Consider the following 41626-nt stretch of genomic DNA (forward strand, 5'->3'; position numbering starts at 1 on the left):
AACTTAACCTTATTTTTTGACCTTTCAGTCATAAACTCTTATTAATACTACAGCGTTTTCGGTTTATTTTCTTGTTACTATTTGATATAGATATTCAATTTTCAATGTGCATTACTTGGTGATCTCTCACCAATGGAGCCTAGCGGGATCGAACCGCTGACCTCCTGCGTGCAAAGCAGGCGCTCTCCCAGCTGAGCTAAGGCCCCACAAGACCTCTCAAGACTAAACAAGACCAATGCGCAGTTCCTTATCCTTAGAAAGGAGGTGATCCAGCCGCACCTTCCGATACGGCTACCTTGTTACGACTTCACCCCAATCATCTATCCCACCTTAGGCGGCTGGCTCCTTACGGTTACCTCACCGACTTCGGGTGTTACAAACTCTCGTGGTGTGACGGGCGGTGTGTACAAGGCCCGGGAACGTATTCACCGCGGCGTGCTGATCCGCGATTACTAGCGATTCCGACTTCATGTAGGCGAGTTGCAGCCTACAATCCGAACTGAGACTGGCTTTAAGAGATTAGCTTGCCGTCACCGGCTTGCGACTCGTTGTACCAGCCATTGTAGCACGTGTGTAGCCCAGGTCATAAGGGGCATGATGATTTGACGTCATCCCCACCTTCCTCCGGTTTATTACCGGCAGTCTCGCTAGAGTGCCCAACTGAATGATGGCAACTAACAATAGGGGTTGCGCTCGTTGCGGGACTTAACCCAACATCTCACGACACGAGCTGACGACAACCATGCACCACCTGTCACCTCTGTCCCGAAGGAAAACTCTATCTCTAGAGCGGTCAGAGGGATGTCAAGACCTGGTAAGGTTCTTCGCGTTGCTTCGAATTAAACCACATGCTCCACCGCTTGTGCGGGCCCCCGTCAATTCCTTTGAGTTTCAACCTTGCGGTCGTACTCCCCAGGCGGAGTGCTTAATGCGTTAGCTACGGCACTAAACCCCGGAAAGGGTCTAACACCTAGCACTCATCGTTTACGGCGTGGACTACCAGGGTATCTAATCCTGTTTGCTCCCCACGCTTTCGAGCCTCAGCGTCAGTTACAAGCCAGAGAGCCGCTTTCGCCACCGGTGTTCCTCCATATATCTACGCATTTCACCGCTACACATGGAATTCCACTCTCCCCTCTTGCACTCAAGTTAAACAGTTTCCAAAGCGTACTATGGTTAAGCCACAGCCTTTAACTTCAGACTTATCTAACCGCCTGCGCTCGCTTTACGCCCAATAAATCCGGACAACGCTCGGGACCTACGTATTACCGCGGCTGCTGGCACGTAGTTAGCCGTCCCTTTCTGGTAAGATACCGTCACAGTGTGAACTTTCCACTCTCACACTCGTTCTTCTCTTACAACAGAGCTTTACGATCCGAAAACCTTCTTCACTCACGCGGCGTTGCTCGGTCAGACTTCCGTCCATTGCCGAAGATTCCCTACTGCTGCCTCCCGTAGGAGTCTGGGCCGTGTCTCAGTCCCAGTGTGGCCGATCACCCTCTCAGGTCGGCTATGTATCGTCGCCTTGGTGAGCCGTTACCCCACCAACTAGCTAATACAACGCAGGTCCATCTGGTAGTGATGCAATTGCACCTTTTAAGCAAATGTCATGCAACATCTACTCTTATGCGGTATTAGCTATCGTTTCCAATAGTTATCCCCCGCTACCAGGCAGGTTACCTACGCGTTACTCACCCGTTCGCAACTCATCCGGAGAAGCAAGCTCCTCCTTCAGCGTTCTACTTGCATGTATTAGGCACGCCGCCAGCGTTCGTCCTGAGCCAGGATCAAACTCTCATTAAAAGTTTGAGTTCTCACTCATTTCTGTCACTGACAGATTTATTGTTTTTTCATTGTTCAGTACTACAACCTTGGTTGTAGTGCCCTGCACATTGGTTCGTCTTGTTCAGTTTTCAAAGGTCTTTGTCACTTACTTCTCTCAAGCGACAACTATATTAGTATATCACAGCCACTTTCGCTTGTCAACACTTTTTTGAAACTTTTTTAATCTTTTTTTCATCAAGTGTTCCTACCGCAACATACCATAGTCCGTACGGGATTCGAACCCGTGTTACCGCCGTGAAAAGGCGGTGTCTTAACCCCTTGACCAACGGACCAGAGTTGTTATTTTCAACTCTTACTATTATACCGACTTTTCAAACTTTGTCAACACCTTTTTTAAAATTTTTTTACTTTTTTGCATGAATTCCTAATGAGCACGGATGTCAAACTCTTTAAACACAATACGTAAGTCTCTTAACACTCTTTGACGCCCTCGGAAACGTTCATTTCTTAAGACGCGTTCTAACTCTTCTCGTTTCTCTTTACTTTGTTTGTTTCTATAATCTCTTAGTGTTTCATGAAAGAGATAATAGTCATCTAGCCACAGACCTCCCTCACTTATACGATGACTGATCTCGCCTACTTCTTCATAAGGTTCTTTATTATATCTTCGTTTGTGGCTCTCTTGTTTACGGATATAGTCTAAAATTCGATTTCGAAACCTGGTTTTGAAATATTTCCTTAAACGAGGGATATCTTCTACAAGCCTTTCTTCTCTACTGATCAATTCATGTAAGCAAATCATTCCCTCTTGGTCCCAGTCCGATAACTCCCACAAATGAAGGTAATATTCATTTCTACACTTGTATACAATTCCTTGGACTTCTTCATACATTTTTTTAAGCATAATTTTCCCCTTTCTAGATACAGTCTAACAGATTCAGAAACACTTTTGGCACATTTCCTCCATTCTGCACCCTTTAACTCCTCAACTGCACAAAAAAGAGAGGACAAGCCTCTCTCAGGGTTATAATTCTGCAATTTGGTTTAGGTTTACTTCTGCAACTGTGTCATTACCAAACATAGAGATAATCATTTTTACTTTGTTATTATCAATTTCTGTAATCTTACCAGTGTAGTCTGCAAAAGCACCATCAATAATACGTACAGTTTGACCAACCTCAACATCGAAATCAAATTCTTGAACAGTTTGTCCCATAGATATCAAAATGTCACGAATTTCTTGTTCCAATAATGGAGTTGGTTTTGATCTGTTCCCGTGTGATCCGACGAATCCTGTAACATTTGGTGTATTTCGAACAACAAACCAAGCTTCATCTGTCATGACCATTTCTACAAGAACATAACCTGGAAAGCGATTTTCTTCTACTTCTTTTCTCTTTCCATTTTTTTCAACTTGCACTGTTTGTGTTGGAATTTCAACGCGTAGAATATTATCCAACATATTGTAGGTTTGTGCACGTTGTAATAGATTTTCTTTTACCTTATTTTCATAACCAGAATAAGTTTGTAAGACAAACCATCCTTTATCAAAACTATCCATGATATTTCCTTTCATAAATAGAAGATTTCTAGTGTAATTAACTCCACTAACCTTCTAAAAAATGTTAATAAATCGAATCAAACCTGAAACAATCAACTGGTCAAAAATGTAAATAATTATTACAAAGAAAGCTGTGTATTCCATTATAGAACGAAAATCTCTCCAGCTTTCCTTGCGAGTTGGCCATGTTGTGTCTTTAAGAAGTCTAAAAATATCTCCAATAAAACGCATCGCTCTCTCCTATCTCGTTTCTCTGTGTGTAGTGTACTTGCCACAATGCTTACAAAATTTATTTACTTCTAGTCGTGTAGGCTTGGGGTTTCCACTAATCTTGATTGAATAGTTTCTCGAACCACAAACCGCACAAGCTAGGCTTGCTTTTTTTAGTGCCATAACGCCTCCATCTTATCTATTATAACAAGAAAGCTAGGCTTTGACAAGCATCTTAGCGAAATAGATTAACTACCGAATCCCATATTGTTTGAGCCTTTTCCTTAATCTTCGCATCTGAGATAGCCCGGCTAGCCTCATCTACTAGACTTTGCGCACGTCCTCGAATATCAGACAAATTATCATCTGTCTGGCTATTATCATTGGTTTGTACTTGTCTTTTTGTGTTAGCTGGTGCAATTCCGTTTTTCTTATATGCATTTTCAACTGTAAAGGTACTTCCTGGCGTATAAGGTAAAATGGTATTTGCAATGTTTCTAAAGACATGAGCTGCACCATTTGAAGTAGATCCTGCTAGATAGTGATTTTCATCAGTGGTCGGGAAACCAAGCCAGTGACTAATCACTACATCCGGAGTATAGCCAATTACCCACTGGTCACTTGTGTACTCCGGATTGAAAACTGCTTCAGTTGTACCAGTTTTCCCTGCCATAACATAATCTGCAGGCGATGAACTAATACCGGTTCCATTGGTGAATGTACCCAACATCATACTGGTCATCTTGTCAGCTACAGACTTATCAATCACTCGTTTTTGTGAATTTTTATGGCTAGCAATAACTTGCCCACTAGCATTTTCAATTCTACTAATAAAATGTGCTTCCGGCATTAAACCTTCATTTGCAAAGGCAGCATATGCTTGAGCCATTTGAAGAGGGTTGGTTTCAACACCGCTTCCCAAGGCGACACCAAGAACACGGTCGACCTTTTCCATGTTGAGTCCGAATTTTTCGCCTGCCTCAAAAGCCTTGTCGACGCCCAAATCATTAACAGTGGCAACAGCAGGTAGATTAAGCGATTCTGCCAAGGCTTGATACATGGGAACTTCTCGACTCGTTTTGATTCCTGCATAGTTATCAACCTTATAGCTGTTATACTGCATGGTATGGTTATCCAAGAGCTTATTCAAAGCCCAACCTGCCTCAACTGCTGGCGTATAAACAACTAAAGGCTTAATTGTAGAACCAGGGCTACGTTTCGATTGGGTTGCATAGTTGAAATTCCGGAATCCAGTTTTATCATTGTCAGCAACTTGACCGACAACCCCACGAACTCCCCCTGTTTTCGGTTCAAGAGCTACACTTCCTGATTGAGCAAATGTTCCATCCTCTGCCCTCGGAAATAGCGCTGTATTTTCATAGACAACCTGCATATTTGCTTGGTAGTTTTGGTCCAGCTCTGTATAAATGCGGTAGCCATTATTGACAATTTCTTCCTCTGTTAGATTATACTTGGAAACAGCTTCATTAACAACCGCGTCAAAATAAGAGGGGTAGCGGTAATCTGAAATTTTTCCTTCATACTTATCTTGTAATTGCGAAGTCATATCAACTTCTGCAGCTTCGCTTTCTTGATTTTTATCAATATATCCTGCTGCAAGCATATTTTGCAAGACAGTATCGCGACGATTAGTCGAATCTTGTACAGAATTCAAAGGATTATACAGTTCCGGCCCCTTTAGCATTCCTGCCAGAGTGGCAGCTTGATCCAGACTCACTTCTGATGCAGAAACTCCAAAGTATTTCTTACTCGCATCTTCTACACCCCACACACCATTTCCAAAATAGGCATTGTTAAGGTACATGGTTAGAATTTGATCCTTACTATATTTTTTTGTTAATTCTAAGGCAAGGAAAAATTCCTTCGCTTTTCTCTCAACAGTTTGATCCTGAGACAAATAGGCGTTTTTAGCCAGCTGTTGGGTAATAGTAGAACCACCACCTGAACGTCCAGCAGTGACAATAGCCAAGAAGAAACGACCATAGTTAATCCCGTCATTTTTATAGAAAGAACGGTCTTCTGTCGCAATAACGGCATTCTGCAAATTTTTACTGATATCAGTCAATTCAACATAAGTTCCTTTTTGACCAGACAAGGCACCTGCCTCCTTTTCTTCACGGTCAAAAATGAGTGTTCGAGTTTTCAAGGCATTTTGCAAATCATTGACATTGGTTGACTTGGCTACAGCAAACAAATAGGTTCCAACTAGCAAGCCTGCACTCAAACCTAGTATAAGGACAATCTTTGTTAGATGATAACGACGCCAGAATTTTCGAATTGGACCCACTTGGGCCAATTTTTTTCTATCACTGCGAGAACGACGTAAGCTAGTAGAATCAGAATCTTCTAGTTCACTTGTTTCTTTTTTAAAAAGAGAAAGAAATTTCTCGAATAATTTATCTAATTTCATGCGTTTATTTTATCATCTTCATCATAGGAAGACAAGAATTTAGCTATTTCCTATCCAAATAGGGCTTTTTTTGTTACAATATCTGTATGCAATTCACATTTACATTACCAGACTCTCTACCTCAAATGACAGTAAAGCAATTACTGGAGGAGCAACTCCTCATCCCTAGAAAAATCCGTCATTTTTTAAGAATCAAGAAACACATTTTGATTAATCAGCGAGAAGTTCATTGGAACGAGATGGTAAGTCCTGGAGATGTTTGCCAGTTGACTTTTGACGAGGAAGATTATCCCGAAAAAGAAATCCCTTGGGGCAACCCAGACTTAGTGCAGGAAGTTTATCAAGATCAACACTTGATTATTGTAAACAAACCAGAGGGGATGAAAACGCATGGTAATCAGCCAAACGAAATCGCCCTTCTTAACCATGTCACTGCCTATGTTGGCCAAACCTGCTATGTCGTTCACCGCCTGGATATGGAAACCAGTGGTTTGGTTCTCTTTGCCAAAAATCCTTTTATCCTCCCCATTCTCAATCGCTTACTAGAGAAAAAAGAGATTTCTAGGGAATACTGGGCACTAGTTGATGGACATATCAACAGCAAAGAACTTGTTTTCAAAGACAAAATTGGACGTGATCGCCATGATCGCAGAAAGCGAATAGTTGATACAAAAAATGGACAATATGCTGAAACGCATGTAAGCAGATTAAAGCAATTTCCAAACAAAACTTCCTTGGTTCGTTGCAAGCTAAAGACAGGGCGAACCCATCAGATTCGTGTGCACCTTTCGCATCATAATTTCCCTATTTTAGGCGACCCTCTCTATAATAGTAAATCAAAAACAAGTCGGCTTATGCTCCACGCCTTTCGACTGTCCTTTACCCATCCGCTTACATTAGAGAAATTAAGCTTCACTATCCTCTCAGATACTTTCGAAAAAGAATTAAAAAAGAATGGATGATTGCGTCATCCATTTTTCCATATAAGAAAAGCAAGACCAAGAGGCCTTGCTTTTTATCGACTCATGAATTATTTAGCGATTTTTGCGAAGTATTCAAGAGTACGAACAAGTTGTGCAGTGTATGACATTTCGTTGTCGTACCATGATACAACTTTAACCAATTGTTTACCGTCAACGTCAAGAACTTTAGTTTGAGTTGCGTCAAACAATGAACCGTAAGACATACCTAGGATATCTGAAGATACGATTGGATCTTCAGTGTATCCGTATGATTCGTTTGAAGCTGCTTTCATAGCTGCGTTCACTTCGTCAACAGTAACGTTCTTTTCAAGAACTGCTACCAACTCAGTTACAGAACCTGCTGGAACAGGAACACGTTGAGCAGCTCCGTCCAATTTACCGTTCAATTCTGGGATTACAAGACCGATAGCTTTTGCAGCACCAGTTGAGTTAGGAACGATGTTTACAGCACCAGCGCGAGCACGGCGAAGGTCACCACCACGGTGTGGTCCGTCAAGGATCATTTGGTCACCAGTGTAAGCGTGGATAGTAGTCATCAATCCTTCAACGATACCGAAGTTATCATGAAGAGCTTTAGCCATTGGAGCCAAGCAGTTTGTAGTACATGAAGCACCTGAGATAACTGTTTCAGTACCGTCAAGAACGTCGTGGTTAGTGTTGAATACAACTGTTTTAACGTCGTTTCCACCAGGAGCAGTGATAACAACTTTTTTAGCTCCACCAGCGTGCAAGTGTTTTTCAGCAGCTGCTTTCTTAGCAAAGAAACCAGTAGCTTCAAGAACGATTTCTACACCGTCGTTAGCCCAGTCGATTTGTTCTGGATCACGTTCAGCAGAAACTTTGATGAATTTACCGTTAACTTCAAATCCACCTTCTTTAACTTCAACAGTACCGTCGAAACGACCTTGAGTTGTGTCGTATTTCAACAAGTGTGCAAGCATAACTGGATCTGTAAGGTCGTTGATACGAGTAACTTCAACACCTTCTACGTTTTGGATACGACGGAAAGCAAGACGACCGATACGTCCGAAACCGTTAATACCAACTTTAACTACCATTAGTGATTTCCTCCTTATGAAAATCATGAAATTTTTATTGTGAAAAGAGTAACTTGAATCACTACAAATCACCTTTCAACAAACCTATTATATAACTATTTGAGTTGAATTGCAAGTACGGGCATTGTTTTTCTATGTTAGTTTCTTTTTTGGGGACGATAATCTAATAACTCCCTTGACTATTCATAGCGTAGCGATTCTACAGGATCCATTTTACTAATTTTACGTGCTGGGAAGTAGGCTGAGACATAGCCAAGTAAGAGAGCGAAAGCTAGAGTTCCTAAAACAGATAACAAATTTAATTCAAAAATCTTCGTGATGGATGGGTAAAAGTGACTTACAATCACATTCGCCAAACTTCCCACCCCTTGTGCAACCAAAAATGCCAGCAGCAAGGCAATGCCTACAATCCAAATAGCCTCGTAAATAAAAATCCCTTTGACATCGCGATTTTGATAACCAACTGCCTTCATGACACCTATTTCCTTAGAACGTTGCATGATATTGATGTAAATGATAATACCAATCATGACCGCTGCTACCACAATAGCTTGTGAGGAAAGCACAATCAACAATCCCTGAATGACACGAATAAAAGTAATCACAATATCAAGAACCTTCTGTTGAGAAAGAACAGTATACTTCTTGTTTTTCTGCAATTCTTCTGTTATCGCTTTTGTTTGTGATGGATCTTTGAGTTCCAAGATAAAATAAGATACAGCTTTTGTAAATCCAGCCTCTTTCAAAATCGTTTCCATTTGATGAGACGGCATGAAACTGTTGCTGTCCTCCATGTCATCTTCATCATTGATCACACGTACAATCTTTGTTTGAAATTGAGCGGTCTTGCTAGCTTCAGCATCATTTTCTACAATGCTGGCTGAGACTGATTTGCCAATAATATCACTAGCTGTCAGATTTTTTCCTGTCTGTTCATTCCAATTTTTTAGTAAACTGATTGGAATTGTCAAACCCTGTTCATTTGCATCAGTATAGAGGGAGCCAGCCAATACTTTGTCCGCCTCATTACTACTAACAGAGATACTTGTATCCTCATAGAGACTCACTACTTGAGCATAAGAAGGCATCGTTTGGCTAAGATCCATTTCTTGACCATCTATAGTAATATTTGACATGATCATCCCAAAAGGACTCTCCAAATATTTAATAGCTTCTTTTCCAACTGTATCCGTGATATAGTTCTTATCATCTTGGTTCAAAAAGCCTCGTCCAACATTTTTTGTGTTTAAAGCAATCTGAACTTGAGAAGGGATTTGACCTCCATTCGTATTTTCATCAATCATCGAAATCAATGCATTTCCCAAGCCGAAAGAAATTAAGACTCCTACAAAACCGATTGAGGTTGCTAGCGCAATCAATAGGTTACGCCACTTTCTTTCCAGAAAGTTATTTAAAGAAAGTTTGAATTTATTTTTCAATGATAATCCTTTATTTTTTGACTTCTTCAACGACTTCACCATCCTTCATTTTGATAATCACATCTGCATATTCAGCAACCTCTGGATTATGGGTTACGATCAATACTGTTTTCCCTGTTTGGGCTAATTTTTTAAATACTTCCAATACCATTTCTTGGGATTGAGAGTCCAGCGAACCCGTTGGCTCGTCTGCTACAATCATATCAGGCTGATTTACCAAAGCACGCGCGATTGCTACGCGTTGCTTTTGCCCGCCAGAAAGCTGTTTAACATTTTTAGCCATAAAAGGCTCCATGCCCAAGTTACTTAATTGCTCCTTTGCAATCATTGTCATCTCCCTATCAGATAAATCTTTGACATAGAGAGGTAGCTTGACATTGTCCAAGACAGATTGATGAGGAATGAGATTAAAGTTTTGAAACACAAATCCAATCTTGTTTTTACGAAATTGAGTTAGTTCAATCTCTGATAAGTCACGGAGGGATTCCCCTTTAAATTCTAAAACTCCTTCATATTGTCTATCTAAACCGCTGATGATATTGAGTAGACTGGTTTTGCCACAGCCTGACGGTCCGTAAATCGCTGTAATTTTACCTTTTGCAATCTGCAGGTTTATATTCTTTAAAGCCTGCTCTTGATGTTTACCGTCCAAGGCGTAAAACTTTGAAATATTTTTAATGGATAAAATGGACATTCTTTCCCCCTTATTTAAAACCGTTATCGTCATACATCGTACTGATAGAAAATCCTTCAAGTTGATTGACCCTATAGGCCTACTACTTAAAATTTTCTCTCTATTGCCTCGTTTGCTTCTGGATGTATATCAAGTAATACTCTTCGAAAATCTCTTCAAACCACGTCAACGTCGCCTTGCCGTACTCAAGTACAGCCTGCGGCTAGTTTCCTAGTTTGCTCTTTGATTTTCATTGAGTATAAAATTCATTGTAACAAAAAAGCGGCATTCTCTCAATGACAGAAATGTCACTCCTATAAAGCATTCAACAATACCTTTCTAAGTCTTCGCTCCATTCATTATCTAAACTAACGATTAACTTCTCATTGCCAAACATCCTCGCCATCATTTTTGCTTCTTCATACTTTTGTTTGGCTGTTTCATAATCTGTCTGAATATAATATTTCCATTCTACCATCAAGACAATCGGTTGTTTTTGGAAATCTCGTGTTTTTTCAGAAATCCAATTAAGTTTTTCCACAGCTAACTTAAATAACTCTAAGTCATTCAATAATTCACAACTTCCCAGCCCTGCAAATAACACATCACGAACAAGAAATAAATCGTCCGTACCACTATTTTCTACGTTATTACACACTTTTTGAAACATTAATTGAAGTTTCTGCTGTTCGCTAATAGATAACTGTCCTTTTTTTATATTTTCTAAATAACTACACAAAAAATACAATCTAATTTTTAAAAGGTCTGAAAAGGAAAATTCTCTTTGATTCCATAGTTCCTCAAAAGATTCATCTAAAAGCGCTATTCCATACTGTTCATTATCCGTCGCCCTCACTTCATCTATAGCTTGAAGGCAATCCACTAGCATTTTCTCATCACGTGGCAAATCATCATAAAAATTCTCAAAAATCTCATCAAAATATTCTTCCTTTTGTTCTTGCAACTCCTTGTCTCCGTAGTCAGGGTGATGTAAAAGAAAGTACTTTAATTCTTGGTAGCGTTTAGGCAATTCCTTATAATCTGGCATCAAGACGTAGGACGGAATTTCTAATCGATCTGCAATATATTCTAGGGTTTTTATCGTCGGTCGAAATTCTCCTTTTTCGATCCTCACCAACTGACGCACTGATAGTTCAGACTCATCCCCGCAAAAAACTGGACGACTAAGTCCTCTCTCCTCTCTTAAAAGTCGCACTTTATCCCCTAACTCATTTATCTTGTTCATTTGCCCCTCGCATGATTATTAAAGATTTGATTTTCAAATAAATATATGCGATGATTATACCATTTTTCAAATAGAATTACAAAAAAAGAGACAGGATTTCTCCTGCCTCTAGGCTGATAACAATTATTTACGGCGTCCTGGTCTTTCTTTGTAGCCATAGTAAGAATCTTCGATGATTTCTTGCATATGGTCAACCATTGGAAGACGTGGGTTAGCTGGTGAACATTGGTCTTCGTAAGCAAGGAAGGCCAATTCACGAGAATGTTCTTTCCATTCTTTTTCATCGATTCCTTGTGCCTTGAAGTTCATTTGGATACCTACGCGCTCACCAAGTTCGTAGACAGCTTTTGCGTAAGATTCAACCCCTTCTTCTGGTGTAGAAGCTGGAAGGCCAAGCATGCGTGCGATATCTTGGTATTTTTCATCTGCACGGTAGTAGTTGTACTTAGGCCATGTTGCTGTCTTAGCTGGACGTGTACCGTTGTAGCGAATGACATATGGAAGCAAGATAGCATTCGTACGACCGTGGATTGTGTGGAATTGCGCACCAATCTTATGGGCCATTGAGTGAGAAATACCTAGGAAGGCATTAGCAAAGGCCATACCAGCGATTGTTGAAGCGTTATGCATTTTCTCACGTGAGTGGAAGTCTGCATTCTTAACTGAGCTTTCAAGGTTTTCGAATACAAGTTTGATGGCTTGAAGTGCAAGACCGTCAGTGTAGTCGCTAGCCATTTGTGATACGTAAGCTTCAGTCGCGTGAGTCAATACGTCCATACCAGTATCCGCAGCAACAAATCCAGGAACTGTCAATACCAAAGCAGGGTCTACGATTGCCACAGTTGGTGTCAATGAGTAGTCGGCGATTGGGTATTTACGGTTATTTGCTTTATCAGAGATAACGGCAAATGGTGTTACTTCAGATCCTGTACCAGATGTAGTTGGAATCGCGATGAATTTAGTCTTCTTACCAAGCAATGGGAACTTGAAGGCACGTTTACGGATATCCATGAATTTTTGAACAAGGTCACGGAAGTCCACTTCTGGTTGTTCATAGAAGAGCCACATTACTTTAGCAGCATCCATTGGAGATCCACCACCGAGAGCGACAATTGTATCTGGTTTGAAGGCACGCATAATCTCAGTACCACGATTTACAGTTGTGATATCTGGATCTGGTTCCACATCAGCAAAGATTTGGTAAACAACCTTATTGCGACGAAGATCAAGTTGTTCGATGATACGATCAAGGAAACCAAGCTCTACCATGGCATGGTCAGTAACGATCATGACACGTTCAACGTCACGACATTTTTGAAGGTATTGAATTGAATCACGTTCAAAGTATGTTTTTGAAGGAAGTTTCATCCATTGCATGTTATTTCTCCGTCTTCCGACTTTTTTGATGTTCAAGAGGTTAATGGCACTAACGTTATCCCCAACTGAGTTGCGTCCGTAAGAACCACATCCAAGTGTCAATGATGGCAAGAAGGCATTGTAAACGTCCCCGATACCACCGAAAGTAGAAGGTGAGTTACAGATAACACGAATAGCTTTAACAGCTTTACCAAATTCTTTAGTCAATTCTTCGTCAGCTGTGTGGATAGCTGCTGAGTGTCCAAGACCGTTAAATTCAACCATTTGACGAGCCTTAGTAATACCATCTTCACGGCTTTCAGATTTCAAAACTGCGATAACTGGTGACAATTTTTCACGAGTCAATGGCTCATTTTCACCAACTTCTTTACATTCTGCAGCAAGAATGTTTGTTCCTTCTGGAACTGTAAATCCTGCTTGCTCTGCAATCCAAGTTGCTGGTTTACCAACGATATCAGCGTTCAATTTTGCACCAGCACAGTTTTTGCTGTTTGCTTTCACGCCAAAGCAGAATTCTTCAAGAAGAGCTTTTTCTTTTTTGTTTACAAAGTAAGTGTGGTAAGATTTGAACTCTGCTACAAATTCATCGTAAATTTCTTTATCAATGATAACTGCTTGTTCAGATGCACAGACCATACCGTTATCAAATGATTTAGACATAACGATATCGTGTGCTGCTTGACGGATATTTGCTGATTTTTCAACATAAGCTGGAACGTTTCCAGCACCTACCCCAAGAGCTGGTTTACCACATGAGTATGCGGCTTTAACCATAGCATTACCACCTGTTGCAAGGATTGTCGCAACACCTTCGTGGTTCATAAGGGCACTAGTTGCTTCCATAGATGGTTCAGTGATCCACTGTACGCAGTTTTCAGGCGCTCCTGCTTTAATCGCAGCATCACGAACGATTTGAGCTGCGTGAGCTGATGATTCTTGAGCTGATGGGTGGAAGGCAAAAACGATTGGATTACGCGTCTTCAATGAAATCAATGATTTGAAGATTGCTGTTGATGTTGGGTTTGTTGTAGGAGTGATACCACAAACAACACCGACCGGTTCAGCAATAAGAGTCAAACCTGTTACATCGTCTTCTTCAATAACACCAACTGTTTTAGTGTGGCGCATGTTGTTTACTACATGTTCACAAGCAAACAAGTTCTTAGTTGCTTTATCTTCAAATACACCACGTCCTGTTTCTTCAAAGGCATGTAAAGCCAATTCTCCGTGGGCATCCAAAGCTGCCACTGACGCTTTCGCTACGATGTAGTCAACTTGCTCTTGGTCCAACTTACGCATTTCTTCAAGGGCAACTAGAGCTTTTTGCACCAAGCCATCGACATGCTTTTCAGCAGCGAGTTTCTTTTCCTCTGGTGTCACAGTTTTTTTATCAGCCATATTTTCCTCCATAGCTTTCAAGGATTAAATCCTTTGTTAATTTTTTCACAAGTTTATTATAACGCATTATTTCAACTTTGTAAACAGTTTCATAAACATTTCACAAAGAATTTTTAGCACCTTGTGAAATGTTTGCTAGTTTCTTTTCTTAGCAAGCTTTTTCTTTAAAGTTTGTGAAATTTATTTCAAATATTTTTTTATTTCACAAACTTGCTTGGAAGAGGAGCTTGGAAAGAAAGGGATTTACAGGTAAGCGCTTACTTATTTGGTTTTAACAATACCTCCTTTGATAAGGAGGCTTTATTTTTGTTGAAAAACGCCTTGTTTAAAAGTCCCTTCATACACGACTTCTTGTTCTGTTGTTAGTTTTCCTTTTCCTTCAGCCTGACCATTTACAAAATCACCTTCGTAGGTCCAGCCTTCTTTGGATTGAAAGGTACCTTTTCCGTTGAAGGCTCCATTGTTGAAGCCACCTGTATATTGGTCTCCATTTTGGAAGGTGATGGTACCTTGTCCATTCATTTTACCACGGACAAGACTGCCATCGTAAACAATATTTCCATTATCGAGTTTTAAGACACCTTTTCCGGGAATATTTAGAAAAAAGACGAGTACAGCACAAAAAACAATCGTAACTACTGCCAAAAGCTCTAAACGTGGACGAGTCAGATAGACACGATACTTCTCGTAAAAATTCTTAAGATTTTCCACCTTCACTCTCCTTTTCTAAACGTTCTAGCCAAGCTTGACAGCCCTCTTGAACACGTCGATAGGTTTCTTCAAAATCTCCTGTATACCAAGGATCTGGAACACTTTCAGATGCGAATGAGTAAATCTTATCTTGACAGTCTGCTGGACACATCTGACGTAAGTCAGAAACATTTGAAGCATCCATTCCGATAATATAATCAAAGGATTCAAAATCTTCCTTACTAATCTGAAGCGATGTCTTGCCTTTTTCATAAGGAATCTCATACTCTTGAAAAATCCCTTGAGTTCCCTTATGAATCGGATTGCCATGTTCCCAAGAGGAAGTCGCTCGACTTTGGATTTCATAATTATCTGTCATTGATTTCATCACAAACTCGGCCATAGGGCTACGGCAAATATTTCCCAGACAGACAAAGACTAGTTTTTTCATCCCATTTCCTTTCTTTTACAGAAAAACGGGAGTCAGTAATCCCGTCTTATTTTTCAATTGCACCTTCGAGTGAAGCTGTTTCTTTAAGTGGTAATACGGTCTTGATAGCAGCTAGTTCAAAAGTCAAGTAAACTCCATCTACATCAAGAACAATTGTCCCCTTCTCCGTATCTACTTCATCGACTGTTCCATAAAGGCCCCCGATTGTAATCACTTCATAGCCTTTTTGTAGTTTATTCAAACTTTCCATACGTTTTTGTGCTTGTTTCTTTTGAGAGCGTTGCGTAAAGAACATCAAGCCCAACATAGCCACAAGAATGATTAAAAATGTATATTGTGATTCCATTATATTCTCCTTTGTCTTTTACATAGGACTACTATATCAAATTTCAGCTACTTTTACAAGATTGTACCTTGCTTTTCTAATAAGAAAAACCAGAGCTTGCGCCCTGATTTTTAGAATTATTTCAAGTTTTGAACAACTTTCACAAGATTTTCTACAGTAAAGCCATATTCTGCCAATACTTTTGGTGCTGGTGCAGAGGCTCCGAAGGTATCAATACCAAGAACAGCACCATCTAGTCCAACATATTTGTACCAGTTTTGAGTTGCACCCATTTCAACTGCAACACGACGGCGGACTGCATTTGGAAGAATTTCTTCCTTGTAAGCTGCATCTTGTTTATCAAAGACATCTGTAGATGGCATACTGACTACTCGGACTTTTTCACCTTGACTAGCCAATTCTTTGGCAGCTGAGACAGCAAGATTGACCTCTGAACCTGTCGCAATCAAGATGGTATCAAAGTCTGCTGCATTTTCATAGACAACATAGGCACCTTTTGCAACCTTGTCGAAGTCTGTTCCCTCTTCAACAGTCAAGTTTTGACGTGTCAAGACAAGGGCAGTTGGTGTTTTCTCACTTGTCACTGCAAGGTACCAAGCTGCTTGCGTTTCACGCGCATCTGCTGGACGGAAAACGTTTAGATTTGGCATGGCACGAAGACCTGCCAAATGTTCCACCGGTTCATGCGTTGGACCGTCTTCTCCAACTGCGATTGAATCGTGGGTAAAGACATAAGTCACAGGAAGACCTTGCAAGGCTGACAAGCGGACAGCTGCCTTCACATAGTCAGAGAAGACGAAGAAAGTTCCACCGTATACACGAAGTCCACCATGAAGGGCCATCCCGTTCAAGATCGTTCCCATTGCAAATTCACGAACACCAAACTGAATGTTACGGTTCAAGCGATTGGCATCGTCTTGAAGTCCGTCAGTTTTGATATAAGTCATATTTGAGTGAGCTAGGTCAGCTGATCCACCTAGGAAGGTTGGTAACTTAGCTGCCACAACATTCAAGGCATCTTGGCTTGAATTACGAGTTGCTTGAGAGAAACCATTTTCTAAAGCTGGGAAGTCTGCTGGAGTCACTTCAACTGGATCACGTCCATCAATAATGGCTTCTACTTCTGCAGCCAATTCTGGATGCGCTTCTTTATAATCAGCAACTAATTTTGTCCAAGCTTCATAAGCTGATGCGCCACGGTCTGCAACATGTTCTTTGAAATCAGCATAAACTTGTTCTGGGATTTCAAATGGTTCATAGTCCCAACCGAGAGCTTGACGAGTAGCTGCAGTTTCATCTGCTCCAAGAGGAGCACCGTGTACGGCATTAGTTCCTTGTTTATTTGGAGAACCGTATCCAATAACAGTCTTCACTTCAATCAAAGATGGTTTACCTGAAGCTTTTGCTGTTTCGATAGCTGCATGGATTGCTTCCAAGTCTGTTCCATCTTCAATCAAGGCAGTATGCCAACCGTAGGCATTGTAACGGTCACGAACGCTTTCTGTAAAGGAATCCTTTGTCTCACCATCCAAGTTGATGTCATTTGAATCATAAAGGACAACCAACTTATCTAGTTTTTGCAAGCCTGCGTATGAAGCCGCCTCACTTGAGACACCTTCCATCAAGTCTCCGTCTCCACAGATAACGTAAGTATAGTGGTCAAAGATATTGTAGCCTTCGCGGTTATATTTGGCTGCCAAGAAACGTTCTGCCTGGGCAAAACCAGTGGCAGTTGAAATTCCTTGCCCTAGAGGACCTGTCGTAGCATCAATCCCTGCTGTATGGCCAAATTCTGGGTGACCAGGTGTTTTTGAACCCCATTGGCGGAAGCTCTTGATCTCATCCATGCTGACATCTTCAAAACCAGAAAGGTGAAGAAGGGCATAAAGAAGCATTGAACCATGTCCTGCTGAAAGAATAAAGCGATCACGGTTAATCCAGTTTGGTTGAGCTGGATTGATACGAAGTTGTTTTGTAAAGAGGCTATAAGCCATCGGAGCCGCTCCCATAACCACACCTGGGTGACCTGAGTTGGCTTTATTGATGGCGTCAATACCTAAGAAACGAATTGCATTAACAGATAAATTTGACATAGAGTTTCCTTTCATATTTGACAACGAGGCAAGTACCTCGCGCATTTTCTATCTATTTCTATTATATGAAAATTATCCGCATATAGCAACATACGGATAATCTTATTTACGTGTTTTATAGCTATTGAAAATCTATTTGGACTAGCAAGGCAAATCCCTTCCAAATCTTCTCAAATAATTAGAGCAGAGCCTTGAATTGGATATTAGAGTCGTGCTCGAAGCAGTCGTCAAATCCACGTGGGTGGTGGTACTCAATTCTATCCTTATCTTGCGGATAAGTGTACTTGCCACCAACTTCCCAGATGAATGGGTGGAATTGATATTGCAAGCGTTCCTTACGCATTTTCCAAAGGGCAAGGATTTCGTCGGTTGAAGCCATAAAGTTAGACCAAATATCGTAGTGAACTGGGATGATAACTTTGGCGCGCAGATTTTCAGCCATACGAAGCAAATCGATAGACGTCATCTTATCTTGGATACCGATTGGGTTGTCCCCGTAGTTGTTAATGGCAACATCAATATCAAAGTCTTTTCCGTGTTTTGCAAAGTAGTTTGAGAAGTGAGAATCAGCCCCGTGGTAAATAGTTCCGCCCGGAGTTTCAAAGACGTAGTTGACAGCCTTACGAGCCATTTCTTCGTCTGTCACTGGCAGACCTTTCAAGTTGTCGTCGTTTTCTTTGGCACCTTCGACTGGCAAAGTAACCAAGCAAGTACGGTCGAATGATTCAACGGCTGTGACTTTAATGTCTTTAAATTCAAAACTTTCACCCGGTTTGATAACGATGATGCGCTCTTCTGGCACACCCCATTTTTTCCAGATTTCACCACATTCGTAAGGTCCGACAAATTTCACATGGTTGAGTTTTGGATTGTTGACAATCGCAGCCGCTGTATTGATGTCAATATGGTCACTATGGAAGTGAGAAACCAAGTAGTAGTCCAGTTCATTGATTGCAAATGGGTCAATAACCATTGGTTGCACGCGCAAGTTTGGTTGAAGTTTGCGTACACCAGCCATATTGGCCATTTGGTGTCCCCAGACCATGTCTTTTACTTTCTTAGTTGATTTCCCACGGTTTGACCACAAGTCCATAACCACATTGGCTCCGCCTGGTGTCTTAATCCATACACCGCAGTTTCCTAGCCACCACATGGAAAAGTTGCCTTCAGGAACGACTTCCTCTTCGATTTCTTCGTTCAACCATGTTCCCCACTCTGGGAAAGTAGCTAAAATCCATGATTCTCTTGTAATCTCTTTTACATTTGGCATATGTTATCTCCTTTGGATATATTTATTATCTTTGAGATTAGTATACCACCCTTCAAAACACTAAAAAAGACCAAGAAAAACACATGTTTGTGTTCATCATTGGACTGTCCTTTACATATCTTCTAAAAAAGCTTGAACTACTAGTTCTTGATTGATGAGTGTTTGTACTTCTTCCTGAAAATTACTGGCTAGCTGCCTATCCACAATATAGGACGAGATAAGACTAGATAGACTTTCGCTGAAACTGTTGCTATTATTGCGAAACACCTTGTTTTTGAGATAGTCTATCATTTTTAAAATATCTTCTGCTTCAAGTATAGGATTGACCTTCAAAACAGGAAATTTGCTATCTAGATCATCATTAGTGGTAATCACTACATCAACCTGTGCAATATCTTCTACACTCTTAAATTGTTCTGTAGTAAATACGGCATCAATTTGCTCATTCGGCAGATAAAGTCGACATTGCTTCAGCAAAAGTTTCGAAACCCCGACACCTTCATCACAAACGAGATAAATTTTTTTCATATTTTTTTGAGACGATGGTGTATACTTTAAAAATCCTCCAATATGAATCGTCAAATAGGCGATATCATCATCTGTTAGCCGAATAAACCATGCTCCTTCTAAAATTTCCGCAGATTTTCTAGTGACTAAAAATAATTCTCCATACTTGGATCGAATTTGTTTTGTTAGAGGATTTTTAGAAAAAATACCATAAGTTTTTCTAAATAACAAGGCCTTACAGTGGATCATCAAATTTCGTAACAAATCATCCTTGTTCTCAATCTCCATTCTAATTTGTGATTCAAAATACCAGATAAATTCTTCTAAAGCAAGTTTTAATTGACGAAAATCATCGCTTTCTGCATGGATATCCAAATCCTTACGATAGGAGAGGAGGAGAACGGCTACGAGGGAAACCTCAAGTTCTGACAAGGAAATCCCAAACTTCTGAAACAAACGTTCTCCTAATTTCTTGGACACTTGATACTCAATTCGTTTTCTTATCAAGGAGAACTCTTTTTCTATCTCCTGATGCCGTTCCTGATACCGCACCACATTATTACAACTCAACAGCAAATAAGGAAGCACCTGTAACATAAAGGTGACTTCATGATGGTTTATTTTCTTTCCTAAATCTTGTTCAACCAGGGGAACCTGTTCCTTAAAAAATTGATGCATCTCAACAGAAAGAAAATACTCATCCTCTAGTCTCTCTTTCATCTTATCTTCTAAGATGGCAATAAACGTTGCATTTTCCTCCATAAAGATGTGATATAAAAGCGATTGAAGATACTGAATTTTGTTGAGAGGATGGGCATGAAGGTAATAACCCTGCGATTTGCTAACTTGCAAGGTCACCTGATACTGCTCCAAGGTCAGTTGGTAGCGAATAGTATTTAAATCATTGAGAACCGTATTCCGAGACACTTCTGTCAAGTCCATCAATTTTTCAAGTGTGATACGTTCTTTAGAAATACCTATCCAAAGTAACATCATCATCATACGTTCATGCGCACTCATGATATAATCGTACGAATCTACTTCTGATAATAGTTTACAACCAGCATCTCTCTGCTCTTCAGTTAAATGAATACCGATTCGTGGAATACTAATGATGTGAAGTGCCTCGTCACCTAGAGCAGCATTGATTTTATCAATGTGATAGTAGATTTTTCTTCGAGATTGAGCCAGATCTTTTGAAATGGCCATGATCGTTTTGGACGTCTCTTGATTTATCAAATATTGAAGCAAGTCGCAGCTCGCCTTATCTAACACCATATTTCATCCCCCTCTATCAATCAACTGCCTTGAAAACAACTTTATAATAGTATCACATTCACTAACGCATTTCAACTATCAACAGTAGTCTCTTAATAATGAATACTTACAATTACAAAAGCGAGGCTTGGATCGAAAGGTCCCAGCCTCTTTTCAATTCATTTTCTTATTTCTTTTGACCATAATAAGCATTTGGTCCATGCTTACGTTGGTAGTGTTTTTCTAGGATGTACTGAGGAGCAGGTTCAACCCTTGGATTAATCTGTTCTGTGAAACGATTCATCTTTGATACTTCCTCTAGTACAACTGAGTGATAAACAGCATTCTCTGGATTTTTGCCCCAGGTGAATGGACCGTGATTGCGTACGACAATCCCTGGAACTTCAACAGGGTTGAGACCACGACGTTCAAACTCTTCTACGATAACCAGCCCAGTATCTTTTTCATAAGATACTTCTACTTCATCCTTGGTCAAACTACGGGCGCAAGGGATTGAACCGTAGAAATAATCAGCATGGGTTGTTCCATAGAAAGGAATATCACGTCCAGCCTGAGCCCAACCAACGGCTTCTGTCGAATGGGTGTGGACCACACTAGCAATTTCTGACCAAGCCTTATATAACTGCACATGAGTTGGAAGGTCAGAAGATGGTCTTAAATCTCCTTCTAGAACCTTACCATCTAGGTCAGTCACCACCATGTTTTCAGGTGTCAATTCGTCATAATCTACACCTGATGGTTTGATAACAATGACACCGAGTTCGCGATTGACTTCAGATACATTACCCCAGGTAAATTTGACAAGTCCATGTTTTGGCAATGATTGATTGGCATCACAGACTCGTTTACGCATAGCATTAATTACTTGATTCATCTTACATCAAACCTGCTTTCTTAATTAGTGGATAGAGAAAAGCTTGCGCCTCTTGAATGGCTGCGCGTGTTTCTTCTACAGTTTCACAATTTTCAGACCACATTTCGATTAGGAAAGGTCCATTATAATTGGTTTGCTTTAAAATATCGAAAGCTTCTTCCCATTTGACACAACCTTGCCCAAAAAGTACATCTCGGAATTGGCCCTTTGAACTTTCTGTCACTGCATAAGTATCCTTGAGATGGAGAGCCGCGATGGCATGATGACCAAGATAAAATTCACTGTATACATCATTATGCCATGCAGACACATTCCCAATATCTGGGTATACAAAGAGGTAGGGAGAGTCAATCTCTTTTTCTACAGCCAAGTATTTTTCGATGCTATTGATGAAAGGATCATCCATAATTTCAATAGCAAGTACCACCTGAGCTTCTTCAGCCCAGTCACAAGCTTTTCTCAAATTTTTGATAAAACGTTGGCGTGTCTGGGGTGACTTTTCCTCATAGTAAACGTCGTAACCAGCTAATTGAATAGTACGAACTCCCAAGTCTTGGGCTAATTCGATACATTTTTTCATGAGTTCCAGAGATTTTTCCTCTAGAACTGGATCATTTGATCCCAATGGGTAGCGACGATGACCTGAGAAACAGATAGACGGAATACGGACACCTGTTTCATAGATAGCTTTGACAACTTCCAAGCGTTCTTCCTTGCTCCAGTCAAGTCTTGCTAAACGCTCGTCACGTTCATCAATAGACATCTCGACAAAATCAAAGCCTAACTCCTTAGCAAAATTTAAACGTTCTAGCCAAGTAAAGTGTATCGGGGTTGCCTTTTCGTAAATTCCAATCGGACGTGCCATGGTTTACCCCCAAATTCGTTTGATTTCATCCTTGAAGGCACGCGCTGCTCCTGCTGGATCCGCAGCCTCTGTAATTCCACGACCTGCGATAAAGGTAAAGACATCAACACCTTCAAAAAGTTTGAGAGTATCTACATCTAGACCACCTGTTACAGAAACACGGAAGCCCATATCGATGAGTTTTTTAACCTTATTAAGATCTTTTTCGCCCCAAGTTTCACCAGCAAGAAGGGCATCACGAGATTGGTGATAGATAGCTTGCGAGATCCCAGCATCTAGCCAAAGCTGAGCTTGTTCAAAAGTCCAATCTCCATAAAGTTCAATCTGGATTTCGCCTCGCTCTCCACGTTCAGCTTTGATAGCCTTTAGAGCTGCTTCCATAGTAGGGATGGTTGCACAACAGATACAAGTCATCCAATCTGCTCCACGAACGGCATTATTTTTGGCAACTGTTCCACCAGCATCGGCACATTTTGTGTCTGCCACAATAATCTTATCTGGGAAAAGGCTTCGCAAGACTTCAACCAGCTCACTTCCAACTTGAAGCAAGCAGACAGTTCCAGCTTCAACAATATCTACTTCATGACCAACAGAAACAGCTGCTTTAATCGCTCCTTGCAAGTCTGAATGGTCTAATGCAACTTGTAAATTAGGTATTCTTTTTGTCATCTCTTTATTCCTCTTTCTAACTTTCCAAATCCAATCCTTCGAGATAAGGGCTATCCTTAGATTCTTCAATCATGGCCAAGACGTCTTCTTTAGTCTGGCAAGCCTGTAAACGTGCGATAGAATCTTCTAATTCAAATAAGGCAATAATTTGTGGAATAGCTACACTTGTGTGAATCTTTGAACTTGTAGCGGCCAAAGCTAATAAGACAGATACTTCTTTTCCATCCGAAAAGACAACTGGTTGTTTCAAAGTGATAAGTGAAAAGGCGTCTCGCTGTACTCCTGCCTCTGGTCTAGCATGGGGCATAGCCATCCCTGGCATTAAGATATAGTAGGGACCATATTCTTCAGTCGATTCAATAATTGCATCATAATACTCTGGTAAAATAGCCCCACTTTCAATCAAGGGATCTACCGCTACCTTGACTGCTTCTTTCCAGTCCGTAGCCTCTAATCCTAGTCTAATCGAATCGTTTTCAATCAATGCTTGTTTTAAATTCATATTTACCTCCTTATATAAACAAGGGAGGATGTTTCCTCCCCAATCTGCTACTCCAGTGCTAGACTCAGCTTTTCAGTAATTTCTCTATCATCCATCAAATTATCCAAGCCAATTAATTTGCCATTTGTACGTCCATCCAATTCGTGAATTAAATGAAGGGATGCAATTACAATATCATAACCTGCTGCCAAACTTTTTGCTTCACCAACACTGCATGAATTGACTGTAAAATCAATTTGATCTAGTTTACGCAGGGCATTCTCCACTTTCATTTTGATCACCATAGATGAACCCATACCATTTCCACACGCTGCTAATACTTTAACCATTTTATTTTCTCCTTTTCTAAAAACTATGCTTCTTCTTGAACTTCACCGTTGTAGTATTTTTCTTTATCTTTTGCTTTGGCAAATTGAAGTTGAGGAATAACAATCAAGAAGAGACATACAAGTACATAACCGACAATGCCGAGATATTTAAAGATGTATCCAAATCCAAGCCATGGGAACTCAAAGTCGATATTTCCATGGTACCCACCGTAAGATGCTAAGTCGAGAAGGGCTACACAGAGAGCTCCTAAAGCAACTTGGAGGACACCTGAGATGAAGGATAAGATAACGGCTGCTTTCCAACCACCACGCTTATCAGCGTAAACTGCAATTGCTGCATTATCAAAGAACACTGGTACAAATCCTGTAATAATAAGGATAGGGTTTTTAAAGACGATGAGCAAGACAATTGTAATCAATTGACCAATCAAACCAAAGGCAAATCCAGACAAGACAGCATTTGGAGAACCAAATCCATAAGAAGCTGCAACGTCGACTGCTGGGAATGAACCTGGCAACAATTTGTTTGAAATACCTTGGAAGGCATTTGTCAACTCAGATACGAACATGCGAACACCTTGCATCAAAACGAACAAGTAAACTGAGAAGGTGAAGGCTGTTTGGATAATGTACATAAAGAAATCTTGTTTAGCAGGATTGAATAGAGTTCCTGAAGTGATGACTTCTTTATTAGACATAATGTCTGGACCCAAGATTAAAAGAATGGCTCCAAAGAAAACGAGCATCAAAGTGGCAGATGCAACAACTGTATCGTGGAAGATTGAGAGGAACTTAGGTAATTTAAGATTGTCTAGACTTTCTTCTTTCTTACCAAAACGTCCTGCTACTTTATCTACAAACCAGATTGCAAACTGTTGTTGGTGACCAATCGCAAATCCGCCACCACCAGTCAAGCGTTGAGTTGCTTCAACAGTCATATTTGAACTAACTGCCCAGTAAAGACCACAGATGATACCGATAGCTGCTGTACCATAAGCATTACGCAATTGTGGGACTAAGAATAGAACCATAAGAGATACAGTCGCAGCTTGTTGGACCATGATGTGACCAGTAATAAAGAGGGTTCTTACCTTCGTAATCTTGCGAAGAGCCACAAGCAAGATATTTATTCCAAAACCAATCAATAGAGCTGTAGTTGCAGTTCCAACAAAATCTGGAAACTCTGCCGCAATTTTGTTGTTTGCTGCAGCAAGTCCAAAGTAAGGGTCGATAACCGCTGCACCAATTTGGAATTTGTAGTTAAGAGCTGCCAAGATTGGGCGGAAGGTTGTAACCAAGCCACCAGCACCCACGTTGAGCAACATATACCCTACTGTTGCTTTAACGAAACCTGAGAAAACGTCATGAGCAGGTTTTTTCAAAAGTGCATATCCTATTAGCACCAATAAACCTACGAAAAATGCGGGATTCTGCAAAATATTGCTAGAAAACCAATTTAGAACACTTGAAACAACTTCCATAATTGTTCTCCTTTTGAATTGTTTTTGTAAGTTTATTATATACTTTGAAAGCGGAAACAAAAAGACCAAGAATTACACAGCGGACTGTTCACTCTTGGACTGTATGATTTACGATATTTTACGGATTATCTAATTTTCTCGTAGCTAGATAATAGGGAAGAATTTTAGCATAAGATTTCAATAGACCTTCTACGATTTCCTCTTCAGATGAATTGGCAGTCACAGGAACATCTGCCTTCACTAAAACTTTGCGAACTTCCTGATGGGATAGTTTTTCTCTTAACACTTGTCGATTTTCCTCAGTAGCCTCCCATCTTTGACTTTGACCATCAGAGTAAGCTAGATAATAAATCCCTTCAACGGTTGGAAGTTCTAAAACTTTGGTCTGCTTGTCTAAAGTTCGATCATCCTTCTTACGTTCGATGAAACTGACCTCTAAGGAAATACCAAAATCAGAAGGATTCCCGTACAAACGTAAGGCTAGCATAGGCTCTGTTACTTGTCCGTCTCTCTGTAGATAGACCCAGAAATGTGGTCGCAAACGTTGCGCTTGATTCATCCACTGGCTAGTCTGTTGGAGTTGCCATTCTGGATGACTTGCTTGAAAGGCTTTGGCTAGCTCTGTAAAAGCCTTTCGAGCCTCTTGGCCTTTGTGGCGCAATTCCAGCATTTTCTCTCGCTCTGCTCCTGCTTTATCAGGATTACGGTACTGCAAACCAGCAAAGTCTAAATAATCTCTTATCTTATTCAACATTAGTTTCATCTCCTCTAGCTAGCAAAAAATCAGGTCAAGCCTGATTTTACTTATTCTGTATCTACAACGACATAGCGATTTGGCTCGTCACCTTCAGAGTAACTGGTCACGCCATCCATACGTGAAATAATACGGTGGATAATCTTGCGTTCGCTATTTGACATTGGATCCGTTTGATGACTGCGACCTTCTTCTAAAACACGAATCGCCAATTTTTGCGCATAGGTCTGCAAGACTTCTGCACGGTGTTCAACATAATCATTGACATTGATAGTAATGTAGAAGGTTCTTGAATAGCGGTTATAAAGATAATTTTGAGCCAACAGCTGCAAGGCCTTCAAGACTTTACCGTGGTAGCCGATAATACGACCTGGTTCGTTAGTGTCAATTTGCAAATTGATACTACGACGGTTATAATCATTTGAAAGTGTGGCTTCAACATCCATGTCATCCACAATTGCTTGAACATAGGCAGTCACATCCGTAGCCACCTGGGCAATATCAAAGCTCGGTTCAACTTTCAAGCCCATCTCTGTCAAGTCTTGATTTTCAGTTTGGTCTTGCTCAGTTTCAAGGTCATCAGCGCCCGCTTCTTCCCTCATCGCTTCCTCGATTTGAAGCTCATTTAAAATCTCAATGTGACCAGTTTCTTCTAAGATAGTGCTGGCATGTCTTTCATGTTTTAAGATTTCAGCCTTGACTTCATCAGAAATACCTTGGCCTCCCTCTTCAATCTTTTTAATTGCTTCTACAACATGCCCCAAATCAACAGTTGCTTCACTGACTGTTTTAACAGGCTCATTCAAATCATTGATTTGTTTTGGAACTCCCTTTACAGCTTGTTGGTTTGCTTTTACAACAGTCGTTTCACTAATCGCTTCAATATCCACTTGGGCTGGTTTTTTACCAAATAAACCAAGAAAGCCTTTTTTCTCACGAGAAATGACTTTAATATGTGCCTTCTTCCTTGGAATATCTAATTCTTTCAATCCTTTTTGGATTGCTTCTTCAACAGTTGAACCTGTAAATACTACCATTACCAGATTCCTCCTTATTATTTCGTTTTCTGAGCCTTTTTCTTGGCTTTTCTTTTTCTATTTTCCAAATCTTTCTGTGCCTGTACTACCGCCTCACGTTCTGCGATAATCTTGAATGGATTGTTCAAGAAATAGGTTTGCAAGACTTGGTAAGCATTGGACACTGTCCAGTATAGGGCGACTCCACCTGGCGCATAAACTGCAAAGATAAAAATCAAGACTGGAATCCCATACATCATCGCCGTCGTAGCGCCATTACGCTCAGACAAGGCTTTGTTGGACAACCAAGTACTTAAAAAGGTGAATACTGCTGCTAAAATCGGAAGAACAAGGGTTGTATCTACACCACCAAGGTTAATCCATAAGAAATGACCTGTCTTCAAAAAGTCAACTCTTGATAGAGCTTGGAACAAGGCTAAAATAACCGGCATCTGAATCAAAATCGGCCAAAGAGAATCTGACTGTCTGACACCCATTTCTTTAAAGACTTTACGCATTTCCTGCTCTAGCTTGGTTCTGCTTTCCATATCTCGACCTGGATATTGTTCTCGAAGCGCCTTAATGCGTGGCTGAGCTTCCTGCATTTTCCTAGAAGCCACCATTTGCACTTGGAAGACTGGCAAGAGCACTGTACGAATCAAGACCGTAAAGAGAATAATCCCCACTCCGATACTGATATCAAACGATAAAAAGCGAATGATTTCCGCAAAGGAGTAAACAAATTTACTCCAAAAATCAGCCGAATCGGCTGTAATATCACTAGTTGCCCCATTAGTCGCACAGGCTGTCATGATTAACAGAGACAGTCCTAGCAAACTAGTCAACTTTAGTTTCTTTTTCACTCCCATTTCCTTCCCGGTAAATCTTTGATAATTTTAATACATGGAGTAGATTTTTCTCCATCTCTGCGTATTCCAAGGTTTCAACCCCTTTTCGAGCAATGACAACAAAGTCGACATCTTCTACCAGACTCCCTTTTGCATTCTGGATAATATGCCGAATCCGTCGCTTAATTTGATTTCTAGTGACGGCATTCCCCAGTTTTTTGCTAACTGATAGACCTACTCGAAAATGGTTTTTCTGGTTTTCTAGTTGGTAGACAACAAATTTGCGATTGGCAAAACTTGTCCCCTCCTTGAAAATCGCCTTAAAATCTTTCTCTCTTTTTACACGAAAGTTTTTCTTCAAAACTCAACTCCATCTATTAAATTACTACTATTATACCATATTTTTCAAAAAAGCCAATCATAGCAAGGTTTTGGACAATTTCATCAGAAAAAGGAGCCAGAAAATCTCTTTCCCAACTCCTTATACTGAATATTTTTTCTGATTTTAGTTATTTTTTCAAGCGTTCAACGTCACGGGCAATGACCAATTCTTCATCTGTTGGAATAACCAATACACGGATCTTCGCTGCATCTGTTGAGATGTCTCCTGTCACGCCAAAGACGTTCTTTTCTGGATCAACATCACAGCCAAACCACGAAATTCCTGAGATTACATCACGACGGAAATTCGCTGCATTTTCACCGACACCTGCTGTGAAAACAATGGCATCTGCTCCATTTAGCACTGCAAGGTACTGACCGATATGTTTTTGGATACGGTCAACATACATTTCATAAGCCAAGCTAGCGTCGTGATTCCCTTCTGCTACAGCTGCTTCTATATCGCGCATATCGCTAGAATTAGCAGAAACTCCCAAAAGACCTGATTCACGATTCAGAACACGACTAATATCTTCTGGTGTGTTAAAATCATCTGTATATTGCATTAAGTAAGGAATGATAGCTGGATCAATGTCCCCTGTACGAGTTCCCATCATAATACCACCCAGAGGCGTGAAGCCCATAGAAGTGTCGACAGACTTACCAGCTTTCACAGCTGTAATTGAGCCTCCGTTACCAATATGACAGGTAATCAACTTCAAGTCTTCTAATGGACGTCCCAAGAGTTTTGCTGCTTCTCCTGCTACAAACTGGTGACTTGTACCGTGGGCACCATATTTACGAACCTTGTTTTCTGTGTAATATTTTGTTGGTAGAGGGTAGCGATAAGCTTTCTCTGGCATATTTGTGTGGAAGGAAGTATCAAAAACAACTACACTGGTAATGTCTGGCAACAATTCCTTGAAGGCACGAACACCTGCAGCATTGGCTGGATTGTGGAGAGGAGCTAACAAACTCAACTCTTCAACTTTTTCTAAAACATCCCCTTCAACAACTGTTGATGCTTTGAAATATTCTCCACCGGCAACAACACGGTGTCCAACACCTGTAATCTCGTCATAAGCCTTGATAATATCGAAACGAATCAAGTCATCCAATAAGATTTTAACAGCTTGTGTATGATTTTCGATATCCAAAATTTGTTGTTCAGAACGGCCGTCAAATTTTACAGTTGAAATTGAATCTTTCAAACCGATACGTTCAATCAAGCCTTTCGCCAATACTTTTTCTTCTGGCATTAAGTATAATTGCCATTTCAAACTTGAACTTCCTGCATTGATTGCAATTGTTTTTGTCATAACATGATACCCCTTTTAAGCGTTTTCAACTATTATAACAAAATCTATTTTATATTTCAGTACCTTGAGTCCATTTTTGAAAATTTTCTTTAAATTTCATTAAAACACTTGCATCTTGTAAGCTAGCAAGTGGATAAATAAAGGGTTCTACTGCTATTTCACTTTTCTTCTGTAAGATAAAAATAGTCTTAGATTGTTTGGAATTAGCAAAGAGATTTTCAGGCAGACTAATCATAGCAGCTAGACTTGCCTCCTCTTTCAACCAGCCTTTCAACAAATTACTTTGAGGACTGGTCAACAAATCACTCGGAGCTAGAAAAATAGCATATCCATCTGACTTGAGATACTTAATCCCTTGTTCCATGAGCAAGTGATGAGCGTAAGTATGTTCTTGACTAGAAGCAACTTGATGGCGCGACGCAACGGCATCATCAGGATAATAACCGACAGGCAAGTCGCTGATGACCACATCGCTTTCTTTGAGCATTTGTGGACGAACGGCATCTCCTTGGACAAAGCCAGCCTGCAAACCAATTACATCTGCCATACTAGCCGCCAAATCAATCAGCAAATCATCCACTTCCATTCCCAAGTAATCCACCTTTTTATCAAGCGAGGTCAAGAAAGTAGCACCCAAAATTCCCATGCCAGAACCCATTTCGAGGATAGTAATTTCCTCCTCTTTAAACAACTCTTCCACAATAAACACCAAAAGTAAAGCAATGGCATCTGGCGTAAACTGGTGATTGGCCTGCAAAGGTTCTGTTTTCCCAGCCTTCATCAATAGAAACTGGTAGGTCTTGAGCCATTCTTCTTTGCGAAGCGCTAAACGCTTAAGAGATTGATTGTTGTCTTTGACCTGTTCTAGCTCAGTCTCACCATCCAAATAGATACTGTTTTGCTCCACTAGGGCGTCATAAAAGTTGGTCGCCAAATCACTTTGAATGACTTGGACATTCTCTAGTAAATACGTATAAGCTTGTTCAATTTTTTCAAAATCCATATTCCTATCTTATCAAATTTCCCTTCTTTTTTCCATCCTTATAGAAAAATCACTCCCTGACTAGGCGAGTGATTTTTGGGCTACTGTAAAAAAGAGTTCTGAATAATTTCCTTGAAACAGGTCTTCAGCGCTATAGAGGATCTGACTATGCACAGATGAAAAACCATGCTCAATTAGCCTGTTTTCCAGTTCAGCTAAATCAAATCCATGATGGTTAGCTTCTGTCTTGATAAAATCAGCAACGAGGAGTTGTCCATCTTCCTTCAAATGTTGATGAAACAGTGAGAGAGCCGCATCCAAATCAGGCATATGATGAAGAACCCGACAAACAACAATGAGGTCAAATTGCTGCTCCAAGGGATTTTTCAATAAATCTTGCTCCAAAAACTGGATATTCTTGATGTCTTGTCGCTCCGCTTTCAAACGAGCTTGCTCCAGCATTTTCTCTGAAATATCCACCAATGTTACAGACTTTGCTTGTTTGGCCAGAGGCAAGGCTAATAGCCCCGTCCCTCCACCGAAATCCAAAATTTCTTTGTCTGATAGAAGATCAATCTGTTTCTCGACTGCTTGACAAACCAAGTTTGCAAGAAAGATATTTTTAGGGGAATCGAAAGTTTCTGCTTTGTGGTTAAAATCATGTTTCATATTTTTAGTTTAGCACAAAGTAGCTTGATTAGCTAGGAATTCTCTTTCTTTTCAGGCTTCTCTTCTGATTTTTTCTTCTCCGCTTTTTCGCTTGAATCGGTCGCTACCTCTTCCTTTTTATCCTTTTTCTCTTCTTTGATTTTGACTGAAGGAAAGATGAATTCATATTGTCTCTTAGGCGTACGAACCCTTGTCACCAAGTTTGTTTTCTTGTTTTGATAGCTTACCTGACCCAGATTAAAGACCTGTTCCCCGCTTTCTTGCTCGGCTTTATCCTTGGTTCGTTTAGCCATGGCAAAAGCAATCAGTTTTTCTTTATTCAAAGCATAGTCTTGATAGTGGGCGACTTGTCGGTTCAAGTAAAATTGTAACAAAAGACTAAAAATGGCTGCCATGCTGACTGCATAGAGGAGAACACCTGCCTTAACTTTTTTCTTTTTCCACACGATAGATGAACTCCCTTTCTAAGCCTTTTTTGAACTGGAAACGAAAGCGAACCAGTTGATTGTCCTCTGTAATCTGTGCGGATTTGAGGCCATAAACCATCGGCTGATAACCCCGTCCACTGGCATCGGTTTTCCGAAAATCATCTGATTTAGACTTGCCTATCGCAATTTCCTTGCCATCCTGCTTCATATAGAGGCGATTGCCTTCTACTTTTTCGAACTGCGAACGGTCTAATTCTACCTCCAACTGGTCCACAAACAAGAGCCACTCTTTTTGCTCGCTTTGCTGCTGATAGCGGACTTCTGAAATGAGGAGCTGACTCATGGCTTGAAAGAGGAGTAAGCTTCCACTGATGACAATGAGGGCAATCAGGGATTCCAACAGGGTAAAAGCCTTGACCTTATGGCTCTTTGATAGCCAACAACTGTTCTGAACCATGATAAACCTCCAATCCCTTTTCACTAGAAAACACCTGAATCTCAACTCCATTTATGTTTACCTGATTTTGACCTGTCTGCAGGGCCATCTTAGCTACACGCAAGACTTCTTCCTTTTGCAAGATTTTTGCTTCTTCTTGTCTATTTTTCTGAATTTGTCCCAAAAGGAGGGTTGCAATGCTGGCAAAGATAGCTAGAGCGACTACTGCTTCCAGTAAAATCACTGCCCTAATTTTTTGTTTCCTTAATGCGTTTAATTTTTCCATTTCCTAGATATAATTGATAGCGAATCGCTCCTTTACTGGTCTGAAATTCAACCTTAGCCAGGGACGAATTGCCCCCAGCTCGGTCAAATGTGATACTTTGTCCCGATGGTGCCTGAATTCCTTTAGGAACTGTCAACTTTTGACTGCCATTACTGATTGTCTGCCCATCTAAGTTTAGACTAGTCTTTTGCTGACTAGCTACACTGCGTTTTTGGGTTTCCCGATAGAGTTCTTCAAACTCCATAAAGAAAATCTGCTCCTCTACCGCTGCAAAAGTGGACTGAACAGAGCCTGACAAGCCCAAGGCTACGATACTCACAAGTCCCAAAACCAAGAGACTTTCCAGCATGGTAAAGGCCTTAATCTGCAACGGTTTGACTGGTATTTTGTTTAGCATGGTATTCTTTATAAGCTTTAGCCTGTTCTTCTGTGATTCGCCCATCTGCTTGTAACTTGCTTAGGCTAGCATCTTCATTTTTATCCAAGCTATAAAGCTCTGCCTGGCTTTCCACCACCTTAACAACAGCAGCTTTTCCTTTGTCGTTGACTGCTTCTTTTTGTTTGGTCAGATTAGGTACAAAGAGCAAGAGAAGCACGCTGATGATGAGCAAGACCACCAACATTTCCACAAGTGTGAAAGCCTTCACTTTCACTTTTTTCAAGAATGTCATCATTTTTTTCATTTTAAAAATTTACCTCCATATTGTGATACATGGGCATGAGCATTGCCGCATAAAGTAAAACGATAATCAGAGCCACAAAGATAAAGACCAGTGGCTGCACCAAATTCATGGTGCGGTTGACTCGGGTAAAAAAGGCTTCCCAAGTTTTTTCAGCATAGATTTCCAACTCACTACCCAGCTTGGACTTGACTTCCCCATACTCGATGATGAGACTCAATTCCTTCCTAAAGAAAGGATAGGTTCCTATAGTTTGAGAAAATTCTCGACCATTTTGGAGAGCATGAGCCAAATCTTGACCGATTTCTTTAAAGAGCTGGGAACCTTGTTCCTGCATCATCTGAAAAATCTGCGTCAACTCCATTCCCTGCGAAATCATATTCCCCCACTCACGCGCATAATAGGCTGTCAAATAAGTCTGCACAAAGATTCCAAGTAAGGGAAGGCGTGCTAAGATAGAAAAGACACGCATCTTAGAACTTCTTTTATAAAAAGTGAGTGCTAAAAGGACACCTACTGAAACAAACCCTACCATTCCTAGAAAGATTTGTGGCAGATTTCCGATAATTTGGGTGGCAATATTGCTGCTATCCAGTTGTGGTAGTAGATAGTTCCGTAGTCCCAGCATAATTAAGAGAAGAAAACCCAGCAAAATCAAGGGATAGGTCGCTACTTCAATTAATTTTTTCTTTACCTTGGCCAGATTGTCTAGATATTCTTCTATCTTTCCCAAACTCAGGTGGAGATTTCCATGGACTTCCGCTAGGGATAACTGAGTGACAATGGCACTTGAAAAACCCAAACTTTCCATCATTTCTGAGAATGATTTTCCCTGAGACAAGCCTGTACGCATCTGGGTCACACACTGCTTGTCCAACAAGGCACTCCTATCTAAAAAGGAGATGGTCTCCACCAGATGAAAACCGCTGGAAAAGAGATTGTTAAACAAGGTGATGATATTTTTTTGCTTAGCTGTAGCTAATTTTTTCCGTTTCAGCCTGAAGACTTGTGATATGTCCATCTTTAAGAAGCTGGTCAATCTGTTCATTCCAGCTAGTTGGCTGGTGTTCTTGATAGTCTTTGTTGGCAAAGTCAACGATTCCTCCCCCCCCGATTAATCTCTGGTAGCAGACTCCTTGCAGAACGACTGCCAATTCCTCCTCACTCACACCCAACTCCAACAGGCGCTCATAAACACCTCGAATACTCTTGGCGTGAATGGTTGAAAAGACTGTCGCCCCTGTCAAACTAGCTCTGACCACTGCACGCGCCGTTTCGCTGTCTCGAATTTCTCCGATAATCAAGAGGTCAGGACGATGACGCAAAGAAAGTTTGATTAGATTTTCATAGGTTAGTCCAATCGCCTCATTCAACTGCAACTGGAGCATGTCCTCCTGCTTGATTTCGACAGGATCTTCAATGGACATGACTTGCTGTCCTTTAAAGAGAGATTTAGCCAATTCATGCATCAAGGTTGTCTTGCCACTACCGACTGGACCAGCAAAGAGATAGAGACCACGTTGCCTGTACTGCTTGCCCAGTTCATCAATATCCTGAAACCAAAAATGCAAATCCTGCTCCTCATCATGCAACAAGCGAATAACTAAACTCTCCTGCCCTCGATAATCGCCTACAGTAGATAGACGTAGAGACGCCATCTTCTGGTCATAGGCATAATCACAGGAACCCAGTTGGCTACGTCGCTTTTCTCCAACATTCATACCCGCCACAAACTTAAAGTGACTGATAACAGCCGCAAATTTTTCGAAATCATAACAACCGATTTTACAGCGCTTGTCTCCTATCCTCATATAAAGCTCATAGGCGTCTAACTTGGGGACAAAATAAATGTCTTGTGCCCCTTTTTTCCGAGCCGAACGAATGATTTCTTGTGCAATTTCTTGAACCATACTTACCTCCTCACCTATACTATTCGCAAAGATTTGGAAAAATAAAAAAAGCAACTCCAAAAAAGTTACTTTTTCTCTATTTTAATTTCATACGGCAAGAACGGTGCCTTTCCTTACCTGTTTGTTTTTCATAGCCTGGGCGTAGTTTTTCATCTGGGATAACCTGCTCATCCTGCAAAAGAGCCAAAGAATGGTATTGTTGTAAATACTCATCACATTCATCACACCAGCGTTGGTCTTCCGGATCCCAAAAAATGGTCATCAAGTCACTTCTGCTTTTATAAAGAGGGGATTCTTGTTCTAATTTAAACCAGCAAGTTTTGTAGTATTTGAGAGCATCATAATACTGGTCAAATTTCTTACTAGCTACAATATCTTCTTCCCAACCTTCTAAGAACCACCACGGTTCAAAATCTCCGTACATTTCTATAACACGATACATATTCATTCATTCCTTTGTACCGTATATTATAACCAATTCCGCTAAACAAGGAAAGAAATATGCTCATTTCTTAATTTCTTGATAAAAAATCCAGCCATCTGATGGATGACTGAATTTCTATTTACTTGTGTTCCAAAATCTTTTTACTACCTAGGCTTCAGAAATATCGTTTTCGATAATAACCTTAATGGCATGGTGGTCTGCTGCCTTACTGAAAACTTCATAGGCTTTTTCAATTTCACTGAGTTTGAAATAGTGAGTTACCAATTTTTCTGGTTCAATCTTATGACTTTCAAGAGCTTTCAACAATTGTGGAGTGGTATTTGTAGATACCAAACCGGTTGTTACATTGATGTTGCGAATCCAAAGTTTGTCTAAATCGAATTCAACTGGTTTACCATGTACACCACAGTTGGCAACTGTTCCGTCTATACCGATAATCTTTTGACAGAAATCAAATGTTGCAGGAATACCAACAGCTTCAATAGCGACATCCACACCACGTCCATCTGTCAAATCATAAATTTCTTTAATGGCTTTTTCAGGATCTGAAGAATTAACCTTATGAGTCGCACCAAATGATACAGCAGTTTCCAAGCGGTTATCGTCTAAGTCCACCATAATCAATTTAGCTGGTGAATAGAATTGAGCTGTCAAAAGAGCTGCTAAACCAACTGGTCCTGAACCAATAATGGCTACACTACAACCAGGTTCTACTTTCCCTTTCAAGACACCAATTTCATACCCAGTAGGCAAAATGTCTGATAACATAACCAAGGCTTCATCTGACAAGTCTTCTGGAGTGTGGTAAAGAGTGTTATCTGCATGAGGGACACGTAGATATTCAGCCTGCATACCATCAATCAAGTGACCGAAAATCCAGCCCCCTTCGTCTTCACAGTGGGCATAAATTCCTTTTTTACAGTAGTAGCATTTACCACAGGCACAGACACAAGAAATCAAGACCTTATCGCCTTTTTTGAAGTTAGAAACTCCTTCCCCAACTTCTTCAACAATCCCAATCCCTTCGTGACCAAGAATGGTACCACTTTGGCAAGCAGGAACATCCCCTTTGATAATATGGAGGTCTGTTCCACAAATAGTAGTTTTTACGATACGTACAATAGCGTCTGTTGGCTTGCGAATCACTGGTTTGTCTACATCAACAAAAGAAGCAAGTCCTGGTTTAACATAAGTATAGGCTTTCATAAAGCACTCCTCCTTTTTTATTTGTACTATTTATAATATAATTGTAAACCTTTTCATTTGCTTGTTCAAGATTTTTTGTGATATTTTTAACTTTTTCATTTACCGGTAAAGCAATGTAGATAAGAAAGCAGAAGCTAATCTCTAACTTCTGCTTTCTCTCTTATGCTTGATAACGTTTCACACCGTCTAGGTAGGTTGCTACCAATTCCAAATCTTTATCTAATACGATGAAGTCAGCGTCGTAGCCTTCACGGATTTGGCCACAGACATCATCAATGTGAACAGATTTTGCTGGGTTGAGGCTGGCCATCATGACTGCTTCATGCGGATTCGCAATTCCCCATTCAACAACATTTTTCAAACCGTCTTTAAGTTTGAGGATAGAACCTGCCAAATTACCAGTAGATTTGAGACGTGCAGTTCCATTTGCTACTACAACAGGGAATTCTCCCAACATATAGTCACCGTCTTCAAGCCCACCAGCTGTCATACAGTCCGTAATAAGAGCGATGTTTTCTGTCCCCTTTTGCTTAAGTAAAATCTCACAAGCTTTTGGATCTACGTGATAACCATCACAAATCAATTCTGCGTAAGTATGTGGGAGCTCATACATAGCTCCTACCATACCTAGTTCGCGGTGTGTTAAACCACGCATCCCATTATAGGCATGTACCCATACACTAGCTCCAGCATCAACTGCCTTCTTAGCTTGTTCAAATGTCGCATCTGAGTGTCCAAGTGCAACTGTCACACCTTCACCTGTAATAGTACGTACAAAATCTTCCACCCCATCACGTTCTGGTGCAATAGCGATCTTATTTAGCATCCCTTTTGCAGCATCCTGCCAAGAATGAAACTCCTCAACACCCGGGTCTCTCATATAAGTTGGATTTTGTGCCCCCTTAAAAGTTTCTGTGAAATATGGACCTTCATAATAAATCCCACGAATCTTAGCACCACTTGCTTCTTTATAATGGTTTCCAAGATTTTCAGTGACTGCAAGCAATTGCTCATAAGTGGCTGTTAAAGTTGTGGGCAAGAAACTGGTAACACCGGTACTAAGAAGTCCTTCACTCATAGTATGCAATGTACCTTCAATGTTGTTGTCCATCACATCTACACCTGCATATCCATGAATATGAGTATCCACAAGACCTGGTGCAATGCTATAACCAGTATAGTCAAGAACCTCTGCTCCTTCAGGAATTTGATCCACATGTTTCCCAAATTTGCCATCAACAAGTTCTAAGTACCCACCGCGACGAATGCCAAATGGATAGAAAAACTGATCCGCTTTAACGTAATTAGGCATAATAATGACCTCCTTAAAAGATTACTTTTGATATTTATTATGTCAATTACATTATAAACCTTTCTGATTCATTTGTAAATGGTATAGACCTATTTTCTGGAGATATTTTAAAAGAGCTGGATTTCTCCAACTCTTCTCTTTTTAATACAAGTTATTTTGATTTGACTGGCTTGTCTTTAGCTGTTTGCAAGGCTGTGGCAATGGTATCTGCATACAATTTTGCTCCTGTTTCAATAGTGCTAGTGTCACTTCCGAAATGGACTTGGTCTGTTCCTGCCCAAATCTCTGGATGCTCTTTCGCAACTTGATTCCAATCTGCTATCGTGATGTAAGGTGTCTTCTCTGCCAATTCTCTCATATATGCAGCCGCCTTCTCAACGATGGCATAGGTCTCTTTTGTCTTATCTCCCTCATAAGGAGTCACTAAAATCATATGATGGCCCTTAGGAATATTTTTCACGATACTGTCCCAGTCTTCCTTGTAATTTTCAGGATTATTTACCCCAGTCGCAATGACCACCATCTTAGGTAAAAATTTATTCTGGCTATTGTTTAGCATGATTTCATTGGCAGTCTTGGTTGTTCTGCTGACCTGCGCGTTAATTTGTGCTCCAGGAAGAGCTGTCTGCAGGGCTGTATTTGCCCTTAAAGCCACTGAGTCACCAATTAACATAGTACCATCAGCAATCCCCAAACTATCAGCTTCTGCTCGTTCTGCCATCACTTTTGTTTGGGCAATATTACTAGCAGCTTGCTTCAAACCATTGACAGTTAAGTCTGTCTCAAACGCTCCCACTTGTGGTGCCAACAAAGTCACTAAGAGGACAATGAAAGCCAAGATTCCTGTACTTGTCGCAAGAATTGCGTGAATATAAGGCAGGGGACGAAGAGTTTGTAAAACAGGTGTGTTCTTGCCTGCAATCCACGGCTCCAACACATAAAATGATAGGCTGGCGAATCCATAAGAAAAAATCAAAGTCAGTAACACAGCAAAAAGATTTGAGGTCAACTGTGAGAAAATAATGTAGAAAGGCCAATGGAAGAGATAAACTGCATAGCTAGTATCTGCTAAAAAGCTAATAATCTTTGGCTCCTGTATATGAGGAGTCTTTTCATGTAAGACACGCGCCGCCAGAATCATAGCAAGAGCTGCAAGACTGGCAAGCAAGAAGCCAATAAGATAGGCAAAGAAATAGGTAAATTTGACAAAGAAGGTCAAAATGAGTAAGAAGCCAACCCCCCCTGCAAAAATCAACAGAGTCTTTCGTAAATCCCAGATTTTATCCAACAGCTTGACGAGGGAGGTCGTCTGACGAACGCCTACAATCGTTGCTAGGATACTTCCCAAAAAGAATGGATAGACATGAGTTAAACTGGAGAAGTAAACAGAGGAATAAGAGGTCACTAGAAAACTACCAATAAACATGGAGAAGAAGCTGATCAAGAAGGCAGCAGCAGATAAGAGAAAGACCATCCCCTTCAACTGACCATTTGATTTAGCTTGTTTGGATAAGAACCAAACTGCCAATCCCCAAAGAATATAGTAGTGAACCTCAACTGCCAAACTCCAATTATGAACAAACAAATGAGGAATGAACTGAGATTCATAACTCCCACCTGTTAGCAGTTCATAGAAGTTGGTCATGAAGCCTAAGACACCTGCAATCTGACCCCCAATTCCAGCCACATAATCTTGCCGAACCAAGAAAGTAAAAGGCATGGTCACCAAGATCATCAAAACCACAGGTGGCACAATCCGATAAAAGCGTCTTCTAAAAAATCCTATCAAATCAATCTCATTGTTCTTAGAAAATTCTTCAATGAGTAGAGCTGTAATCAGGAAACCTGAAAATGTGAAAAAGACATCTACCCCGAAAAATCCTCCAGGAAAGATCGTCTGAAAGAAGTGATACAAGAGTACCAAAAGTAAACCTATAATCCTAATCAAGGAAAACCATTTAATGCGCATACGAGTCTATTCTTCCTTTCATTGTACACTTTATTCTATCAAAAAAAGAAGAAAAATCCCAAGAGAAAACTTAGGATTTTTAGCTTATATCAATTCCATTTTAGAAATTGCGTCCTGACTTATTATAGCCATATTTTTCCACAAAATACTCACGAAATTCCAAGAGATTGTCAGCCATGATGGCTTGTCGCACTTGCTTCATCAGGTTGAGTAAGAAGTAAAGATTGTGGTAGCTAGTCAAGCGGATACCAAAGGTTTCATCGGCCTTGAGCAGGTGACGAAGGTAGGCGCGTGTATAGTTCTTACATGTGTAGCAATCACACTCAGGATCCAGTGGCGTAAAGTCCTCAGCAAACTGGGCATTCTTGACAACCAAACGCCCCTGACTGGTCATACAAGTTCCGTTACGAGCAATACGAGTCGGCAGGACGCAGTCAAACATATCCACCCCACGAATCACACCATCAATCAAGCTATCTGGTGCTCCGACCCCCATCAAATAGCGAGGTTTATTTTCAGGTAGCAATTGAGTTGTAAAGTCCAAGACTGCATTCATCTCTTCATGGGTTTCTCCCACTGCCAAACCACCGATAGAGTAGCCTGGAAAATCCATGCTGACAAGGTCATGAGCCGATTGGCGGCGAAGATCTTCAAATCCTGCCCCCTGCACAATCCCAAACAATCCTTGGTCATGCGGACGACGATGAGCCTTCAAACCACGCTCAGCCCAACGACTGGTACGCTCGATTGATTTCTTAACGTAGTCATAAGGCTGATAAAACTGAGGACATTCGTCAAAGGACATCATGATGTCTGAACCCAAATTATTCTGAATAGAGATGGCTTTTTCTGGCGATAGGAACATCTTAGAACCATTGAGATGGTTTTTAAAGGTTACTCCTTCTTCTGTGATATTGCGACTATCTGCTAGAGAATAAACCTGAAAACCACCACTATCTGTCAAGATAGGCTGGTCCCAATTCATGAACTTGTGGAGACCACCTGCGCGAGCAATGAGTTCATCTCCAGGGCGAAGCCAGAGATGATAGGTGTTTGATAGGATAATCCCTGAACCCATCTCCTTCAATTCTTCAGGTGACTGAGTTTTGACAGTGGCTTGAGTCCCAACTGGCATAAACATAGGCGTCGGGAAGGTGCCGTGAGGAGTGATGATTTCTCCCAGACGAGCTCCTGTGTGTTTTTCTTTCTTAATCAAACGGTATTTGATTGGTGAATCTGACATTTTTTACCTCCGAAGCTGGGAAAGACAGTCCCAGTTCATACTTTGTGCCCAAGGGCATACTGTATGATTTTATCAAAAAAAGCCGGAACTGTCACGAACTATGGTATAAAGAATTTGTGTTTACAAATAGTTATCATTGCTTTTCAATAGTTGAGTTTTTACTTATTTTTCATTAAAATCATTTTCGTTAATTGCTATCATTTTTTTAAATCGTATTCATCTTCGT

42 protein-coding genes, 2 tRNA genes and 2 rRNA genes (1 of these 46 cut by a window edge) are annotated in these 41626 nt (G+C 40.6%); 1 reads left to right on the forward strand and 45 read right to left on the reverse strand.

Annotation, left to right across the window (positions count from 1 at the left end):
* From OC529_RS02020 to pbp2a, 9 genes are all read right to left on the reverse strand, one after another.
* Positions 1 to 9, reverse strand: a 23S ribosomal RNA gene (locus tag OC529_RS02020) (it extends 2892 nt beyond the left edge of the window).
* 124 nt (positions 10 to 133) lie between these two features.
* Positions 134 to 206, reverse strand: a tRNA-Ala gene (locus tag OC529_RS02025).
* Between the two features lie 51 nt (positions 207 to 257).
* Positions 258 to 1803, reverse strand: a 16S ribosomal RNA gene (locus OC529_RS02030).
* The 16S and 23S rRNA genes sit together here with 2 tRNA genes alongside, the layout of an rRNA operon.
* A gap of 242 nt (positions 1804 to 2045) precedes the next feature.
* Positions 2046 to 2117, reverse strand: a tRNA-Glu gene (locus OC529_RS02035).
* Positions 2118 to 2209: 92 nt separating this feature from the next.
* Positions 2210 to 2689: a sigma-70 family RNA polymerase sigma factor gene (locus tag OC529_RS02040; RefSeq protein ID WP_173262303.1), complete on the reverse strand. Its 480-nt coding sequence runs from the start codon at positions 2687 to 2689 to the stop codon at positions 2210 to 2212.
* A 120-nt stretch (positions 2690 to 2809) separates the two neighbouring features.
* Positions 2810 to 3346, reverse strand: coding sequence for a transcription termination/antitermination protein NusG (gene nusG, locus OC529_RS02045; RefSeq protein WP_000376734.1), 537 nt, complete (start codon positions 3344 to 3346; stop codon positions 2810 to 2812).
* A gap of 54 nt (positions 3347 to 3400) precedes the next feature.
* A complete protein-coding gene (secE, locus tag OC529_RS02050; RefSeq protein WP_042900249.1) occupies positions 3401 to 3577 on the reverse strand; it encodes a preprotein translocase subunit SecE in 177 nt (58 codons plus the stop codon).
* A 9-nt stretch (positions 3578 to 3586) separates the two neighbouring features.
* A complete protein-coding gene (gene rpmG / locus OC529_RS02055; RefSeq protein WP_001809375.1) occupies positions 3587 to 3739 on the reverse strand; it encodes a 50S ribosomal protein L33 in 153 nt (50 codons plus the stop codon).
* A gap of 52 nt (positions 3740 to 3791) precedes the next feature.
* A complete protein-coding gene (pbp2a, locus tag OC529_RS02060; protein WP_262081358.1) occupies positions 3792 to 5987 on the reverse strand; it encodes a penicillin-binding protein PBP2A in 2196 nt (731 codons plus the stop codon).
* A gap of 86 nt (positions 5988 to 6073) precedes the next feature.
* Here pbp2a and OC529_RS02065 point away from each other — a divergent pair, with 86 nt between their 5' ends.
* A complete protein-coding gene (locus OC529_RS02065; protein WP_316043894.1) occupies positions 6074 to 6949 on the forward strand; it encodes an RluA family pseudouridine synthase in 876 nt (291 codons plus the stop codon).
* A gap of 68 nt (positions 6950 to 7017) precedes the next feature.
* On the opposite strand, the gene gap is transcribed toward OC529_RS02065, so the two are convergent.
* The 36 genes from gap to tgt form a co-directional block, all read right to left on the reverse strand.
* Entirely contained in the window at positions 7018 to 8028 is a 1011-nt protein-coding gene (gene gap, locus OC529_RS02070) for a type I glyceraldehyde-3-phosphate dehydrogenase (protein ID WP_262081360.1), read from the reverse strand.
* A 179-nt stretch (positions 8029 to 8207) separates the two neighbouring features.
* Positions 8208 to 9509, reverse strand: a complete 1302-nt coding sequence (locus tag OC529_RS02075; RefSeq protein WP_262081361.1) for an ABC transporter permease — start codon at positions 9507 to 9509, stop codon at positions 8208 to 8210.
* Positions 9478 to 10161 (reverse strand): ABC transporter ATP-binding protein, encoded by a 684-nt coding sequence (locus OC529_RS02080; RefSeq protein WP_050243336.1) that lies wholly within the window; start codon positions 10159 to 10161, stop codon positions 9478 to 9480. The genes OC529_RS02075 and OC529_RS02080 overlap by 32 nt, the downstream gene beginning before the upstream one ends.
* 304 nt (positions 10162 to 10465) lie before the next feature.
* A complete protein-coding gene (locus OC529_RS02085; protein WP_262081362.1) occupies positions 10466 to 11386 on the reverse strand; it encodes an XRE family transcriptional regulator in 921 nt (306 codons plus the stop codon).
* 123 nt (positions 11387 to 11509) lie between these two features.
* Entirely contained in the window at positions 11510 to 14161 is a 2652-nt protein-coding gene (adhE, locus tag OC529_RS02090) for a bifunctional acetaldehyde-CoA/alcohol dehydrogenase (protein ID WP_262081363.1), read from the reverse strand.
* A 300-nt stretch (positions 14162 to 14461) separates the two neighbouring features.
* Complete coding sequence (locus OC529_RS02095) at positions 14462 to 14872, reverse strand: MORN repeat-containing protein (protein WP_000429318.1); 411 nt, start codon at positions 14870 to 14872, stop codon at positions 14462 to 14464.
* A complete protein-coding gene (locus OC529_RS02100; RefSeq protein ID WP_000737442.1) occupies positions 14859 to 15302 on the reverse strand; it encodes a low molecular weight protein-tyrosine-phosphatase in 444 nt (147 codons plus the stop codon). Before OC529_RS02100 ends, OC529_RS02095 begins: the two co-directional genes overlap by 14 nt.
* A 46-nt stretch (positions 15303 to 15348) precedes the next feature.
* Entirely contained in the window at positions 15349 to 15648 is a 300-nt protein-coding gene (gene yajC / locus OC529_RS02105) for a preprotein translocase subunit YajC (RefSeq protein ID WP_000445809.1), read from the reverse strand.
* Positions 15649 to 15764: 116 nt separating this feature from the next.
* The gene (gene tkt, locus OC529_RS02110; protein ID WP_262081364.1) at positions 15765 to 17741 is read right to left on the reverse strand and encodes a transketolase; all 1977 of its coding nucleotides are present in this window, start codon (positions 17739 to 17741) and stop codon (positions 15765 to 15767) included.
* A 178-nt stretch (positions 17742 to 17919) separates the two neighbouring features.
* Positions 17920 to 19011: an L-ascorbate 6-phosphate lactonase gene (ulaG, locus tag OC529_RS02115; RefSeq protein WP_262081365.1), complete on the reverse strand. Its 1092-nt coding sequence runs from the start codon at positions 19009 to 19011 to the stop codon at positions 17920 to 17922.
* A 111-nt stretch (positions 19012 to 19122) separates the two neighbouring features.
* Positions 19123 to 20796 carry a BglG family transcription antiterminator gene (locus OC529_RS02120; RefSeq protein ID WP_262081366.1) on the reverse strand — a complete coding sequence of 558 codons (1674 nt, stop codon included), beginning with the start codon at positions 20794 to 20796 and terminating at the stop codon, positions 19123 to 19125.
* A gap of 166 nt (positions 20797 to 20962) precedes the next feature.
* On the reverse strand, positions 20963 to 21670 hold the full coding sequence (locus tag OC529_RS02125; RefSeq protein WP_262081367.1) for an L-ribulose-5-phosphate 4-epimerase: 708 nt from the start codon (positions 21668 to 21670) through the stop codon (positions 20963 to 20965).
* Between the two features lies 1 nt (position 21671).
* A complete protein-coding gene (locus OC529_RS02130; RefSeq protein ID WP_150923245.1) occupies positions 21672 to 22535 on the reverse strand; it encodes an L-ribulose-5-phosphate 3-epimerase in 864 nt (287 codons plus the stop codon).
* 3 nt (positions 22536 to 22538) lie between these two features.
* On the reverse strand, positions 22539 to 23204 hold the full coding sequence (locus OC529_RS02135) for a 3-keto-L-gulonate-6-phosphate decarboxylase UlaD (RefSeq protein WP_150923246.1): 666 nt from the start codon (positions 23202 to 23204) through the stop codon (positions 22539 to 22541).
* A gap of 16 nt (positions 23205 to 23220) precedes the next feature.
* Positions 23221 to 23706, reverse strand: coding sequence for a PTS sugar transporter subunit IIA (locus tag OC529_RS02140; protein ID WP_150923247.1), 486 nt, complete (start codon positions 23704 to 23706; stop codon positions 23221 to 23223).
* A 47-nt stretch (positions 23707 to 23753) separates the two neighbouring features.
* Positions 23754 to 24035 carry a PTS sugar transporter subunit IIB gene (locus tag OC529_RS02145; RefSeq protein WP_262081368.1) on the reverse strand — a complete coding sequence of 94 codons (282 nt, stop codon included), beginning with the start codon at positions 24033 to 24035 and terminating at the stop codon, positions 23754 to 23756.
* 23 nt (positions 24036 to 24058) lie between these two features.
* Positions 24059 to 25516, reverse strand: a complete 1458-nt coding sequence (locus OC529_RS02150; RefSeq protein WP_262081369.1) for a PTS ascorbate transporter subunit IIC — start codon at positions 25514 to 25516, stop codon at positions 24059 to 24061.
* Between the two features lie 118 nt (positions 25517 to 25634).
* Positions 25635 to 26270 (reverse strand): ribonuclease P, encoded by a 636-nt coding sequence (locus OC529_RS02155; RefSeq protein ID WP_262081175.1) that lies wholly within the window; start codon positions 26268 to 26270, stop codon positions 25635 to 25637.
* 50 nt (positions 26271 to 26320) lie between these two features.
* The gene (gene jag / locus OC529_RS02160) at positions 26321 to 27307 is read right to left on the reverse strand and encodes an RNA-binding cell elongation regulator Jag/EloR (protein WP_262081174.1); all 987 of its coding nucleotides are present in this window, start codon (positions 27305 to 27307) and stop codon (positions 26321 to 26323) included.
* A 17-nt stretch (positions 27308 to 27324) separates the two neighbouring features.
* A complete protein-coding gene (locus tag OC529_RS02165) occupies positions 27325 to 28149 on the reverse strand; it encodes a membrane protein insertase YidC (protein ID WP_262081173.1) in 825 nt (274 codons plus the stop codon).
* Positions 28124 to 28495: a ribonuclease P protein component gene (rnpA, locus tag OC529_RS02170; protein WP_112445373.1), complete on the reverse strand. Its 372-nt coding sequence runs from the start codon at positions 28493 to 28495 to the stop codon at positions 28124 to 28126. Before rnpA ends, OC529_RS02165 begins: the two co-directional genes overlap by 26 nt.
* Positions 28496 to 28643: 148 nt before the next feature.
* On the reverse strand, positions 28644 to 29834 hold the full coding sequence (locus tag OC529_RS02175; RefSeq protein WP_262081370.1) for an acetate kinase: 1191 nt from the start codon (positions 29832 to 29834) through the stop codon (positions 28644 to 28646).
* Positions 29835 to 29883: 49 nt separating this feature from the next.
* Positions 29884 to 30837, reverse strand: coding sequence for a class I SAM-dependent methyltransferase (locus OC529_RS02180; RefSeq protein WP_262081371.1), 954 nt, complete (start codon positions 30835 to 30837; stop codon positions 29884 to 29886).
* Positions 30838 to 30897: 60 nt separating this feature from the next.
* Entirely contained in the window at positions 30898 to 31485 is a 588-nt protein-coding gene (locus OC529_RS02185; protein WP_164226417.1) for a class I SAM-dependent methyltransferase, read from the reverse strand.
* Between the two features lie 32 nt (positions 31486 to 31517).
* Positions 31518 to 31931: a competence type IV pilus minor pilin ComGG gene (gene comGG, locus OC529_RS02190; RefSeq protein ID WP_112445367.1), complete on the reverse strand. Its 414-nt coding sequence runs from the start codon at positions 31929 to 31931 to the stop codon at positions 31518 to 31520.
* On the reverse strand, positions 31909 to 32370 hold the full coding sequence (gene comGF / locus OC529_RS02195) for a competence type IV pilus minor pilin ComGF (protein ID WP_262081372.1): 462 nt from the start codon (positions 32368 to 32370) through the stop codon (positions 31909 to 31911). The genes comGG and comGF overlap by 23 nt, the downstream gene beginning before the upstream one ends.
* Positions 32333 to 32635: a competence type IV pilus minor pilin ComGE gene (comGE, locus tag OC529_RS02200; RefSeq protein ID WP_000413380.1), complete on the reverse strand. Its 303-nt coding sequence runs from the start codon at positions 32633 to 32635 to the stop codon at positions 32333 to 32335. Before comGE ends, comGF begins: the two co-directional genes overlap by 38 nt.
* Entirely contained in the window at positions 32598 to 33032 is a 435-nt protein-coding gene (gene comGD / locus OC529_RS02205; RefSeq protein WP_173214457.1) for a competence type IV pilus minor pilin ComGD, read from the reverse strand. The genes comGE and comGD overlap by 38 nt, the downstream gene beginning before the upstream one ends.
* Entirely contained in the window at positions 32995 to 33318 is a 324-nt protein-coding gene (gene comGC / locus OC529_RS02210) for a comG operon protein ComGC (RefSeq protein WP_112445359.1), read from the reverse strand. Before comGC ends, comGD begins: the two co-directional genes overlap by 38 nt.
* Position 33319: 1 nt before the next feature.
* Complete coding sequence (gene comGB / locus OC529_RS02215; protein WP_262081190.1) at positions 33320 to 34336, reverse strand: competence type IV pilus assembly protein ComGB; 1017 nt, start codon at positions 34334 to 34336, stop codon at positions 33320 to 33322.
* The gene (comGA, locus tag OC529_RS02220; RefSeq protein ID WP_262081168.1) at positions 34284 to 35225 is read right to left on the reverse strand and encodes a competence type IV pilus ATPase ComGA; all 942 of its coding nucleotides are present in this window, start codon (positions 35223 to 35225) and stop codon (positions 34284 to 34286) included. The genes comGB and comGA overlap by 53 nt, the downstream gene beginning before the upstream one ends.
* A 76-nt stretch (positions 35226 to 35301) precedes the next feature.
* Positions 35302 to 35667 carry a DUF1033 family protein gene (locus OC529_RS02225; RefSeq protein WP_045606653.1) on the reverse strand — a complete coding sequence of 122 codons (366 nt, stop codon included), beginning with the start codon at positions 35665 to 35667 and terminating at the stop codon, positions 35302 to 35304.
* 150 nt (positions 35668 to 35817) lie between these two features.
* Positions 35818 to 36876 (reverse strand): zinc-dependent alcohol dehydrogenase family protein, encoded by a 1059-nt coding sequence (locus tag OC529_RS02230; protein WP_049510020.1) that lies wholly within the window; start codon positions 36874 to 36876, stop codon positions 35818 to 35820.
* A 160-nt stretch (positions 36877 to 37036) separates the two neighbouring features.
* On the reverse strand, positions 37037 to 38188 hold the full coding sequence (nagA, locus tag OC529_RS02235; protein WP_112445353.1) for an N-acetylglucosamine-6-phosphate deacetylase: 1152 nt from the start codon (positions 38186 to 38188) through the stop codon (positions 37037 to 37039).
* Between the two features lie 151 nt (positions 38189 to 38339).
* Entirely contained in the window at positions 38340 to 40157 is a 1818-nt protein-coding gene (locus tag OC529_RS02240) for an acyltransferase family protein (RefSeq protein WP_262081373.1), read from the reverse strand.
* Between the two features lie 100 nt (positions 40158 to 40257).
* Positions 40258 to 41400, reverse strand: a complete 1143-nt coding sequence (gene tgt / locus OC529_RS02245) for a tRNA guanosine(34) transglycosylase Tgt (protein WP_173250001.1) — start codon at positions 41398 to 41400, stop codon at positions 40258 to 40260.
* Positions 41401 to 41626 lie beyond the last annotated feature (226 nt).

This window comes from Streptococcus sp. Marseille-Q5855 (assembly GCF_946901985.1).
Classification (GTDB): domain Bacteria; phylum Bacillota; class Bacilli; order Lactobacillales; family Streptococcaceae; genus Streptococcus.

Bases quoted from the DNA above. Each gene is read 5' to 3' on its own strand.
- secE (WP_042900249.1), bottom strand. From the start codon at position 3,577: ATGCGTTTTATTGGAGATATTTTTAGACTTCTTAAAGACACAACATGG.
- OC529_RS02100 (WP_000737442.1), bottom strand. From the start codon at position 15,302: ATGAAAAAACTAGTCTTTGTCTGTCTGGGAAATATTTGCCGTAGCCCT.
- OC529_RS02230 (WP_049510020.1), bottom strand. From the start codon at position 36,876: ATGAAAGCCTATACTTATGTTAAACCAGGACTTGCTTCTTTTGTTGAT.
- OC529_RS02240 (WP_262081373.1), bottom strand. From the start codon at position 40,157: ATGCGCATTAAATGGTTTTCCTTGATTAGGATTATAGGTTTACTTTTG.
- jag (WP_262081174.1), bottom strand. From the start codon at position 27,307: ATGGTAGTATTTACAGGTTCAACTGTTGAAGAAGCAATCCAAAAAGGA.
- OC529_RS02075 (WP_262081361.1), bottom strand. From the start codon at position 9,509: ATGGTGAAGTCGTTGAAGAAGTCAAAAAATAAAGGATTATCATTGAAA.
- OC529_RS02155 (WP_262081175.1), bottom strand. From the start codon at position 26,270: ATGTTGAATAAGATAAGAGATTATTTAGACTTTGCTGGTTTGCAGTAC.
- yajC (WP_000445809.1), bottom strand. From the start codon at position 15,648: ATGGAATCACAATATACATTTTTAATCATTCTTGTGGCTATGTTGGGC.
- comGD (WP_173214457.1), bottom strand. From the start codon at position 33,032: ATGCTAAACAAAATACCAGTCAAACCGTTGCAGATTAAGGCCTTTACC.
- OC529_RS02185 (WP_164226417.1), bottom strand. From the start codon at position 31,485: ATGAAACATGATTTTAACCACAAAGCAGAAACTTTCGATTCCCCTAAA.
- OC529_RS02120 (WP_262081366.1), bottom strand. From the start codon at position 20,796: ATGGTGTTAGATAAGGCGAGCTGCGACTTGCTTCAATATTTGATAAAT.
- OC529_RS02180 (WP_262081371.1), bottom strand. From the start codon at position 30,837: ATGGATTTTGAAAAAATTGAACAAGCTTATACGTATTTACTAGAGAAT.
- OC529_RS02130 (WP_150923245.1), bottom strand. From the start codon at position 22,535: ATGGCACGTCCGATTGGAATTTACGAAAAGGCAACCCCGATACACTTT.
- OC529_RS02085 (WP_262081362.1), bottom strand. From the start codon at position 11,386: ATGAACAAGATAAATGAGTTAGGGGATAAAGTGCGACTTTTAAGAGAG.
- OC529_RS02175 (WP_262081370.1), bottom strand. From the start codon at position 29,834: ATGACAAAAACAATTGCAATCAATGCAGGAAGTTCAAGTTTGAAATGG.
- comGF (WP_262081372.1), bottom strand. From the start codon at position 32,370: ATGGTTCAGAACAGTTGTTGGCTATCAAAGAGCCATAAGGTCAAGGCT.
- OC529_RS02065 (WP_316043894.1), top strand. From the start codon at position 6,074: ATGCAATTCACATTTACATTACCAGACTCTCTACCTCAAATGACAGTA.
- OC529_RS02080 (WP_050243336.1), bottom strand. From the start codon at position 10,161: ATGTCCATTTTATCCATTAAAAATATTTCAAAGTTTTACGCCTTGGAC.
- comGA (WP_262081168.1), bottom strand. From the start codon at position 35,225: ATGGTTCAAGAAATTGCACAAGAAATCATTCGTTCGGCTCGGAAAAAA.
- comGB (WP_262081190.1), bottom strand. From the start codon at position 34,336: ATGGACATATCACAAGTCTTCAGGCTGAAACGGAAAAAATTAGCTACA.
- nusG (WP_000376734.1), bottom strand. From the start codon at position 3,346: ATGGATAGTTTTGATAAAGGATGGTTTGTCTTACAAACTTATTCTGGT.
- ulaG (WP_262081365.1), bottom strand. From the start codon at position 19,011: ATGCCAAATGTAAAAGAGATTACAAGAGAATCATGGATTTTAGCTACT.
- OC529_RS02140 (WP_150923247.1), bottom strand. From the start codon at position 23,706: ATGAATTTAAAACAAGCATTGATTGAAAACGATTCGATTAGACTAGGA.
- pbp2a (WP_262081358.1), bottom strand. From the start codon at position 5,987: ATGAAATTAGATAAATTATTCGAGAAATTTCTTTCTCTTTTTAAAAAA.
- tgt (WP_173250001.1), bottom strand. From the start codon at position 41,400: ATGTCAGATTCACCAATCAAATACCGTTTGATTAAGAAAGAAAAACAC.
- OC529_RS02040 (WP_173262303.1), bottom strand. From the start codon at position 2,689: ATGCTTAAAAAAATGTATGAAGAAGTCCAAGGAATTGTATACAAGTGT.
- OC529_RS02135 (WP_150923246.1), bottom strand. From the start codon at position 23,204: ATGACAAAAAGAATACCTAATTTACAAGTTGCATTAGACCATTCAGAC.
- OC529_RS02150 (WP_262081369.1), bottom strand. From the start codon at position 25,516: ATGGAAGTTGTTTCAAGTGTTCTAAATTGGTTTTCTAGCAATATTTTG.
- OC529_RS02125 (WP_262081367.1), bottom strand. From the start codon at position 21,670: ATGAATCAAGTAATTAATGCTATGCGTAAACGAGTCTGTGATGCCAAT.
- adhE (WP_262081363.1), bottom strand. From the start codon at position 14,161: ATGGCTGATAAAAAAACTGTGACACCAGAGGAAAAGAAACTCGCTGCT.
- rpmG (WP_001809375.1), bottom strand. From the start codon at position 3,739: ATGGCACTAAAAAAAGCAAGCCTAGCTTGTGCGGTTTGTGGTTCGAGA.
- OC529_RS02145 (WP_262081368.1), bottom strand. From the start codon at position 24,035: ATGGTTAAAGTATTAGCAGCGTGTGGAAATGGTATGGGTTCATCTATG.
- comGC (WP_112445359.1), bottom strand. From the start codon at position 33,318: ATGAAAAAAATGATGACATTCTTGAAAAAAGTGAAAGTGAAGGCTTTC.
- comGE (WP_000413380.1), bottom strand. From the start codon at position 32,635: ATGGAAAAATTAAACGCATTAAGGAAACAAAAAATTAGGGCAGTGATT.
- nagA (WP_112445353.1), bottom strand. From the start codon at position 38,188: ATGCCTAATTACGTTAAAGCGGATCAGTTTTTCTATCCATTTGGCATT.
- OC529_RS02225 (WP_045606653.1), bottom strand. From the start codon at position 35,667: ATGTATCGTGTTATAGAAATGTACGGAGATTTTGAACCGTGGTGGTTC.
- tkt (WP_262081364.1), bottom strand. From the start codon at position 17,741: ATGTCAAATTTATCTGTTAATGCAATTCGTTTCTTAGGTATTGACGCC.
- gap (WP_262081360.1), bottom strand. From the start codon at position 8,028: ATGGTAGTTAAAGTTGGTATTAACGGTTTCGGACGTATCGGTCGTCTT.